This is a genomic window from Candidatus Profftia sp. (ex Adelges kitamiensis) (assembly GCF_020342455.1).
Taxonomy (GTDB): Bacteria; Pseudomonadota; Gammaproteobacteria; order Enterobacterales; family Enterobacteriaceae; genus Profftia.
In genome coordinates this window covers 1,038,084-1,095,754 of the sequence record NZ_CP080506.1, presented here as the reverse complement: position 1 = coordinate 1,095,754, position 57,671 = coordinate 1,038,084, and the positions used below count along the sequence as shown (strand labels likewise).

General features: G+C 23.5%; 27 protein-coding genes (1 of these 27 only partly in view). 10 read left to right on the top strand and 17 right to left on the bottom strand.

From position 1 onward, the window contains the following. The 8 genes from ompC to hldE all read right to left on the bottom strand — a co-directional run. Positions 1-798, bottom strand: the 5' portion of a protein-coding gene (gene ompC, locus K0T98_RS02845; RefSeq protein WP_225639344.1) for a porin OmpC. Its footprint begins 357 nt before the window's first position; 798 of the gene's 1,155 nt are visible here — the first part of the coding sequence; its start codon is at positions 796-798; the stop codon falls past the left edge of the window. A gap of 326 nt (positions 799-1,124) precedes the next feature. Next, the gene (gene asnS / locus K0T98_RS02840; protein ID WP_225639343.1) at positions 1,125-2,525 is read right to left on the bottom strand and encodes an asparagine--tRNA ligase; all 1,401 of its coding nucleotides are present in this window, start codon (positions 2,523-2,525) and stop codon (positions 1,125-1,127) included. Positions 2,526-3,295: 770 nt separating this feature from the next. After that, on the bottom strand, positions 3,296-4,024 hold the full coding sequence (gene lptB, locus K0T98_RS02835; protein WP_225639342.1) for an LPS export ABC transporter ATP-binding protein: 729 nt from the start codon (positions 4,022-4,024) through the stop codon (positions 3,296-3,298). Positions 4,025-4,094: 70 nt separating this feature from the next. Continuing rightward, positions 4,095-4,646, bottom strand: a complete 552-nt coding sequence (lptA, locus tag K0T98_RS02830) for a lipopolysaccharide ABC transporter substrate-binding protein LptA (protein ID WP_225639341.1) — start codon at positions 4,644-4,646, stop codon at positions 4,095-4,097. Continuing rightward, positions 4,615-5,193 carry an LPS export ABC transporter periplasmic protein LptC gene (lptC, locus tag K0T98_RS02825; RefSeq protein WP_225639340.1) on the bottom strand — a complete coding sequence of 193 codons (579 nt, stop codon included), beginning with the start codon at positions 5,191-5,193 and terminating at the stop codon, positions 4,615-4,617. The genes lptA and lptC overlap by 32 nt, the downstream gene beginning before the upstream one ends. 543 nt (positions 5,194-5,736) lie before the next feature. Then, entirely contained in the window at positions 5,737-6,723 is a 987-nt protein-coding gene (gene kdsD, locus K0T98_RS02820; RefSeq protein WP_225639339.1) for an arabinose-5-phosphate isomerase KdsD, read from the bottom strand. Positions 6,724-7,369: 646 nt separating this feature from the next. Continuing rightward, the gene (lpcA, locus tag K0T98_RS02815) at positions 7,370-7,948 is read right to left on the bottom strand and encodes a D-sedoheptulose 7-phosphate isomerase (protein ID WP_225639338.1); all 579 of its coding nucleotides are present in this window, start codon (positions 7,946-7,948) and stop codon (positions 7,370-7,372) included. 371 nt (positions 7,949-8,319) lie between these two features. After that, the gene (hldE, locus tag K0T98_RS02810; protein WP_225639337.1) at positions 8,320-9,780 is read right to left on the bottom strand and encodes a bifunctional D-glycero-beta-D-manno-heptose-7-phosphate kinase/D-glycero-beta-D-manno-heptose 1-phosphate adenylyltransferase HldE; all 1,461 of its coding nucleotides are present in this window, start codon (positions 9,778-9,780) and stop codon (positions 8,320-8,322) included. Positions 9,781-9,883: 103 nt separating this feature from the next. On the opposite strand from hldE, the gene K0T98_RS02805 reads away from it, so the two are divergent. Both K0T98_RS02805 and pncB read left to right on the top strand, forming a co-directional pair. Next, positions 9,884-10,816: a Kdo(2)-lipid IV(A) acyltransferase gene (locus K0T98_RS02805; RefSeq protein ID WP_225639336.1), complete on the top strand. Its 933-nt coding sequence runs from the start codon at positions 9,884-9,886 to the stop codon at positions 10,814-10,816. 903 nt (positions 10,817-11,719) lie between these two features. Continuing rightward, positions 11,720-12,943 carry a nicotinate phosphoribosyltransferase gene (pncB, locus tag K0T98_RS02800; RefSeq protein WP_225639335.1) on the top strand — a complete coding sequence of 408 codons (1,224 nt, stop codon included), beginning with the start codon at positions 11,720-11,722 and terminating at the stop codon, positions 12,941-12,943. A 989-nt stretch (positions 12,944-13,932) separates the two neighbouring features. Here the strand turns inward: pncB and surA are convergent. Next, positions 13,933-15,225, bottom strand: a complete 1,293-nt coding sequence (gene surA / locus K0T98_RS02795) for a peptidylprolyl isomerase SurA (RefSeq protein WP_225639334.1) — start codon at positions 15,223-15,225, stop codon at positions 13,933-13,935. Positions 15,226-15,328: 103 nt separating this feature from the next. Beyond that, positions 15,329-17,710: an LPS assembly protein LptD gene (lptD, locus tag K0T98_RS02790; protein WP_225639333.1), complete on the bottom strand. Its 2,382-nt coding sequence runs from the start codon at positions 17,708-17,710 to the stop codon at positions 15,329-15,331. A 1,271-nt stretch (positions 17,711-18,981) separates the two neighbouring features. On the opposite strand from lptD, the gene djlA reads away from it, so the two are divergent. Then, positions 18,982-19,806, top strand: coding sequence for a co-chaperone DjlA (gene djlA, locus K0T98_RS02785; RefSeq protein WP_225639332.1), 825 nt, complete (start codon positions 18,982-18,984; stop codon positions 19,804-19,806). Between the two features lie 1,652 nt (positions 19,807-21,458). Here the strand turns inward: djlA and prlC are convergent. The 3 genes from prlC to K0T98_RS02770 all read right to left on the bottom strand — a co-directional run bounded on the left by prlC (position 21,459) and on the right by K0T98_RS02770 (position 29,509). Beyond that, positions 21,459-23,501: an oligopeptidase A gene (gene prlC / locus K0T98_RS02780; protein ID WP_225639331.1), complete on the bottom strand. Its 2,043-nt coding sequence runs from the start codon at positions 23,499-23,501 to the stop codon at positions 21,459-21,461. 2,132 nt (positions 23,502-25,633) lie between these two features. Further along, a complete protein-coding gene (locus tag K0T98_RS02775) occupies positions 25,634-26,683 on the bottom strand; it encodes a glycosyltransferase (RefSeq protein ID WP_225639330.1) in 1,050 nt (349 codons plus the stop codon). A gap of 1,677 nt (positions 26,684-28,360) precedes the next feature. Beyond that, positions 28,361-29,509: a glycosyltransferase family 4 protein gene (locus K0T98_RS02770; RefSeq protein WP_225639329.1), complete on the bottom strand. Its 1,149-nt coding sequence runs from the start codon at positions 29,507-29,509 to the stop codon at positions 28,361-28,363. Between the two features lie 2,138 nt (positions 29,510-31,647). Here K0T98_RS02770 and waaA point away from each other — a divergent pair. Together waaA and coaD are read left to right on the top strand one after the other, a co-directional pair. Continuing rightward, complete coding sequence (gene waaA, locus K0T98_RS02765; protein ID WP_225639328.1) at positions 31,648-32,922, top strand: lipid IV(A) 3-deoxy-D-manno-octulosonic acid transferase; 1,275 nt, start codon at positions 31,648-31,650, stop codon at positions 32,920-32,922. 10 nt (positions 32,923-32,932) lie between these two features. Continuing rightward, positions 32,933-33,415 (top strand): pantetheine-phosphate adenylyltransferase, encoded by a 483-nt coding sequence (gene coaD, locus K0T98_RS02760; protein ID WP_225639327.1) that lies wholly within the window; start codon positions 32,933-32,935, stop codon positions 33,413-33,415. Positions 33,416-34,010: 595 nt separating this feature from the next. On the opposite strand, the gene nrdB is transcribed toward coaD, so the two are convergent. After that, complete coding sequence (nrdB, locus tag K0T98_RS02755) at positions 34,011-35,141, bottom strand: class Ia ribonucleoside-diphosphate reductase subunit beta (protein WP_225639326.1); 1,131 nt, start codon at positions 35,139-35,141, stop codon at positions 34,011-34,013. A gap of 190 nt (positions 35,142-35,331) precedes the next feature. Continuing rightward, on the bottom strand, positions 35,332-37,617 hold the full coding sequence (gene nrdA / locus K0T98_RS02750; protein ID WP_225639325.1) for a class 1a ribonucleoside-diphosphate reductase subunit alpha: 2,286 nt from the start codon (positions 37,615-37,617) through the stop codon (positions 35,332-35,334). A gap of 1,659 nt (positions 37,618-39,276) precedes the next feature. On the opposite strand from nrdA, the gene dnaQ reads away from it, so the two are divergent. The 5 genes from dnaQ (at position 39,277) to folA (ending at position 52,746) form a co-directional block, all read left to right on the top strand. Further along, positions 39,277-40,005, top strand: coding sequence for a DNA polymerase III subunit epsilon (gene dnaQ, locus K0T98_RS02745; protein WP_225639324.1), 729 nt, complete (start codon positions 39,277-39,279; stop codon positions 40,003-40,005). Positions 40,006-41,097: 1,092 nt separating this feature from the next. Beyond that, on the top strand, positions 41,098-41,721 hold the full coding sequence (gene gmk, locus K0T98_RS02740; protein ID WP_225639323.1) for a guanylate kinase: 624 nt from the start codon (positions 41,098-41,100) through the stop codon (positions 41,719-41,721). 56 nt (positions 41,722-41,777) lie between these two features. Next, on the top strand, positions 41,778-42,014 hold the full coding sequence (rpoZ, locus tag K0T98_RS02735) for a DNA-directed RNA polymerase subunit omega (protein ID WP_225639322.1): 237 nt from the start codon (positions 41,778-41,780) through the stop codon (positions 42,012-42,014). 6,095 nt (positions 42,015-48,109) lie between these two features. After that, positions 48,110-49,531, top strand: a complete 1,422-nt coding sequence (gene sbcB, locus K0T98_RS02730) for an exodeoxyribonuclease I (RefSeq protein ID WP_225639321.1) — start codon at positions 48,110-48,112, stop codon at positions 49,529-49,531. Positions 49,532-52,260: 2,729 nt separating this feature from the next. Beyond that, positions 52,261-52,746, top strand: coding sequence for a type 3 dihydrofolate reductase (folA, locus tag K0T98_RS02725; protein WP_225639320.1), 486 nt, complete (start codon positions 52,261-52,263; stop codon positions 52,744-52,746). Between the two features lie 1,940 nt (positions 52,747-54,686). Here folA and apaH read toward each other — a convergent pair. Continuing rightward, positions 54,687-55,511: a bis(5'-nucleosyl)-tetraphosphatase (symmetrical) ApaH gene (gene apaH / locus K0T98_RS02720; RefSeq protein ID WP_225639319.1), complete on the bottom strand. Its 825-nt coding sequence runs from the start codon at positions 55,509-55,511 to the stop codon at positions 54,687-54,689. Between the two features lie 586 nt (positions 55,512-56,097). Beyond that, positions 56,098-56,913, bottom strand: a complete 816-nt coding sequence (rsmA, locus tag K0T98_RS02715) for a 16S rRNA (adenine(1518)-N(6)/adenine(1519)-N(6))-dimethyltransferase RsmA (protein ID WP_445082780.1) — start codon at positions 56,911-56,913, stop codon at positions 56,098-56,100. Positions 56,914-57,671: the final 758 nt, after the last annotated feature.

The following is a 57,671-nucleotide window of genomic DNA, read 5'->3' as shown; positions in this document are numbered from 1 at the left end:
GTTAGCGTTGTATTTTACACCAGCAGTCCATGCATCAGCTCTTTTACCACCAGCTATGCTGCTGTTAATTGTCATACCACGAGTAGTTTGTTCTTTAGTTCTTTCAGAGGATGCATATGCTGCACCAGCACTAATACCTGTACCAAAGTTATAGGTAGTTGATAGACCCCATCCCTTACCATTTTGGTTTTGTAAAGTACGAGAGTTTTTAGAAGGGTTGCTATTTTCCCATTTATTGGTAATTTCATTAAAGACGTTATGGTCGTCGTTTTCCCCTTGATACTGTACTGCAAAGTTTAAACCATCAACTAGACCAAAGAAGTTTTTATTACGGTAAGTAGCTACGCTGTCAGTAGGACCAGTCATATAGTTATCAGTTACAGTATAAGTATTACCACCAAATTCTGGTAAAATATCTGTCCATGCTTCAACATCATGTAGTATGCCGTGGTTGCGACCATAATCTAAAGAGCCAACATCACCGAATTTTAGTCCAGCGAAGCTGACGCAGGTTGCTTTTTTGGATGCACCATCACCTTGATTGCTATTAACTTTTATTTTGTATTCCCACTGCCCATAACCTGTCAGCTTATCAGAGATCTGAGTTTCACCTTTAAAGCCAAAATTAGCATAAGACTGATCACTTTCTGAGTATTTCGCATCAGAAAAGTAGTGCAATCCATCTACTTTACCGTATAGATCTAGTTTTTTGCCATCTTTATTATAGATTTCAGCAGCGTTTGCTGCACTAGCTGCTAACAGTACTGGTACTACTACTGCAAGTATATCACGTTTCATTATTGTTATCCCCCTCAAGGAGTTATTTTTTAATACCTAAACTACCTAAATCACTTTTTTGCGGAGCAATTATATTATTTAACAAACTAAAAAGATAGTAATATTGTCTTCCTACATTTGCAACTATAGTGTTCTATTCACTAGACGGATAATCTACATAAAAAATGATACAAAAAGTATAATTCGCGTAACTTAACTAAATTATAGTGTGACAAGTTGTCAAGTATATGGTATTGTATAAGTACTGTGCGTGCAAATTAGTTAGTTGTATTAATAGTATCTTAATGCTGTTACAAATATTTAAAATATATTTTATCAATAAAATTTTAGATATTTGCACTGCGTGGGGTTCGTGGAAATGGAATTACATCACGAATATTATGTACTCCGGTAACATAAGAAATTAAACGTTCAAATCCAAGACCAAAACCAGAATGCGGAACGGTTCCGTAACGACGCAAATCATAATACCACCAATATTTTTCTTTATTTAAACCCATCTCTTTTAAACGTATATCCAGCATATCTAAACGTTCTTCACGTTGAGAACCACCAATAATTTCGCCAATTCCTGGGGCTAATATATCTATTGCTGCCACAGTTTTGCCATCTTTATTCATGCGCATATAAAATGCCTTAATATCTTTTGGGTAATTTTTTACTACTATGTATGCTTTAAAATATTCATCAGTTAAAAAACGTTCATGTTCTAAAGCAAGGTCTATACCCCAGTATACAGCATTTTTAAATACTTTACCGCAATTATATAAAATATTAATTGCTTCAGTATACTCTATTTCCACAAAATTTGAATCTAAAAAACATTGTAATCTATTGATAACATCTTTTTTAACTTGCTGAGAAAAGAACTCCATATCGTCAGTACGTGCATTAAGTACAGCTTGAAAAATATATTTTAGCATACTTTCAGCAATATTGGCAATATCATTTATATCAGTAAAGGCAGCTTCAGGTTCAACCATCCAAAATTCAGAAAGATGACGACTAGTATTAGAATTTTCAGCACGAAAGGTCGGTCCAAAAGTATAGACTTTAGATAATGCGCAAGCATATGCTTCACTATTTAGTTGACCTGATACAGTTAAAAATGTTTCACGACCAAAAAAATCTTCTCTAAAATTCACTTTTCCTTCGTGAGTACGTGGTAAATTTTCTAAGTCTAAGGTAGAAACCCGAAACATATCTCCTGCACCTTCGGTATCAAAAGCTGTGATTAGAGGCGTAGAAATCCATAAATAACCTTCTTTATTAAAAAATCTATGAATAGCCTGTGCTAGCGTATGGCGAATACGTGCTACGGCACCTATAAGATTAGTACGTGGACGTAGGTGTGTTATTCCGCGTAAATGTTCAATGCTATGATGTTTTGCTGCCATTGGATAATTTTCGGGACTTTGAATCCAACCTATAATGTTTACTTGTGTTAGTTGTAGTTCAAGATTCTGATTTTTACCTAAAGATTGAACTATTTTTCCGGTAACCTCAATCGAACATCCAGTTGTTAAATGTAAAATTTCATTTCTATAATTTAATAAAGAATTATGTACTACAGTTTGTAAAGAATGAAAACATGATCCATCATGTATTGTCAAGAAAGAGATACCAGCTTTAGAATCTCTTCTTGTACGAACCCATCCGCGTACGGTAACTTCTGTACCAATTTTTACTAAACCTTGTAGTATATCTATTACAGGAACTACATTCATAGATTTCTCTCTTTATATGAGTATTAAGTAAATAATGATCTACATCAATTCCTAATAGTATAAAATTTTTTTGTATGATTCTTTATCAATATCAATAAAATTTTATTAAATATAAATATTCTATCTTTATCAGGATAATTTTTATCTAAATATTATACGATATCAGTGTAATTTTAAAGAAAAATAGTATAAAGTAGAAAAATAAATAATTTCACTAATTTTTTATTAATATAAATACAATAAATTAATTAAACTAGTTTGTATGGATTTAATACTAATACATATTAAATATTTTTTATATAGTAATGGTGCTTTATTTATTAAAACAACCTATACAGTATAAGCAAGATTACCTATTCATTATTATCACTGTAATGAGTATTTTATTATTTTGTATATTCTATACTACGTCTATAAGTTTAGTTATACTTGTTTATTAAATGAGTAATAATAATAAAATTATTAATAATATTAATCTAACCAGGGATAGAATTCTATTAATAAGTTTACTATTAATATAATTTTAGCTATATATAGGATATATATCCTATATTATATCGTATTACAATCGTATTATTAAAAATATATATGCTAATTTTAGCTTTACTTTTATTTTTTCTAAAAATCTAGCTTTAAAGTAGTACTGTATTTGTCTTGTTATTAAAGTGTGTATAATAAATAGTGAGCATATATATAGAATATAATAGATGTTCAGGCAACATAATTTAAAATATCTTATAAGACAACGAAGACTCAGTTAGTAAATATAATTATAGATGAAATTCTTCACCTAGATAAACTTTTTTTACTTGCTCATCGCTCAAAATTTTAGATGGTGTTCCATGAGAAATAAGTTGTCCCTGGCTTACAATATAAGCACGCTCACAAACAGTCAGAGTTTCTCTCACGTTATGGTCTGTAATTAATACACCTAAACCGCTGTTGCGTAGGTGTTTAATAATTTTTTTAATATCAATCACTGAGATTGGATCAATACCAGCAAAAGGTTCATCTAATAGGATAAACTTAGGATTTGCTGCTAGGGCTCGTGCAATTTCTACACGCCGGCGTTCACCACCTGACAGTGACTGTCCTAAGTGGTTTCGTAGATGAGTAATATGAAACTCCTCCATAAGATCGTTAGCACGTTGAGAACGTTGCTCTTTAGTTACGAGATCTTTACGTATTTCTAATATAGCCATAAGGTTATTATATACACTTAGGCGACGAAATATAGAAGACTCTTGTGGTAAATATCCTATTCCCCGGTGCGCACGAGCATGTAGAGGTAGCAGACTAATATCTTCAGAGTCTATTTTAATATATCCAGCATCACGAGGTACGATACCGACTACCATATAAAAAGTTGTCGTCTTACCTGCACCATTTGGTCCAAGTAGACCAACAATCTCACCAGAGTTAACTAACAAGCTTACATTTTTAACAACGCGACGTCCTTTGTAGGTTTTAGCTAGATTTTTGGCGATTAAAGTTGACATAATTCATTAATTGCTCTTGATACTCTCATGAGTAATATCTTGTATGATAATAGTATTATTTTGTATGACACTATTTATTTTTATTAGTTGAAGATGCGTTGAACTTTGTATCTTGTAATTGAGTAGGAAGTAATGTTGTTGTCACGCAACTGCCTTTATTACTAAAAGCTTCTATACGTTGCTTCTTAACTAGATAAGTAATTTTATCTCCTTTGATACTACTATCAATTTGTTTCAAAAAGGCATGTCCAATCAGACTAACTAAATCTTTTTCTAGTTCGTAGCGTAACTTATATCCATAACAGTACAGAGTTTTACCATTATCTTGTATATGGTAAAATATAACAGGACTACCATAACCTTCAACTATTTCTTTTCCATGGATATTATTAGGACGTATAACTATAATTTTATCTGCATTTATTTTTATAGTCCCTTGTTTCACAACTACGTCCCCCGTGAAAGTTACGTAATTACCTTGTACATCTAGAAATTGCTGAGATGAATTTATATGAATTGGCTGGTCTGTATCTCCTTGTAGGGATAGTGCTGAAAAGCTTATTAGTATAGTTATACCTATAACTATAAGTCTAAATATTTTTTGTTTTTGCTTGCATATCATAATAAGTATGAACCTTGTCAATCAGTTTTAAAGTTTTCTCCTGCAAGTTTCCCCGTAGCTTTACGCTACGGGATATAAAGTTTATTCCATAAAGCGTTATTGTATCATTAGAACTTATTCCTTGGGTTAATAAATTTACTTGCGCTTTATGGGTAGTAATTTTTTTTAACTGTGTGATCGTTATTAAGCTATTAACTTCTACACCACCGTACAGATAAAGCATATGGTTATCAGTTATTTTTGCCTTATCAGCTCGTATTAACCAAGTTTGTTTTATATTTTTGTCGTATATAGTTAGTAAGGGTTGAGTAAACCAACTAATTTTATTCTTTGAATAATATTGAACATCTAATGCTACTAATTTATATCTTAATTTTCCTAAGGAATCGTACACTAGAGTGATAGTATGTTGGCTACGGTATGTTGGTTTTTTATTATCAATATAAATTGGAAAATTATTAGAATTATTATCTATTATATTCCAACTAATAAGTATTATTATAATAACTATTAATATCAGGTTTATATATATTGTAGCTTTACTCATTTGCTACCTCTTTAGTGTAAGATGATTTATCTTACAACTTATAATATATATTAACTTATTAATTATACCGAGTATATCCTGAATACTATTCATATAGTACAGTTTGTTATAATCCATCAAATTGTAATTATAATAAAGTCTAATATTAAATCACTATACCTGCAACTAGTTAAGCAAATATAGGTTATTACCTATATATTATTCTTAATAATATTATAACTTTTATGTAATATATATTTAAGATTAAGTAATTTATTAAATTATTTAATTTAATTATCTTTTAAATCAAAAATTTAATATTACAATCATATTAATAAACTTATTAATATTATTAACTTTGTATCTTTATAATATACTTCTTATAAAGTAATATTTTATATATAATAAAATATTTTAGGCAATATTCTTGTACTCTTTTAAGAGTACTAAATATTTCATAAAATAAAATGCAATAAAGGATTAATAAATAAAATAATGAAACGTGCATTAATAGTAATTTTTAATACTTTTATTTATTATATTTTAATCTAATATTTTAGTTTTTTAAACTACACCTGCACGTAGCATATCATGCATGTGAACTACACCGATTAGTTGTTTACCATTAGTTACTAATAACGATGTTATATGGCGATCTTGCATTAGGTTTAATGCATCTACAGCTAAAACATTTGATTGAATGCTAATACCACCGCATGTCATTACATCAGCAATTTTTGCATGATTTAAATCTATATTTGTATTAAATATACGTCTGAGATCACCATCAGTAAATATACCTTCTATCTTCATCCATTTATCACATATTACTGTTAATCCTAGTTTTTTTCTGGTAATTTCTAAAAGTGCGTCACGTAACGATGCATCTCTATTTACTTTAGGTATTTCATTGCCAGTATGCATAATGTCATTTACATGCAGTAATAGCTTACGACCTAACGTACCACCAGGATGTGAAAGTGCAAAATTTTCGGCGGTAAAACCACGAGCCTGTAATATTGCAATTGCAAGCGCATCTCCCATAGCTAGAATTGCTGTAGTACTAGCTGTGGGAACAAGTCCTAGAGGGCATGCTTCATGTGGTACTTTAATGCATAAATGAATATCCGTAGCTCTACCTATAGAACTTTCTAGGTTATTAGTCATACAAATTAGTTGTGTTTTTTGACGCTTGAGTATAGGTAGGAGTGTTTGAATCTCACGAGATTCCCCAGAATTTGAAATGGCTAATACTATATCACGTGCAGTAATCATACCTAAATCACCGTGACTTGCTTCCCCAGGATGTACAAAAAAAGATGAAGTTCCTGTGCTGGAGAAGGTTGCAGCTATTTTACGTCCAACATGGCCTGATTTGCCCATGCCCATTATGACAACCTTTCCCAAGCAATTTAATATAGCTTTACAAGCATTAGTAAAATCTTCGTTAATATATTGATCTAGCTGAGATAAACCATCTATTTCAATAAGAATTACTTGTTTTCCTACTCGTTGAAAGTCAAATTTTGGTTGTAAATCTAAATATGACATATATACCCCTTTATAGAGGGGTATAAAAGCACTTGTAGCATAACTATTACCCCCCTAACTTCTCGGATTTAATTTTCATTATTTATTAATTAAATAACTAGATAAATTATATCTAAGTAGCTTACTTATAGTACACTGTATATTACATTATGCTATTTATTCCTATTTTATTTTATTTTATTTAATTTATCATTAATATTATTTAATTTTTATTAAAGATATATAACTTTTAATAATATAAAACATATATAAAATTGCTATATTAATAATAATCTATAATCATTTATTAAGTCTTTTAAAGATTAACCATTTACTATAAAAATTTTAGTTAAAATAAGATAAATCAAATAATTTAATAAATTATTGTCTAAATAAGATTATATATTTCATGTGGTTATATTCACTATTTTATAAAATTTATAGAAAATTAATAAAATATAATTATATAATAAATACTATATTTTATAATTTTAAAATTAATTAATATATTAGGTCTGATATCAATTTACTAATATTGATTAGACTTAAAAATATTTGTTTTATTTATGTTAGTTATTATATAATTTTATTATATTGTCATATAAATAAAATATTAATAATTTGTTTTACTCTTATTTAGGATAATATTGGACAATATAAGATAAAATTATTTAAGCATCTCTTTCTCAATAATTTGAATCATTATATGTATAGCTTTAATATGAATTTCCTGAATACGATCTGCATAACCAAAATGTGGTACACGTATTTCAACGTCTGCTAGCCCTGCCATATACCCTCCATCCCTACCTGTCATAGTAATCACTTTCATATTTTTAGTTCGAGCAGCATTAATAGCTTTTATTATATTACGAGAATTGCCTGAGGTAGAAATTCCCAGTAAAACGTCTCCTGTAGATCCTACAGCTTCAGCATAGCGAGAAAATACGTATTCGTATCCTAAGTCATTGCTAATGCAAGAGATATAACTAGAATCTGAAATTGCAATTGCCGCATATCCAGGACGGTTTTCTCGATAAAGACCAGTTAGTTCTTCAGCAAAATGCATGGCGTCGCAATGTGATCCACCATTGCCACATGATAGTACTTTACCACCATTTTTTAAAGAATTAACAATTAGGAAGGCAGCGCGCTGAATATTATCAAGGTTATTTCTGTTTTTTATAAAACTTTGTAACTTAAGTGCTGCTTCATTTAGTTCCTGAAGAATGAGATTGCAGTACATTTAATACCTTATTTATTATATAGAAATAGTATTATAATTAAGTATATTTTAAAATAATCAAAATTTATTGTAAGTAATTTATTAGTTTAAGTACACTTAGTGTTATACTGTATTTATTCGAAACATATATATCGAGAATATTTTATAAATTTAAAAATATACAGATACAATTGTATTAATAGACTTAGCTTTTAAATGATTTTTAATCAACTATTTGTCTCAAAAATAGTTTTTATTACTCATCACTGATGTATTTAAATATTTTTAATAATTTAATTATTTTAGGTAGAGTAACACATTCTATAATGATAATTAAATCATTAACTACAATTAATATATTTCAGAAAAGTTAATATATGTTCTTATTTTATTTATTTAGTTTTATCTTTATTCTTAAGATGCTGAGTATTATTTTTATAAATAGTTTGAATAATATTAGTGGTTGAAAAATTACTTTCAAAGTTAAGTATACGCACTTCACCACCTGCAGCTATGACTTCTTTACCTCCCACAATATCTTTTTGGCTATAATCACCTCCTTTTACCAATAGATCAGGTAAAATTTCAGATATTATACGCTGTGGGGTATCTTCTTCAAATGAAATAACCCAGTCTACTGATTTCAATGCAGCTAACATGATCATACGTTGTTCTAGTACATTAACTGGACGTTCCTGCCCTTTAAGACGCTTAGTAGAAGCATCGCTATTTACTGCTACTATAAGTCGGTCTCCTAGTTTACGTGCGTTAGTAAGATAAGAGACGTGTCCTACATGTAGGATATCAAAGATGCCGTTAGTCATAACTATCTTCTCGCCATGTTGACGTGCATTAGAAACATAATATTTTAGTTTATCTTGGCTTATTATACCCAAATCTTTTTCCTTACGATTAAGAATAGAATTTTTCAGTTCTAATAAAGAAATGGTAGAGGTACCTAGTTTGCTAATTACAATACTAGCTCCAACATTAGCTAAGAAGCAAGATTCTTCTAAGGGAGTACCAGCAGATATACAGGTTGCTAGTATACTAATGATAGTATCACCTGCGCCGGTAACATCATAAATTTCCTTAGCTTGAGTTGGTATATGTAAAGGTGGTTTTTTATGTTGTAATAGAGTCATTCCTTGTTCAGATCGCGTGATTAAAAGCGCAGTGAGTTCTAATTTTCGCATAAGTTGTAAGCCACGAGAAACCAACTCTATATCGTTTCTGCAGTGACCAACAATAGTTTCAAACTCAAAAATATTTGGAGTTAAAATAGTAGCACCACGGTAGCGTTCAAAATTTATACCTTTAGGATCAATTAGTACGGGAACTTTAGCTATACGTGCCGAGTGAATAATATTTTGTATTGAATTTAATGTACCTTTAGCGTAATCAGATAAAATTAAAGCGTCTAATTTTGGTAAAATGCATTGAATTTTTTTAAAAATATGTTTAGGGTCAATGTTGCTAAAACTTTCTTCAAAGTCAATACGGATTAACTGTTGATTACGAGATAAAACACGTAATTTAATAATTGTTGGATGTGTAGGTAAGGATACAAAATTATATTTTATATTAGCCGTACCAAGTTTTTCTCTTAGTACTCGTGCTGCATTATCAATACCACTTAATCCAATTAAATGGGTGTTAGCACCAAGAGATGCGATGTTCATTGCTACGTTAGCAGCACCTCCAGGACGATCTTCAATAGTGTATACATTTACAATAGGTACTGGTGCTTCTGGTGATATATGTTTAGTAGGACCATACCAGTAACGATCCAACATAACATCACCTACAACCAATATAGTAGTATTACGAAAATCAGGTAGGGTAATTTTCATTGCTAGACTCCAAGATATACTTTATATACAGTAATATTATCATAAAGGATGATATTTTATAATAATTGAGTTTTACATTTCTTAAGTGAGGTTATTTTTTATAATGACTGATAAGCATATTTATCCAAAATTTGAATACAAATTACTCCACCTACGTTACTGGCTTACTTGGATAGGGATAGGGTTATTATATCTTTTAGTAATATTATTTCCTTATCCAGTTTTATTTAAAATAGGTAAGTGTTTAGGTAAAAATGCTATGAAATTTATGAAACGCCGAGCAAAAATTGTTTTGCGTAATCTGGAATTATGTTTCCCTGAAATGTCAGATTATGAGCGTGAAAAAATAGTTGTTAAAAATTTTGAATCTGTAGGTATGGGACTAATTGAGACTGGCATGGCTTGGTTTTGGCCTACTTGGCGTATTAACCATTGGTGTAAAGTAAAGGGTTTAGAACATATTACTAAAGCACATCAGGGAGGAAAGGGTGTACTTCTAATAGGATTGCATTTTTTGACTTTAGAATTAGGTGCTCGTATTTTTGGTATTTATAATCCTGGTGTAGGGGTTTATCGCCCTAATGATAATCAAGTTTTAAATTGGATACAGACTTGGGGGCGTTTACGTTCTAATAAATATATGCTAGATCGTAAAAACGTTAAGGCAATGATTCGTTCATTAAAAGATGGAGAAATTGTTTGGTATGCACCAGACCATGATTACGGGTTAGACAGCAGTGTATTTGTTCCTTTTTTTGCTGTAAAAGAAACTGCGACTACTATTGGTACTTATATTTTAGCTCGTATGAGCAACCCAGTTATTATTTTATTTAATACAATTCGTGCTGAAGACGGTAGCGGTTATACTATGATTATTCATCCGCGATTAGAAAATTTTCCAATGGAAAATAAAACCTCAGCTGCGTTGGCTATGAATAAAATAGTTGAACAAGAAATTTTACGTGCTTTAAGTCAGTATATGTGGATGCATCGTCGTTTTAAAACTAGCCCAAAGGGTATGCCTTTTCGTTATTAATAAATATAATATCTTTATTTAATGGAATTATTAGAAATTAAAGTACTGATATATAAAATTTTAAAATACCATGATTAACCTCTATAATATTTTTAAAATAAATTAAAAGAGGACTACTACTCTCTATACAGAGGATAACTACACTTACTGTAGTTGTTGTAAAGGATAGTTAATTATTGTGATATATCATTATGTATTGTTAATCAACTATTAATCATTATTTTTATTTTATTATAAATTTAGTTAATCATGAATATTTAAGATTAGCATAAATATGCTAACTCCATTTTATCCTAGATATTGATTATATCTAGTATATTATAAATTATATAAAATTTAACCTTATTAAAAATTAATTATTTAATGGTAATAACTAAGGTAATTTAAAATTTTAGCTTAATATACTGAAAAATTATAAAATGTTTTATTATAAATACTAAAGGATTGATTCTTATTTACAGATTCTTATCTTATAACTATTTTAATCACATATTCTTTTAATTAAGTATATATTTCTTAATGTCATTTATGTTAATAGTATTTATATTGTGTAATATATTATGATCTATATAATATGAATTATATAATATTTTTAGTTTTTTAAGTAATAAAAATATTTTTTATTATATAGTGATACTATATTATCTTTATGATGTGTTATGTAGATATTTATATAAATATTGAATCATTAAAAAATGAATTTAAATTATTAATTATATAATTTATGTAATAACATTATTATGTAAAAATATAATAAAGTTTACTGACTTTTTTAGAGCTATATATATAATTATTTATACGGTGTTATTAAATTTCATAGTAGGTATAATTATATATATTATTTTTAATATATTTCTTATCTTTAATCTTGTTATATTCTTAATAAGAATGTATTAACGCATTATGACTCAAAATATTTCTCAAATATTAACTTCATTATTAGATACTGATGCCTATAAATTTTATATGCAGCAAGCGGTTTTTCATAATTATTTTAATTTAATTGTTACGGCAGAATTTTTTTGCCGTAACAATGAATTATTAGGTATTTATTCTGAATGTATTATGCAGCAAATAGTTTTTATGAGCACTCTTTCGTTAAGTGATGAAGAATATAATTATCTTAATTCTTTATCATTTTTTAAAAAAGATTATCTGAACTGGTTGCGTAATTTTCGCTTTAATTTAAAGCATATCAATTGTTATAATCAAGACGGTAATTTAAATATTCGTATTACTGGTCCTTGGTGTGAAGTAATGATGTGGGAAGTACCTTTATTAGCTGTTATTAGTGAAGTAGTCCATCAGTATCGATCTCCATTAATTACACCGGCAATAGCAGTCTCCCATTTGTATCAAAAAATTTTAGCTTTTAATGAGCTCAGCGCTGACATTGATCTTACTAGTTTTAAACTTATAGATTTTGGTACGCGTCGACGTTTTTCATATAAGATACAACATGCAATTATTAAAGTATTAAAGACAGATTTTCTACAGTTTATTGGAACCAGTAATTACAAGCTTGCTCGGGAGTTAAATCTTACCCCTATAGGTACCCAGGCACATGAATGGTTTCAGGCTCACCAGCAAATTTGTCCAATATTAGCAAATAGTCAACGCCATGCTCTTCAAACATGGTTAGTTGAATATCCAGATCAGCTTGGTATTGCTTTGACTGATTGTATCACAATGGATGCATTTCTACAAGATTTTAGTGCGTATTTTGCCAATATATACAAAGGATTACGGCATGATTCAGGTGAACCCTTTGAATGGGGTGAGAAAGCTATTTATCACTATCAAAAATTAGGTATTAATCCTATGACTAAAGTTTTAGTATTTTCTGATAATTTAGATTTAAGCAAATCATTAGAGTTGTATCGTCATTTTCATAATCGTATTAACTTAGCTTTCGGAATAGGTACTAGTTTGACTTGTGATATTCCAGATGTAAAGCCATTGAATATTGTCATTAAATTAGTTACTTGTAACGGTCAACCAGTAGCTAAGTTATCGGATAGTCCAGGTAAGAGTATTTGTTATGATAAAAATTTTTTAAAAACTCTACGCAAAGCTTTTAATTTACCGCTTATAAATAAAGATAATTTACCTTTCCTTGCTTACTGAATTATAATAATATTATTAATAGTTTATTTATTTTGTGATATGATTAATAATCATAGTCAATATTATATTTTATATTTTGAGAAATAAGTCTTCACATATTAATAAATAATTATTTTGTAACTTGTTTTAATTTTTTCTAGAAAGATTAATTACTTTAATCAACTATAGTAAAAAACTAAATTTATATAAAAATTTAATTTTTACTAAACTTTAATAATAATTATTATCGAATAGGTTAAATCATTTAGTTTGGTAATATCGCTATATTATTTAATAAAAGTTTTTTATAACAGAGAAGTTAAAAATTACATCATATGTATACATTATATAATGTTTATAATAGATATATTATTTAATAAGTTATTATTAATATCCTTAATATATAGTGTATTTATTTCTTAAATATCTTTATTCTATCTCATAGAAATTATTAGATAAAATAAAGATAGAAATATTCATATAGGTATAAATATTATGACTTGGATAATTTATATGCTTTAATAAAAGAAATAAGTTATTTATTTATACATTAGTTGTACTATTTTCTAATAAAGCTATATGGCTATTCCATAAGCTTACAGCTCAGTTATAATAAATAATATAACTTTTGATATTTTGCTAGAACTTAAATTTACTATAAAATAGGTATTTTTTATTTTTGTTATTTTATGTATTAATAATTTCTATTGTATGTACAAATAATTTATTATTAGTTAATATAAATATGTAAAAAATTATTTTAATACAGAAACTTATTAAGTTGCTTCAAATATAATAAAGAAAGATTATAATCTTACCTGATCTAAGTAAGATTAATATAACTAATTCCATTTATCTTAGTTTATCTTATCTAGGATCTGTATTTTTACTAAAAATAGTAAGTATGCTCTTACTTAGGATACAATGAATGATTAATAAAATAATTCTCTATATCCCTTAATTTTAGAGTGATATAAGTTAGTTGTCACACTAACCATACAAAATTAATTTTATAAACTCTTCTCATGAAGAATTTTAATGTAAGCGCTAGCACGTTTTTCTTGCATCCAAGTTTGCATTTCTTCATTAAATTTACGATCGAATAGAATTCGATACGCTTTATTTTTTTCAGCATCTTTAGTATAATCAACCCTACGAGTATCTAATAGTTGTATTAAATGCCATCCAAATAACGAAGAGTGTATGGGTTCGCTAATTTCTCCTTTTTTGAGTTTTATTAAAGTATTATAGAAGGCTGAATCATAAATATTTGCAGATATCCAACCCAAATGTCCACCTTTTTGTGCTGAGATAGTATCCTGAGAGAGATCGCGTGCAGCTTTATCGAAGGTAATTATTTTGTTTTTAATATGTTGGGCAACTGATTGAAGTTTTATATATGCCTGTTTATTAGTTATTAGAGGTGATGGGCGCAATAAAATATGACGTATATTAAATTCAGTGACATATAATTTCTTATGACTACCTCGTATATTATCTACCTTTAAGATATGCAAACCAATATCAGAATGGATAGGTCCAATAATATCATCTTTTTTAGCAGTTTGTAATGAAGAAGAGAATATTGATGGCAGTTCTTGAATTCTAGACCAGTCTATTTGATAAAATTTTATAAACTTATGTTCTTTTAAATAGTTCATTTCTATTGTATTAAAATCTAAGCCTATTTTTAATTTATTGAGCAATATAGAAGCTTTTTTCTCAACATTATAAAAATTTTGTTGAGATAAAGGGTATAATATAATTATTTCACTCAGTTTAAACTCAGTATTTTCGCTATTTTGCATACTTATCTGTTTTGCTAAATCCTCTACTTCTTTGGGATATATAATTATCCTATGACTAATGATATTATTATGTACTTCAAAAATTAATAATTCTTTTTTAATCTGTTCACGATAACTTTTATATTTTATACCATAGTTAGATAAAATTTTATGTATCTGATTAACTGATATATTATTTTGTTTGGTGATTCGGGTTATAGCTTTATTAATATCATTATTATTGATATTAATACCTATTTTTTTTGCTATTTGCAATTGAATATGATCCATAATTAGATGTTCTAGAGCTTTTTTATATAATGTTGTATCTTCATATAATTTCTGACTAGATTTATATTCATATAGTTTCATAAATTGTACTAGATTATTAACTTCACTTTCTAATATTGGACTATTATTTACTATGGCTGATATTCTATCAACTACTTTATAATCTGCATATACATTACCGATATAGAGTGTTGTAATAAGTATTATTATCTTCCAGATTTTCATATTTTTACCACTTATTACAATTATTATTATGGGTTAATAGAAAATTATGTTTATTTATAGTAATTTTTTATAAAGTAATGATTATATTACAAATTTTTAAAATTTAGAAAGATTTTTTGCAAAACATCATTTCTTTATATGGTATATTAACTGCGCCTATATTATAGAGAGATTCTAATCCTCGTAGTGCGAAAGTAAATGATAATTTATTATCATACTGTATAATTGGCTTAAAAGAGCTTATATCCCAAGGGGTAATTTTATGCTCATAGTTTACACCAATAGACCAGCAGCAAGTTTTATATTGTAGACCTATTAAAGAATTAACTGTTTTATTAGATGTTGTATTATAGTAATACTCTCCGATGAGTGCTAAATTTTTAGTTACTGGAATATTACCTATTGCACCTACTTGACTAATCCCTTTATTATCAAGATTTTTATAATGATACTGTGGTATTACAGTGGTGACATATTTAGGGCTAGCATAACGGTAATTAAATTGTATTATAGTTTTAGTATTTTTACGGTATTCAATTACTACATTTCCTAATGATAAGTTATGTAAATAAGTATCATACTGTAAATCATTACGAATACCCCAGTTATCATTAATCCTCCAATAAGCATTACTAGCTAAAACTATATTACCATTTTTTTGATTTGTTTTTTTACATAAGTATTCAGTACTAGTACACCAGGAATTAAGATAGTATATCTGTCCTAATGATGCATTAAAATATTCAACTGATGCATCATCATAAATATGTGTTGTTAATCCTGTTGATATCTGGTTTGCTGCCGGTATACGATCTAGTCCACTATAGATACGGTCACGGAATAAGCTATTATAATCTACTTGTAATGGGGTGGAATCATAAATACTAATATTACTTTGATCACGATAAGGGATATAAAGATATTGAACGCGTGGTTCTAAGGTTTGTGTATATTTTCCAATACAATTAATATTGCGGTTAAAAATCATTTTACCATCTATTTTAAATTCAGGTATTATACGATTAACAAAAGTATGTAAATTTATAGATGATGGATTCATTATATAATAACTTTTTGGAATAATTTGTTTATATCTAGTAGCAAGTAATTTAATTTCGGTATTAATATTTATCCAGTCTGTATGCCAAGGAATATATAAAGTTGGTTCAAAATGATAACGATTAGCTTGTGGGTAATGATTATTTTGATTAGTAAATTTAACCATTTGACTATAAAGGTGTAACTGGAAAGGACCTATATTATTTTTATAGTAATTTAAATCTAATTGAGGTTCTGCAAAATATGAGTTAGAAAAATCGCTAATTCCAAAAACTTGAAATTTTATGATGGATAAACTAGTATTCCAATTATATTCGTTATAGCCCATGCATATTTTTTGTGTTGCATATCCTTTAGTACTTAATCCATGATTATATTCTATATCATTGAAGTAGTAAGGATTACTAACTTTTGTATAGTCAATATTAATATTCCATATCTGATGGAGTATACCGTTATGATTCCAGTAAAATAACCAATGTTTTTTATGATCTCCTAATATCGCATTGCTATTCTGATTTAAACTGTTATAAACATACTTCTTATTTTTATTTATCCAATTAAACTCTATTAACCCTCTCCCCAAAACATTTAGGTAACGAAGTTCGTTTTGTAATTGTAAACTATAATCCCCAATATAGTGTGGGGTAATAGTTACATCTATCCATGGGGCTATATTCCAGTACCAGGGAAAACTAAATTCAATACCATGATTTTTAGAGTATTTAAAATGAGGCATTAAAAAACCAGAACGTCTTTTTTTACCTGTAGGTAATTGAATGTATGGGCTATAGAATACTGGTAAAGAACCAATTTTAAAATAAGCATCCCATATTTTAGCTACCTCTTCTTGATTATCCTGAATAATTTTAGAACCAGCTAAGGTCCAGCTATTATCGCCTGGTAAACATGTGGTAAATGTCCCGTTTTCTAAAATAGTGTAGCGATTTTGGGATCGTGTTTTTATAATATCAGTAGTACCACGACCTTGATAACCTAAAAATTCATAATTAGCCTTCCATACATTAGTGTCGTTATTGTTTAAATTAGACCATGCATTAGATCCTTGAAGTTTTATATATTGATCTGAATAATTTACGTTACCAGTAGCAGTTACTGTACGTATTGGATTGGGTTGATTTTGAAAAAATTTTTGTTCTAGCTTTACTTGATCAGCATTTAACTGACGATTACCTTGCTCTATATGCACATTACCGCTAAATACTATACTATTAGGATATTGAGCATAACTTTTATTGGCCTGAATATTTATTGGTAAATTATTAATATTGTTTGGTACCGTTATTGGTTTACTATATAATGATACTTCTGGCGTGTCATGTGCAATAATATTATTTAGAGCGCTCTGGCTATATGGTATTAACCAAGCTATAATGGCAACTAATATTATAATACTTTTTTTCATATGCTATTTAGAAGTACCATAATCAATATTATCTAGTAGTGAATAATTAGAAATTATATTACCCATAAATTAATTTTTAAAATTAATAGAATATTATTCTATAATTTAATAATACAGCTAATAAGTATTTTTAATGTAATTTTATAAATATATTTTATTATAAGGTTAAAATTAACTTATAAAGTATTACTATAATAAAGTCTTAAAATATAAAACTAAATTAGTATTATAAGTTTAATATTAGGAATTAAGATAATCACTAGAAAATATTTCTGTAGGTTATTTATTTTTATACTTTTCACATAAAAGATATAAAGCTAATATTATTAAATATTAATATTTAATAATATTTTTAACTTTCGTGCAAAAAATATTATATCATATATTAGTATTTATATTACCTAAAATTTTTTAGTGGTAATAAATATTTTCAGTGATTGTTTAGTGAGTCTCTAGGAGAGGTAGTTATATATATTTCTTAAATATACAATATCAAGGATATATGCGATTTATTTATTTATTCATAATATATCATTAAATTTTTCTTATAAAAGTAATAAGATATATTATAAGTATATCCATAATTGTAAATATTAACCATATAGTTAATATGTTTTTGGATTTGTACGATATATAGTATAAGATATAAACTTATATTCGTATTAATATTTAATTATTACAATCTTATGATATTATTTTTATATCTACTAAATAAAGCTAAATTATTTTAATATTAAAATAATTTACTATTAATATTTCAGTACTATCTATATTAGATAGATAATCTATCTAATATAGATAGTTAATACAGATAACTATTAATTATAAGATATAATATCATTATATTTAAATATATATAAGAGTATATTGATATTTGTTGTAGAATAATATTTAGGCTATTATTGTAAGTTATGGAATTAAGATTACATCTTAATTGGCTAATAAAGAAGTAATAGCTTGGTATTCTAACTTTTAGATCGTTGTTTTAATTAAATTATGTTACAATATACCATGTATATATATATAATGAATTGTTATTATAAGTTATTTAATCTGACAGTAATTTTAATAAGAATTACTAATAATATTTATTATATAGTCATACCGTAACTTAAAAGTAACTAACTAGGCTTCATTTTTTTCTAAAATACTTCATATATCTTACTCTGATATTAATTTATATATTTTAGTTGCTATTATTTTAGCATAAAAACGAATCATAGATATGATATATAAAGTAATGTCCTACAGCATGATAAATTGAGGACAATATGCATTGTTGGGGTAAATTAATTGGAGTATTTATTAGTCTTATATCAGGCACTGGATTTTGGGGGGTGCTATTAGGGCTTATTATTGGAAATATGATTGATAAATCTCGTGATACGAGAAGTAGTAATTATTTCTCCACTCAGAGTTATAGTAAGAGTCAAAGACAAGCTGTATTTTTTAATACTACGTTTCAAATTATGGGGCATCTTACTAAGTCTAAAGGAAGAGTTACCGAAGCTGACATCCATGTTGCTAGTAAATTAATGGAGCACATGCATCTTCATGGTTCTGCACGAATATCCGCGCAACAGGCTTTTCGCGAAGGTAAACAAACAGATTTTATGTTACGGGAAAAACTAAGAGAATTGCGCAGTATATGTTTTGATAGTACAGAACTGATTCGCATGTTTTTAGAAATTCAATTACAGGCAGCTTTTGCTGACGGTCTATTACATCCTAATGAACGATCTATTCTGTATGTAATAGCGGAAGAACTTGGTTTTTCACATATTCAATTTAATCAGTTTATAAGCATGATGGAAGGGGGTCGTCAGTTTAATACCGGCCAACAAAAGGAAGGATATACTAGAAATTCGTACCAAAATATTCCTACATTGGAAGATGCTTTAAAAGTTTTAGGTTTAAAATATAGTGATAATACTACAACTATTAAAAGAGCATATCGTAAGTTAATGCGTGAACATCATCCAGATAAGCTAGTAGCAAAAGGTTTACCACCGGAAATGATGGAGATGGCGAAGAAAAAAGCTCAAGATATTCAAGCTGCTTATGATTTTATAAAGAAAGAAAAAGGATTTAAGTAAAACTATTTTGCAATATTATTTTTATTTTTTACTTAATTTAGGTTAGTAAAGGATACTATAAAGATGCTATATAAATGGTTAATATATATGTTATAATATAACAAATAATATTAAATACTATTATACTTAATATCCGTAGTATTTTAAATACTAATAAAATTATTTTATATAATTTAATATTATTATATTGGTAGTTTAATTTTTCTTTTACAATGAATGGCACTAAAAAGATATTTGCTCTATCGGGGGGTACTTATAAGCTAAAATATAGTAATTACTATATAAAAACATTTTACTGTAAGATAATACAATAATTAAATAAACATTTAGCATATATCCATTACAGTTAATAAAAGATAATAAAATCTAATTTTTTCTATTAAAATTTTAATATATCATTACTAATATCGTATCAAACATAATGATCATAGTACTTTGATTTTATAGCAGATAATAAATTTTGATTTGCGGTGATTTAATTAATAGTTTGATCAAGAACTATATATATTTATATATAGACTTAAGTACACTAGGATATGTGTACAAAATTATATTTTAGTTTTTAATCTAAAAAGACATTATATAGATTATTAATCTGTATATGTTATATAATTTTAAAGAATTAGATTTAATAAATCTATTTATCTTAATCATATTATCAAGAATAAATAATTTTTAATTTAAAATATTAATAGAATAAATTTTAAAAGATATAAGATTAATTTTATATTATGAAGTTTATATAAGATAATTATCTTATATATTAGTTTTTATAAATGATTGTATAGTATTTGTATTTATATTAATAATATAAACTAAATAGTTAATATTTATATACAATGACTTAAGTATTATATTTAAAATTACTAATTATTCTTATAATATTTTAGGAATAAATTATTATTATTCATTATGATATTATTTTTTATAATAAAATATTTATTTTAAATAAATATAAATTAAGCGAATAAAAACTTAGTAATAGTCTCTAAAACTATGCTAATATCATATATTTTGCTTGATATTCTTTATAATATATAATTTATTGATTACTAAAGTATTAAAATACTACTTTTACACTATTAAAAATATACAATAATTATTGTACAACATATTATTAAGTTTTATTTATAAATATTATGAAATTTTACCGTATTTGTATTTAAATAGATCATTTTAGATTATTGTAATTAACTATATTAAATATTTAATATAGTTATTATTACAATAATACTACATATATTAGTAAGGTAATAATTTAATATTATTCACTACTAATACATAGATGAGTAATAATTTTATTATTAAGACTTATTAAAATTAATTTTTATTTTTTTAAAAATTATTTAATAAATTAGTTATATAAGTGTAGTGTTGCATATGATCTTATATCAGTAAGTTTGTGTGTTATAGTTTTATTAATAACTATTAATAATAATTTAGTACTATTATACTAATGAATTTAATATATTAAATAATAAAATTATGTTTAGTTTGTATAAATTAAATATTATATTATTAGGCAGTTGTACTTATAGATATAACTAATTTAAGAAATATTGCGCATATATTAATTTTGTATTTTATTAAAAAATAAGTAACAAGTTACTTGTTATTTTTTAATTGTTATTAAAGTATATAAGTTTAACTTATTAGTTATTAATACGATATTGACACAATAGAGCATCTATTGTAGGTATACGACCAAGAAATTTTTTTAAAAGATTTCTGGGATCATCAGACCCTCCTTTTGATAGAATAGTATCTAAAAATATACGACCAGTATTTATATTAAAAATTCCTTCTTTTTTAAAGCGTAAAAAAGCATCAGCAGATAGTTGTTCTGACCACAAATAACCATAGTAACATGCTGCATAATCACCAGAGAATATATGACTAAAAGTGTGCGTAACTCTTTCCCATTTTGGTGATGGGATAAGAGTAAATACTTCCTTAACTTCTTTAATAATATCAAAGACACAAGAGCTATTTGTAGGATTAAATGCAGCATGTAGAAGAAAATCAAGCATTCCAAATTCTACCTGGCGTAGAATAGATAGAGCTATTTGATAGTATTTAGCAGATAAAATTTTATTAATAATTTTGTGTGGCAGTGGTTTATTTGTCTGGTAATGACTTGAAATTATTTTTAATACCTCTGGTTCCCAACACCAGTTTTCCATAAATTGACTTGGAAATTCAACTACATCCCATGGTATCCCATTAATACCAGATATATTAGCTATCTCAATAGTTGTCATTGTATGGTGCAATACATGTCCAAATTCATGAAATAGTATAATTACTTCGTTGTGAGTAAGAAGTGCAGGTTTTTCACCTATTGGTTTATTAAAGTTACACGTTAAATAAGCAACTGGTTTTTGCAGACTACCATCTGCTCGACGCACACGCCCAACGCAGTTATCCATCCATGCACCGCTACATTTATTTTCACGCGTATATAAATCAAGATAAAAGCTACCACGTAATTCTTTTGTTTCGTCATAAAGCTCAAAAAAACGAACATTATTATTCCATACATCTACATCATAACGTTCTTTAGTAAAGATACCATATACTCGTTTAATTAACTTAAATAATCCGTTTAATACGCTTTTTTCAGGAAAATAAGATCGTATTTCTTCATCATTGATTGAGTATAGATATTTTTTTTGTTTTTCACTATAATAAATAATATCCCATGGTTCTAATTTCGTTATATTATAATATTTTTTTGTAAATTTAAGTAGTTCAGATAATTCTTGGATTCCCTGATGGCGTGATTTTTTACCTAGATACTTAAGGAACGATAGTACTTGTTGTGTATTTTTAGCCATTTTTGTGACTAATGATTTATTGGCATAAGACTTAAAGCGTAAAAGGTGTGCTAATTCATGGCGCAATTGCAAAATTTCTATTATAATATTACTATTATCCCATTGACCAGCAGTGGGACCCTCGTTGGATGCACGTGTGTTAAAAGCCCTATATATATCATAACGTATTTCGCGATTATCAGCATAAGTCATTATTGTCATATAACTATGAGTATGTAATGTTAAAAGCCAACCTTTTTTTTCTTGAGAATCTGCTATTTTTTTAGCTTCATCCTTATATCTTGTAGGTAAACCTAATAGTTCTTTTTGATTAATAATGAGCTTACTCCATCCATTAGTAGCATCCAAAACATTATTACTAAATTCCATATTAAGTTTAGATAATCGGGATATAATTTCACCATAACGATTTTGTTTGTTTTTAGATAGATTAATGCCAGATAACCTAAAGTCCCGCAATAAAATTTCTATAGATTTTTTTTGTGGTTTAGTTAGTCTTATAAAGAATTTACTTGCTTTAAATGTAATATATGCTTGATATAATTCCTTATGTTGACCCAACCAAGTATTGTATTCAGATATTAAATATAGACATTTTTTATAAGCTATACGCATTTCTAAGCTATTTTGTACAGAATGCAGATGGCTAATAGGAGAAAAAATACGATTTAAAAATTCATTTGTTTCAGATATTGGTTGACATAGATTATTCCAATTAAATGGTGTACATTGTTTAAGTACATACTCAACTTCTGTGCGACATATAGTTAATGCATGCTTTATTGTTGGAACAATATCTTCAGGTTTTATTTTAGAAAATGGTGGTAGTTTGAATGGTTTTAATAATATATTACTCATAAGGAAATATCCTAATATAGTAGTTTTTATTATAAAAAAATACAAGTAGTCTTAGGGTATAATTTATAGTATTAAGTTACACTATTTCTTTTATTATCTTAACTCTTAGGTTATATAACGATAGTAATTATATTGATTTATAATGGTAATATATAATTTTTAGGATCAAAAATATCAAAATGATTACTAAAAATGATTAAAGTTAATATATTTTACTTACTTATGATTGCATAATTCTAATGACAATAATACAAGAGTTATTGATTAATAACACTCATTTAAATGATATGTAGCAATAATGTTAAAAACAATTATATACATATAAAAACATTAACTCAGTTATTATAATATTTAGCCATATCTAACTTAAACAAATAAATAGATTAGTTATTTATAAAATACTATATAGCATAGTAGACTTTAATTATTTAACAAAAGTATTATAAGGTATAGTTATAATAATTATTATATAATCATTATTAATCTTTTGCGGGGTAAGAAGATATAATTAAATAATTATTTTATATTTATCATTATTTTTCTATGTAGTTTATTTTTACTATAAAATAGTATATTAAAATTCTTTTTTATATTATATATAAATATATTTATAATATATTATTTTTATAATAAATAATATATTTTATATAGAAAGAATAATATTCTTTGTTTATATTAATGCATTATAAGAAAACAGTTTATTAGTTCAATCTGTTTGTATCTTTTTCTTACTATACTATTATATATAGTGCTTTAATTATACAGAGTAACGACAGTTGTATGTCATTTTTTTTACATTTCAATATAAATTTACTATATATTGTATTCATATTAGGAATATTATATATCTAATTTAGTATTTGTGATATAAATAAAGACACTCTTTAAATGACAGGATTAAGATCCTACATCTTATAATAATATTAATATATATTAATTAATTTTTAATAATTTATATTATAACTAAAATATTTTTTAAAATCTTAGAATATTGATAATAGGTTTTTATTAAAGTTAATATACTCTATATTAGAATATAAAAATTTTATTTCTAATTTATTTTTAATACTTACTATTATTAATACGTTATTATTTACACTAATAAGTGTATAAGTAGAAAGAATAATATTATTTATTTATATACTTATTTTATCTTTAGAAGAATAATAAATTAAATTTATTATTTGATTCTTTTTCTATTTTTATATGAAAATTTATAAAAATAGTTTAATTAAGTAATTAATAGTTGATTTTTTAACAACATCGTATCTTTCTCTGTAAAAGAATATTTACAATATTATATTTTTAGTGACATAATAAATTATGTATTAATCATCACTGTTTTAATAAAAAATACTTTATATATAAAATATAAGCTAATAATATTTTATATAAAAATAATTAATCCATATAAACTATCTATAATTTAAAACAATATTTTTTATCTTTATTATTAATAATAAAGATAAAAAATATTGTTTAACTATCAAAGTTATCTTAAATATTTTATTCAAATAAATATAAACTATCTTCTTATATAAGGCAATTTATCATTATTCTGGTTTTAAAAATTCTAAAATATTATAATTTTTATAAGTATTTTAGTCCTATTAACTTGATATCCTTCTATTATAATAAATAGTAATCCCTACATGTATTAATTTTTAAATAGTCTTGTTTATATTAATTTTATGTTTAATAATATTAATATAATAAGTAATATTAAAAATTTTTGATAAATTCATTTCTTATATTTTATAATCTTACTTATTAGTAAGTTATTTATTAGTTTTTAGTTATGCAATATATATTGGATGTTAATACTATAAATTTTTTCTTTCATATCAGAGTAAACAAATATTGTTAATATAGTAGTATATACATTACTTAATGTAAATTAAATTCATTAATACTTAGTAAGTTATAAATTTATTGTATAAAAATATATACATATTTATTATGTTATTTTGTAGTCTAATCATCAATTATTAATCAATTTAGATCTATATTTTAAGTGCCTCAAGTTAAGTATTTTATAATTTTATATATCATTGATTACTAAATTATACAATAATAGTTTTAATATTATTTTTAAATTGTTATATATAAATATTGTTAGATAATTTTATATATTAAACTTTTTTATCAAAATTAATATTAAAGTTTTTTTTCGTTATTTTTTTTAATAAAAAATAATTTAAATAATATTTAATGCCATTAAAAAAATAACCTTGATTAAAATTATGTTTAGCACAATATCTATTGTAGTATGCATTACTAGGGGTGAGTAAATCTTCTTTTCTCCATGGAGAGTTATTTTTTGCATTAATAAAAGGTGCTGATATTTTATATTGTGCCCATGAATGCCATGGTTTTGTCGGTCCAATATAATGAATAAAAATTGTATTACTTGTAATTGGATTGCTAAAATTATCCTTTAACTTATCGTTAATGCTTAGTTGAGTATTATATTTACTATTTATATATTTTACTTTATTTAATAGAATAAGATTTAGTACATCTTGATCCATACATGTAAGTTTCTTAATAAAAGAATGATCCTCCAACATAGATACTGCTTTTTTTGTAACAGATTCTTTATACCATGCATTAGTATCTATTAGTAAAAATCCAGAATTAAAATATCCATCAGATAAAGATTGACATGATAGACTATTTGCTATAAATTTCCACCATTTTATATCTCTTTCTAATACTGCAGATACTATTTTGTCTTCAAAATCTATTGTAGATAATTCGCTAATATCACCCTGGCAAATGATATCAGCATCTAGATAAAGTACACGTGAAGCTTTATCGATAAAATAATCCCCAATAATAAAACGTAAATACATTGCATAAGACCAATTTTGAGTAGTTAAAAATGTCTTAATTTTTTCGCACTTCACGAAATGAATAGATATGTTTATATTAAATTGATTTGATAAATCAGCAATTTTTGCTTTTTCATCTTGTGTGAGGGAATCAATAAAAATATGGTAAAAAATATTATTACTTTTATTATGTATTGCTATAGATGCTATAGAAACACCGCATCCAAATAAAAAATTTTTATCTATTCCGTAGGCGATATGAAGGGGATTATATTTAATGTTATTTTTTGCATAAAAATTTATATCAGAGATAATAATATCTTTTGTATTAAAGTATTTATAGCTCATATTTTTTCTCAATTAAGTAAAATAAGAAGTATGATAATTTAGTCTATTTGATTCAACTAAATATTATTCGTTATTAACGTTAATAATTTAGGTTATAATTATTTTATCATTTAATAACTTTATACATTTTTTAATAAAAGTAAATTATAATAGATTGTTGTATCTATATGTAACACGTATATTATTTTATTAATAATTAAATAAAATATAGTATATTATAAAAATATTTTTATTATATTCATAATATACTATATTTTAAGATTAAAAATCTTATGTTACTTATTTATTTTCATGATAAACAAATAATTTAATTTTAATAAAAAGACTAAAATTGATCTCGATAAAATGATACGTTATTAAATAACTAATATTTATTAATTGCTATCAATGTAATAGTATTTCATTACTGTATAAATTAATATAAAATTAGGACAAGGATATTACTATAACAAAAATCCTCAATAAAGATAATATACAATAAATTTTAAATCAATAAATACCATGCCAACTTTTTTAATTTCTCTTAAATTACTAAGATCACTTTAAAATAATATCTATAGAAGTACAATATTAAAATAATTACTTAATTTTAATATGATAATTAATAAATTTTGATAAATATATATACATTATGTATACAAAATGAGCCCTAAAAGAATATAAATATTCTTTATTTAATATATTTACACTCTATATTTTTTATTTAGCATAATGATAAATAGTAAAAATTTTATATTTTAATACTATATTATTACATAATCAGATTGTAAAATCATATGACTATAACAAAGAAATTATTATCAATCTTTGACTGTACAAACAAATAAATATAATCAGTTATTAATATAAATACTAAAATTAGATAATATAATTAATTTTTATTATATAAAATAACTAACACCACATTCTAAGTAAAGATAAAGTAAAAACTTTATGAGCATATTAATAATAAGTAGAAAATAAGGCATAACTAACTCTTATCTCATGCAGCAAGAGTTCTCTATAAAATTAATATTTTTATCGCTTAATACGATATTATTCTACAATAGAATAATTTATTACTATTTTGATAACTTGTTATCATTATAAAAAAACTTAAATCATAAAAATTTTTAATAACCGTACTAACATAGTATATATTATTAATATGATAAATCCTTTAATAAAGTTAATAATATTAATACTAATATAAAAAATTTAAATACAAAATTATTAATATTGATAACAAAACTAAATCCTCTAATTTTTCTAAATTATTCTAGAATATATATATATTAATGTAATTATTTATTTTTAATATAAAAAATTACTAAATATTTATTTATTAACTTAATATATTTTATGTAATATTTTAAATCAATAATATATTTAATTTTAGTAATGATCTATTTAATTTAAAACATTCTTAATCTATAATATTAAAGAAAACTTGTTATTTATCAAGATTATTATAGTAAAAGCATAGAATTTTACTAAATTTAAAATTTAAAATCTCAAATTAATTATATTATTAATATAATATTGGTGATTTACTACTGACTAAATATAGTATTACAATATATAGTATCTTAATTTTTATAAAAAATATTTTATGGTGCAAAACCATTTATAATAATTTTTTATATTATTTTTAATAATTTATTTTAATCTTTTACTACCACATCAATAGATTAGGAGTCATACATGAGGTATTAGAGTGGCTGTATCATAAACATCACCTTCAATAATTTTTAGTATTTTTTCGGGTAAATTACATAAATTATTTTTTTTAGAAAAATCTCTTGCATTAGATACCCAAGTATCACGTAGATCCTGATCCATTAAGGAGTTATATAACACATGATTAAAAGTTTTTTGATTATACGGATCTTTAATAATAACGCCGCAGCATGCTTGATTAATATAGTGTGCGTAACCACATACACTTGTAGCAATTACTGGTAATCCTGCAACAATAGCTTCTAAAATAACAATACCAGCAGCTTCTTGATAGGCTGGATGAAGCAAAATATCAGCTGCAGTCATTAATTCAGATATATCTTCACGACCTGCAAATAAATGAATATTAGATCCAACCCCTAATATATTTGCTAGTACTTGATAGCGCTTAGGATTGTCTTGTCCAACAATAAATAATACGGATTTATAACGAATTTCATCCGGTAATGCAGCAAAGGCTATAATTGTACGATCAACCCCTTTGCGTGCAAAATCAGATCCTACTTGTAGTATTAAGTTTTGTTTTATACCAATGCTATTTTTTTTTCGATAAATATTACGTGCATTTAGAATTTGCTGACTATGATGCCTATCAGGTAGTATACTTGGTGGTACTAAATAGAATCGATTTGATTCTGTTTGATAATGCTTTTTAAAATCATATATTTGTTTATCAGTTAGCATAAATAACTGTGTTTTTGCGCCAACCTTAAAGATAGACTTTTCAAAATTCAAGTAATGTTTATATCTTCGAGTTAAGCGATATAAAAAATTTTTTTGACATTTTACTTTTTCCGCATAACAAACATCACCTGCATAATAAAAATCTAATCCAGGTATTTTATTAAAGCCAAAAACACGATCTACTGGATATTGTTGAAGGTGTGATTGAACCCAAGTATAATATTCATAATTTCGTGAGTGATTAGTATATGATTTAATAGGTACTTCTACCTTTTCAAGAATTAATGGACATGGTCCCTTCCAAGATTGAGTATAAACTCTCACGTTATGTCCATTAGTTGCAAACATTTTAGCGATACGCATAAAATCTCGTTGCAATCCACCAAAAGGAAAATATTTATAAATGCAAAAAGCAATTATCATAACTTACTTATATTCCTTAATTAATTTATTTAAGTTTTTTATTTAAAATACCATTTATATTTCTAATTTATTATTATATCATATATAGTAAAAATTTTAGTATTGATAGTAATTGAATATTGATTTGATAATGATCTTAAGAAAATTGTCTGATAGTATATATAGGTAATATAATACGTCTTATTATATGTTATATGAATAACAAATTATTTAATGTAATAGTTTTTATTAGGATTACTATTATCTAGTATATATTTAGTCTTTAAAAACCTAAGTTAATTATATAAATCATAGGATTAAAATTAGAAATAGTTTTTATAAATTCAAGAATATTATAGTGTATAATTTAATTTACTTTATATTTAGTGATTTAAACGTAAAAATATCATTAGGGATTTAGTTGTTTTATAAATATTAATATTTTTTTACTTAAATTTTTTTATATTAGCATTAAGATTATTAACTTTTATTAAAGTATTTATCATATTAATGATATATGTTGTGTTAATACTCTTATTAAAAATTTTTATGATGTAAGTTATTTTGATAATGTAACAAATTATCAAAATAGTAATAAATTATTCTATTGTAGAATCATATCTTATTAAGTAAGAAAAATATTCATTTTATACGGTACTATTGCTATATAAGATAAGATTTTATTAGAACTGATTTTCTACTTAATTATTAATAAGTTTATGAAATTTTTATTTAGTCTTTACTTAAAATGTAGGGTTAGTCATTAGATAATCAAAATATATTATATTATCTAATATTAGTATTTATATTTATAACTTGGATTATATGTATTTGTCTATACAGTAAAAGATTAATTATAATTTCCTAGCTATATTTGTATAACTTTTACGATCTAATTATTTAATTATATAAGTATTTAAAATATAAAATTTTTACTATTGATTATCATGCTATATAAAAAATATAGATTATCAATATATTCAATAAGAATATTTATATTATTTTGGAACTTATTTCTATATATAATGTAAATAGAATTATCGAATAACACAATTATAATAAATATTAGTTATTTACTGCAATATCATTTTATCTAGATCAATATTGATTTTTTATTAAAATTAGATTATTAATCTATCATTAAAGTATATCAGTAGTATAAAAATTTTTAATTTTAATACTTAATTTTTTTAAAATACAGTAGATAAAGTCAAATGTATTTAATTATATATTTGCATGTTATACATAAGTGCTACTTAATATTTTATTAAGTATTTTATTTAATTAAATATTCTAATTTTATGACTATAATTTTTATATATATTACCCTTTATACTTTTTTAGTAAAATATTAATATATTATTTTATTACTTATTAAGAATAATTACATCCCTATAAACAATACCCTAATAATAATTCGTAATACAACCCTTTATATTTTATGATTACCATTTAGGTACCCACTTATAAAAGTATGTTCATAGTCTTAAATATGAATAAACTAAGACCCAATAGTATATTTATTATTTTAGAAGTGTATCAGTAAAATTTATTTATTGATTAATAAATATTTAAAATAGTAGTATATAGTAAACTACTTGGATCATATTATATGAAATATTAATATTTAATTTTTATTTAATTAATTCAGGTATTAATATGTTAATTTATATATAATAAACCTATAAATTGATATAAATAACTTGATAAGTCTAAATATAATTATTTACTAAAAATATAATAAATAGTACACATATATAGCTATAGTATATATTTTCACTGTATTTCATTTGTGATAGAATATTTTATGACTTTAATATTTTATGGTGGTATTTGAAATACCAATAACTTATCTTTAGATATTTTATAATATTATCATTCTCTTTTTGCATTTATTTAAATAAGTAAATATTACTTCATATCTTAGATGTAAAATATATATTTTTTATATATTATATCTTTAATACAATAATCTAATCTAAAAGGACTTTTTGTATGAAAAGAATCACACTGAAAGTATTATTAAATATAAATAAAAGAATATTTAATAATTTTATTGATAGTAATTTAAGACTAATATCTTTATCTAAATTAAATTCTGATCATCATTCCTCTCTTATTTATTATTAATTGATATATCATATAAACAAAATATCTTTATGCTGCAGCTTGTTTACACTATAGTATTTTATCTTATCCAGCCATTTATTTTAATTAGATTATGGATACGCGGTAATAAGGTACCTGCTTACAGAAAACGCTGGGCAGAAAGATATGGATTTTGCTCAAATAAAATTATTTCAGGTGGAATTGTATTACATTCTGTTTCGGTGGGAGAAACATTTACCGCCATACCTCTAATAAAAGCATTACGAGATATTTATCCAATACTGTCAATTACTATTACAACTATGACTCCGACAGGTTCTGATCTTGTTCGATCTATATTGAATAAAGAGGTATATAATTTTTATTTACCATATGATTTACCTGGTTCTATTAACCGTTTTTTAGATCGAGTAAAACCGACGTTAGTAATTATTATGGAAACAGAAATTTGGCCTAATTTTATTACATTACTTCACAAGCGTAAAATTCCTATAGTAATTGTCAATGCTCGTTTATCAGTAAGTTCTGCTAAGGGTTATGCTAAATGTGGTAGTTTTATAAGAGATATCTTAAGTTATATTACTTTAATTATGGCTCAGAATAAAGAAGATGGTGATCGATTTATTGCTTTAGGTTTAAAAAAATCACAGTTAGCTATTACGGGTAATTTAAAATGTGATATTTCTTTACCCAAACAGTTAGCTGAAAAAATTGTTATGCTACGTCGCAAATGGGCACTACAATGTCCAGTTTGGATTGCAGCTAGCACACACAAAGGTGAAGAAGAAGTTTTAATTAAAGCTCATAAGAAGTTAATTGATAATTTTCCTAATTTGTTATTCATTTTAGTTCCTCGTCATCCTGAACGTTGTGTTGATGTAATTAAATTAATAAAACAAGAGGGTCTCTCCTACATTACACGTTCATCAGGTAATATACCATCTAATAAAATACAGGTAGTCATTGGAGACACTATTGGTGAATTAATGTTATTTTATGGTATTTCTGATATTGCCTTTGTAGGAGGCAGTCTAGTGAATTTAGGAGGTCATAATCCATTGGAGCCTGCTGCTCATCATATACCTATATTGATGGGTCCATGTACTATCAATTTTAAAGATATATGTGCAAAATTAAAGAAAGCACATGGTTTAATTACAGTAAGAGATATTAATTCTTTAGTAAAGGAAATTACTATGCTTCTCCTTTATGAGGAAAATAGAAATAATTATGGTCGCTATGCCTTCGAAGTACTCCATCAGAATAAGGGTGCATTAAAAAAAATTTTACATTTACTTGAGTGTAATATTAGAAAGATACAATGAGACTAAGAATATGGGAAAAAGAGCAATATACCCCGGTACTTTTGATCCTATAACTAATGGTCATCTAGATTTAGTAACTCGTTCAGCTAGTATATTTGAAGAAGTAATTTTGGCTATTGCAGCTAGTCCTAGTAAAAACAATATGTTTAGTCTGGAAGAAAGAGTGTCTTTAGCAGTAGATGTAACTAATAATTTACCTAATGTTAAAGTTTTAGGTTTTAGTAATTTGATCGCGCATTTTGCTCAACAAAAAAATGCTCATATTTTAATAAGAGGATTAAGAGCAGCTTATGATTTTGAATATGAAATGCAGTTAGCTAATATGAATCAATCTTTAATGCCTAAACTTGAAAGTATTTTTATGATGCCATCTAAAGAATGTTCATTTATTTCATCATCTTTAGTTAAAGAAGTTGCTATCCATGGTGGTGATATATCACAGTTTGTGCCTGATAAGATTGCGCATGCGTTAAGTATGCTAAAATTAAATTAGTTACATTAAATAATATAAATAGCATATAATTCTATGATTAACAGAAACTATAATTTTTATATTATGGTTTAGATACTTGATTTATTGATCTAATTTTTAGTATATATTTTACATATACTTGGTTATATAAAGTTATTTTAAATAGATAAAATTCATTATATAATTATATTTGTATGACTTTTACAAAGTTAGAAATAATATAGATTTATTGATTATTACTTTTAATATACCTTGAAAGGTATTATATATATTCTAATATTTATATTGCATTTAAGTATAATATTAAAATTATTATTATAAATAGTGTTTATTTAGTGTTTTTATTAAAAAATTACATAAAACATTCAATAAAATTAAATTATCTAGATAATATCTTTATTGATCTAAATTTTTAATTAACAGTTATTTAAGAATATTAAATAAAATCATTAAATAAATAAGGATGATGTATTGATTATTAAAATTAATTGATAAAAACAAATTTTGTAAATTTTATAAAATTATAACAATATTTAAGTTCTTTTTAGTTCTCTAAAACTGGCAGCACATTCTACTGCCAGTTTTTACTATAAATAATGTATTAGTATTATTTTATTTATAGTTTAAAATCTTTAAGATCTTCAATATTTACTTCAGAGTCAATTTGCCCAACTAGATAAGAACTAACTTCGGCTTCTTGTGGAGCTACTTGTACGTTATCAGATACCAACCAGGAATTAATCCATGGAATAGGATTAGAACGTGTTTTAAATGGTAAATTTAAACCAACTGCTTGCATACGGATATTCGTTATATATTCAATATACTCACATAAAATCTCTTCATTTAAGCCAATCATGGAACCGCAATTAAATAAGTAACCCGCCCATTCTTTTTCTTGATCAGCGGCTAATACAAACAAATTATAGCATTGCTCCTCACATTCTATTGCAACTGTAGCCATTTCAGGATCATCTAGTCCTAAGCGCATTAAAGTTAAAATATGTTGGGTACCGGTGAGATGTAGAGCTTCATCACGTGCGATCATTTTAATAATTTTTGCATTACCTTCCATAAGTTCTCGTTCTGCGAATGCAAAAGAACAAGCAAAGCTAACGTAAAACCTAATAGCCTCTAATGCGTTCACGCTCATTAAACATAAATAAAGCTGTTTTTTTAAGGTATGTAGATTTACTATGATAATTTTGTTATTAATGTAATGCCTTCCTTCTCCCAATAGATGCCAATAACTACTCATTTCAATCAAGTCATCATAGTAATTAGAAATATCTTTTGCACGCTTAAGGATCTCTGTATTGGTAATGATATCTTCAAATATAGCGGCTGGATTATTCACGATATTGCGAATAATATGTGTATAAGAACGTGAGTGAATTGTTTCATAAAATGACCATGTTTCAATCCAAGTCTCCAATTCAGGGATAGAGTTAAGTGGTAGTAACGCTACATTTGGGCTGCGACCTTGAATAGAATCTAGTAACGTTTGATATTTTAGGTTGCTGATAAAAATATGTTTTTCGTGCTCTGATAGTGTCTGATAATCAATACGATCTTGAGACACATCAATTTCTTCAGGACGCCAAAAAAATGATAGCTGTTTTTCAATAAGTTTCTCAAATATTTTATGTTTTTGTTGATCATATCTGGATATGTTAACTGGCTGACCAAAGAACATAGGTTCTATTAATTGATTATTATGTTTTTGTGAGAATATAGTATAAATCATAAACGCAATCCCCGTTTTTATATATTATGAGTTATAGATGTATTAGCTGTGCTTATAGTATCCGCAGTTTAAATAATTATATTTTTTAAAATATAACAATATTGCAGGCATGCACTGGGTTATTATTTGCGTATGTATTTAAATATATCCTGATAATCCTATGCTGATTATAGAATTATATTTGGTGTTATTAAATTTTGCAGGTGCCACTTTCGCATGCGTCATCTTCTGTATGTAGTGGTAAATCGTTTTGGTAGTCTTCTGCTCCATCACGTGTATTTTGATAATATAGTGTCTTAATTCCAAGTTTATATGCCATCAATAGATCTTTTAAAAGTTGTTTCATAGGAATCTTTCTATCTGGGAAACGGGCAGGGTCATAATTAGTATTTGCAGAAATTGATTGATCGATAAATTTTTGCATTAAACTAATTAATTGTAAATAACCATTGTTATTTGGCATATCCCATAGTAATTCGTAGTTATTTTTTAAACGGTTATATTCAGGTACGACTTGACGTAGAATACCGTCTTTTGAAGCTTTAATACTAATATAACCCCGTGGTGGCTCAATACCGTTAGTAGCATTAGAAATTTGTGATGAGGTTTCGGATGGCATAAGAGCAGATACTGTTGAGTTACGAAGCCCATGAAGTTTTATTTGGTTACGCAGATCTTCCCAATTGTAATGTAAAGGTTCATTGCAAATATCATCTAAATCTTTCTTATAAGTATCAATTGGTAAAATACCCTGCGCATAGGTAGTTTCATGGAATAATGCACAAGATCCATGTTCTTTAGCAAATTCATTTGATGCTTTTAGCAAGTAATACTGAATAGCCTCAAATGTTTTATGTGTTAGATTATTAGCACTACCATCAGAGTAACGCACTCCATTTTTTGCTAGATAGTAAGCATAGTTAATAACACCTATACCCAATGCTCGACGACCTATTGCACCATATTTAGCTGTAATAGTTGGGTAGTCTTGATAATCTAAAAGTGCATCAAGGGCACAAACTGTTAGGGTAGCTAATTCTTCAAAATCTTCTAAAGAATTGATTACACCTAAATTAAAAGCAGATAATGTGCATAACGCTATTTCGCCATTAATATTGTCAACTTCTTGTAATGGTTTAGTTGGTAATATAATTTCTAGACAAAGATTGGATTGGCGTACTGGTGCAATAGATGGATTAAATGGACTATGGGTATTACAATGGTCAACATTTTGTATGTATATACGACCAGTTGAAGCGCGTTCTTGCATCATTAAAGAAAATAGTTCTATTGCTTTAATTTTCTTTTTGCGTATGTTTTTATCTATTTCGTACTGTGTATATAGATATTCAAATTGATCTTGATTAGCAAAGAAAGAATTATATAAACCAGGTACATCAGATGGGCTAAATAAAGTGATATAGCTATCCTGAAGCAAACGCTTATACATTAAAAGGTTTAGCTGAACTCCATAATCTATATGACGTACACGGTTATCTTCAACACCTCTATTGTTCTTTAATACTAGAAGACTTTCGATTTCTAGGTGCCATAATGGATAGAATAATGTCGCTGCACCACCACGCACGCCTCCTTGAGAGCAGGATTTTACTGCAGTTTGAAAATGCTTGTAGAACGGAATACATCCAGTATGAAAAGCTTCACCCCCTCTAATCGAACTACCTAATGCACGAATACGACCAGCATTAATACCAATACCAGCGCGTTGAGATACATATTTTACTATGGCACTAGAAGTTGCATTAATAGAATCTAAGCTATCACCACACTCAATTAGTACACAGGAACTAAACTGACGGGTGGGAGTGCGTACACCAGACATAATCGGGGTAGGTAGTGAAATTTTGAACGTTGATATTGCTTCATAGAATCTTTCTATATAATTTAAACGCGTTTTTTGTGGATAGTGAGAAAACAAGCATGCAGAAATTAAAATATATAAAAACTGTGCACTTTCGTATATTTCACCAGACACGCGGTTTTGCACTAGATATTTACCTTCTAACTGTTTTACAGCTGCATAAGAAAAACTCATATCGCGCCAATGATTTATAAGACCATCCATGTGAATAAATTCTTCTTTAGAGTAATCTACTAACAGTTGTTTATCATACTTACCCATTGTGACCATTTTCACTACATGATCGTATAATTTTGGCGGTATAAATTGACCAAATGCTTTTTTGCGTAGGTGACAAATCGCTAGACGAGCTGCTAAATATTGATAATCTGGAGATTCATGTGAAATTAAGTCTGCAGCAGCCTTGATAATAGTTTCATGTATATCTGCAGTACGTATTCCATCATATAATTGAATACGAGATCGTAATTCAACTTGAGAAACTGAAATATTACTTAAGCCTTCTGCTGCCCAATTAATTACTCTATGAATTTTTTCAATATTAATCAGTTCTTTATTTCCATTACGCTTGATTACAAGAATATTATTATTCATAAAGCTATACCTATCAGTATGTAATCTTATGATTTGTACTGCAGCAATATTTACTAAAAGCTTATACCGAATATTACTGTAGTACTAACTATTACCTTTATTGGTTGAATATATTATATGTTAAAAACAAAAGAGATAGCATCTTAACTAAGAAATATTATAGCAAATATTATTCTTAGTGTGACTATGCAATTAAAGAACAGACTACAAAATTGTAAAATCTCTTAGGATAATATTAGATTAATAGATTAATAATTATAGGTACAAATCTTTAGTTCTTTGATAAATGAACTTAAATTAGCAATAAATAAATTAGACTGCTATTTTATTTTTCGGTATTTAAGGGTTTATTGAATAAATAAAATAAAGAAAATACTATTTTTTTAAAATTAGTACATAATACATAGTAATTATACTATTCTACATAAATAATAATATTTATTTATCGAGTATTATGCATTTATTAAAAATATTATTCTTTTTAAAATTTGGTTAATGTTATAAAATATTATTTTATAAATGCGTTGTTGATTCTTTAATCTTTTATTGTAAAGAATTTTTTCTTTTTTATAACAAGAAAGTACGTTATATATTTTATAAAGGTATTAAAGAGGAATAAAAAGCAATCTTAAATTGTTAGCTATATTCATAAGAATTTTTCTTTTATATTTTGTCTAATTTACTATTATTATACCTCATCTTTAATATCATACTAACCTAACTGTAATGTCTAATGTAATAAATATTTTAAATTAAATACTATTACATCTTGTAAATATATAAATGTTAATATTTTATATATTATTTGGATTCATTATTTGGATGTAAAGATAATTAATAAAATAATTTTTAACATTATTAATCATTTTAGTTATTATATCTTATACTATACAAGTATTTATTAATTATATTTTATAGTAATAATCATAATATATTCAATGAAATTTTTTAAATATAGAGTACTTAAATTCCTTTATGATTGTAGTTATACTAGTTACTAGTATAACTACATGAGACAAAATAAATTAGATTAGTTAATCTAAGTTTTTATATAAAATTATAATTATTTTTAAGTAGAGAGTTATTGTTAATTTTTTATAACATTTAGATAACTATGCATAGTATAAAACAATTGCTATCTTTTAAAGAGTAGACAGATAATATTTAAAAAGATAAATTATCTATATTATAGTAAACAATTTTTATACTAAATATTCTTAGATGTTTTTTACTAAATTTTAATTATTTATTTAATTTATTCTAAGTTTTTATTTGTTTCTACTTAATTAATTTTTTAAATTGTTTTTTATATAATATATAATCAAATTAAAGTAATTTTATTTATACAATTGGTAAAAAAATAAGTATGTATTTATGTTACATATAACATATTTTTATATTACTTTAGTTATATTATTTAGATTATAAATCTTAATTTTTTAGTTTTTTGTCGGTATAAATAATTAATAAATAAAATTATATAATATAAATATATTTACTTATCTATGCGATCATATTTATGATTAGTTATATTTTTTGTTAATATGTTTATATAAATCTAAGTTAAATAATTTTTACATAAAAATATTTACTTATTTATTTATCTATATACTCTATTAGGAATGTATTAAAACTTTAAGTTTAATATAAAGTGGTATAATGAACGTTAGAAAAATCAGACAAGTTGTTCTTGATACAGAAACAACAGGTATGAATAAAATAGGGGTTCTTTACGAAGGGCATAGAATCATTGAAATTGGTGCAGTAGAAATTATTAATCGTCGTTTAACTGGGCGTAACTTTCATGTTTATATTAAACCAGATCGTCTTATAGATCCAGAAGCTTATAGTATTCACGGAATTAGTAATGATTATTTACTAAATAAACCTACTTTTGCTCAGATTTCAGATAAATTTTTAAAATTTATTAGTGGTTCTGAATTAATAATTCATAATGCACCATTTGATATAGGATTTATAGATTATGAATTTAGCAAGTTAAATCTTAATATTCCAAAAACAGAAATTTTCTGTAAGATTACTGATAGTCTAGAAATAGCACGTAGCTTATTCCCTGGTAAGCGTAACAGTTTGGATGCTTTATGTAGTCGGTATGCAATAGATAATACTAAGCGTATATTACACGGAGCATTACTTGACTCTCAAATTTTAGCCGAAGTTTACTTAATAATGACTGGGGGGCAAACTGCATTTACTTTTTCAATAGAGAGTAGAGATAATGAGACGTCCTATGCTAGGAAAGTAAAAAGAATATTCAGGAGAACGTATAAGTTAAAAGTTATTAGAGCTAACACCAAAGAATTAGCTGAGCATGAACATTGTCTTGATTTAGTACATAACAACTATTGCTTATGGAGAGATAAATAATATATCTTTCATATATTAAGGTTATTTTTATAGTATAATTACTATAAAATACCTGTTATTAAACAATAACATATAAAAAAATATATTAATACCTGTATTATATATTAGATATAAAAATTTATAATTATTAGTATTAGTAATCAATAATATATTTTTTATTAGTTATATAGCTCAGATCATACTTTATGTAAATTTACAAATTATCCTATTATTGTTTTAATTAGTTCATATTAAATAGATAATTATTTTATCTTTAATTGTTATAATCAATAATAATATTATATAGTATTTTATACTAAATAGTAAGTAATAATTTCTTAATACAAATTAAATACATATATATAATCACTGTTATAGTAATTATTATTAATATGTATTAATATAAAAAATATTTAAATGAATATCTTATATATAAGTATAAATTTATAATTATCCTTATAAAATCGATGATTTATTACTATTATTAGATAATTTATCTATTTTCAATATTTTACTATTAAAATAGATAAAATTAATATAAAATTTATAGTACATAACCTATAAATTTATTATGAATATAAATTCATATTCTGTTTTACAGATAGAAAATGGTTGTAATTACTCAATAAAATAATAAAATTTTAATATATTATTACGTGATTAAATAATTTATTTTATTAAATAAAGAGTATTATTAAGTTTTATTTAAAATGTATTATAATAATTTAATAATTATATTTTTGGTATATTATAGAAATATAATAATGATTTTTTATAATTACTTTTAACTACATTTTTTATATGTTAAAATTAAATCATTAATCTAATATATTATATGATGTTAAATATTAAAGAAATTTCTATTATAGATTTTATCTCGAATTATGCATACTATTCTAGTAATAGAATGTATAACCTAATGTTATATATTAATTTATTTTATATTATAAGTACTTTATTTTCTTTAACTGATACTGCTAATAGCAAATGATTTTTATTACATTTTATTTCTATAAAAAGATAAAATCATATACTATAAATATAGTAAAGACATCTAAGATGTACAGTATCTTAATTTTTTTAAAATATAACTAATATTAATTTAGATTTATTATGGTTCTAGGAATGCTTTATATTATTTCCGCCCCTAGTGGAACAGGAAAATCTAGCCTGATTAAGGCATTATTAAAAACTAAACTACTGTGTAATGCACGATTTTCTATTTCTTATACTACTCGTACTAAAAGATCAGATGAAAAACATGCTAAAGATTATTACTTTATTTCTCATGATAAATTTCTCCAGATGATTAAGAAAAATGCTTTTATAGAATATGTAAAAGTGTTCGACAACTATTACGGAACATCACGTGAAGTTGTTCAAGATATTTTAGTAGCAGGAATAGATCTTTTTCTTGACATTGATTGGCAGGGAGCAGAACAGATTCGTCAACAAAATTTACAGGTATGCAGTATTTTTATTTTACCACCGTCAAAAAATATATTAGATTCTCGTCTGCGTATGCGTGGTCAAGATAGTGATGATATCATTGCAAAACGAATGGTGAAAGCTGTTTCCGAAATAAAACATTATGTTAAGTATGATTATCTTATTGTGAATGATAATTTTAATATAGCCCTATTAGAACTTAAAACAATTATTTGTGCAAAACGTTTACGTTTAGATAGTCAGGTTATACGACATAATGCTTTAATAAAAGAATTATTGTCCAGCTAAAAATCATGCAGTATAATAATCGGTTTAAATTAACTACCTAATGGAGAAATGTATTAATGGCACGTATAACTGTTCAAGACGCTGTAGAAAAAATTGGTAATCGTTTTGACTTAGTGTTGGTAGCTGCTCGTAGGGCACGTCAAATGCAGTTTAGTAGTAAAGGTACTACATTAGTACCAGAAGAAAACGATAAATGTACCGTTATTGCTCTTCGTGAGATTGAAGCAGGTTTAATTAATAGTAATATTTTAAATGTAAACAAGTCTCAAGAAGAAAATAATGAAATAAACTAATAAAATTTTAAGCTAGTACTGTAATAATTAAAAATACTATTTTTAATCTAAAAGATAGTATGTGCATATCTTTAAGTATAAGTGTACTAATTAAATTATATTTTCTATAAGAAAAATAACTTTTTAATTTATTATATATCATTAATATACTATATACATTAATGATATTATTAGATATAGATTATATCTTTATATAATTATTTGTATTATTAGTTTATATTCTATATTAGTAGTGCTTAATTATAAAACCTTAGATTAAATATAAGGGTGTTCTGTATGTTTGTATTTTAAGTAAATATATTAAGATAAAGAAATAAACCCCTATAAAAGATTATAGAGATATTAAAGAGATGGTATTAAAGAAGATTGTAGGATAAATAACTTAAAAGTCTATAACACAAAAACTAGGCAGTCAATTTTCAAAAAATTAAAAAAGATATAAATTAAAAATATCTGTTTAATTTTAATTAAACTTACTATAAAGAACTTTGTTACATTGTTAGTAATAAAATTTAATTATAAAATTTATTATTCTCTATAAGAAATCCTCTTGCAGTAGTTTATGATTTATTAAAAATAACTATAATTATTAAAATTAAAAATATAATATTGTTATTGTTATTGTTATTGTTATTGTTATTGTTATTGTTATAATAGTTTGAAAAAAACTAATAATTAATATAAATTATAAATACATAATGTAAAAAGTTTTACTATGATTTAGCTTATAATTAAGCTTAATTATTTAATTATTAGTTGTTGCATAAATAACCAGGAGAAAGATTTAAATTCTATTTACTAAATAATTTATTTAAAAAAACTACGGTTTTTACTGTATTAAATAATTTTATAAATCATTAAAGATATATTAATCCAGATATTATATAGTAATATATGGTTTACTGTTCCTATAAAAAATTATATATAGTATAACGATGAATAATATAGTAATGTCTTTAATTACAAGATAAGTAGAAATAATAGTAATGTTTAAAGAGTGTTTTTAAATTAAATACAATATTACATAAAATTTTTTATAGAAATAAATAAATTTATTGACATCTGAGGTTAAGTATATATAAAGATTTTATCTTTCTCATCTAAAAAATTTTTATAACAGCAAAATTTTTATAGTATTATCTTTATAAATATTTTATTAAATATAGAATAGTTCCAATTTTATTTTTATCTTTATAGTTGAGGATAGCTAATATAAAATTTTATAAAATATTAAATATATTTATTATTTTAAATATTTTTATTTATTACTTAATTATACGATAAGTTATAAAATTAATTTATTTAAAATATCTCTTAAAGATATCAAGTAAAAAAGATATATAGATTATATAAAAATCTAGTTTAATATATACATTTAAAATAAAGTAGAATTATAATATTCTATTATTATAAGTTATAATAAATATAAATAATTAATTTTTATGAATATAGATATTTATTATTTTAGACTTAAGTTTACTAATTAAAGGATGTTTATAATAATTAATGCTATTAAATTTTTACTAAATAGTGTTATTTTATTTATTAATCACTATATTATTCGTTAACTGAATTCAGTATAAAGAATTATTTATTTATAATAAATTATATTTAATATACTTAACTTGTAGAGTAACTTTAATAAGTTTTATATTAAGAGAATAATTAAATAATACTTTACATAAAATGTTATTACGTATATTATATACTATATGATTAATAATCTATTAAGAAAATTTAAGTTAATAATATTAATATAATACAAATTACTATATTAAATATACAAATTATTTAGAACACTAAAACATTTTATTTAATATTTTTTAATACTAAAAATTACTTTTTATATAACTAATCATATATTTTATAAAAATAAGTAAAAATGTTTTTAATTAAAATTAACTCAAAATAAAATTAATTCTATGATATATGCATTTTATATATTCTAATTTTTAGATTGTATTTTTATACTTCTACTTTAGATTATATAAATTATTTAATTACAAATTTAAAATATTAATTTATTTTTTCATATATAAAGAAATTAAGTATAACTATTACTACTATATGTATGTGTATTTATTCTGTTATTTAAATAACATCTAAATATCGTTTTTAGTCTCTATATTAGTACTAATATATAATTATTTTTTATAATAAAAAGATTTTTCCTTACAAAAAAATATATTTTATATTTTATGTTTATAAATTTAAACGATATCACTGATATGAGATTTATTAAATAATTTGTGAGAGTATATCACTTAAATAATAAAAAACATTCCTATGAGGTAATACTATTTTATAGAAAATTGATCTCCTAAGAGAAAATTCTCCTAGTTTTTGTATTTATTAAAAGATATTATAATAATTTATAAAATATATAAAATTAAGGGTAATCATTAAATACTCCTTGTTGTGATATATAGTAATAATTAATCTAGTAATTATTACTATATATCTTAATTTGTATAATTTCCTATTAATATTTTAAAAAAGATTTATAATTATTAATTTTTAATAATAATTAAAATTGCTTATATTATTGTTATAAGTACTTTTGTAATATTTTAATATACTCATTAATTGTATATCTATATAAAGAGTAATAATATTTGATTATTACTAACTTCTATTAATTTTAAATTATATATCGTAATATATAATTTTAGTTTTTTAATTTAATATACTTAACAAATTTTAATATGCTTTATAATTTAATTTAAAATTACTTTTATCAATTGTTTAAAAAATTTTATAGCAAAATAATTATAAATTAGCTGGTCATGTTTTTTATTATAATCAAGAAATGACATAAATCATATATTAAATTAATTAAATACTCTTAATATATAGAGTTTAATCTTCATGAATTTTATTTTTATCAATATTTTAATTTTTAAAAATTATAGCTTAATTTATTATGTTTTATAAAATTTTTATTTATTGGAAATAATACATTATTTAATATGTATTAGATGAGACGCTGTATTAATAGCCAAAAGTAATTCAGATCTAATAAAATGATTTAATAAAAATTACTAATAAAATATGATTTTTTAATAGTATTAAAATATTTATGAGGATATATCAATAAGTTTATCTAAATTATCATTAATAATAATTTAATTAATACATGTGATATTTATCATTAGTTAATATTTTATTCTATACTAATAATAATTAGATAATACTATAAACATAGTAATAAAATTATTATTAATATAACATAAATATTAAGATTATATATAAAAATTAATATATTTATAATATAATTGCATAATTACATTGTAATATTTATTAGGATATAAATTTAGACTAGTTTAGATATTAAAATATTATTATTATATTTTATTAGAAATAGTTATTAATACGTAAATAGACCATGTCAAATAATTTATTATTAATTATTTCATTTTTATCTTTATATTACAGATATCAATATTAATAATTATTTAATGTATTTATATGTATTAAAATAAATATTTATTATATAAAAATGATTTCAATAATATTTTCTTCAATACAAAATAAAAACATTTATTTATATCTTATAAAGAATTTTAATTAATTTTTCTAAAATTATACTAAAAATATTGTTAATGGGGGAATAAAATTGATATACATAGATGTACTATTATATTTTTATAGATATTATAATACAAAATAGTATTTTAGCATATTCTAGTATAGATATAAATTTTTACTAGTTAGAAAATTTTTCTACTATCTTATAAAAATGTTTATCTTAAATATTTTACTAACTTAAAATAGAATTTTGTTGATCAATAAAATACATTATTCTTATAATAATAATTTTATTCATAAAATATATGAATAAAATAATAATAGCAATTATTAATTTATAAAAAGTAATTATTTTATTAACTTTTTAATATTTTGATATCCTATGAGGTAATTAAGTGATATTTTTATTACCTAAAAATATAATAGAATTATGTTCTTTGTATATATATTTATATGATGTAGTATAAAAGTAAAATAAAAAAATAAAATTATAGACGTGTTATAAGTTTTATTTCTAAGATAAAGAAAAGTATTTATTATTTATATTTTATTTGTAATAATTAGTGTTTTTATTATTTAAAATTCCTTAATTTTTTCTCTTGTATTAATAGGAATTATACATATTACTATATCTATATGAAATATTTTCTTTATTAGTTAGGGGATATTTTATTTTTTGGTTATCTACTATATAATTAAGAATATTTTTAGATAAAATATTTAGAACTAATTATTAATATGAAATGATTCTATCAATTTTTATTTATTAATTAATCTCTGTGTGTATAAAATTATAAAAGACAAATTATGTTTTTAGTAATTTTTTGTTAGTAAATAAATTATTACTACTGGTATTTTTATACTAAACAATTTTAATATTTTCTCTTTTATGTTAAAATAATTAGATCCTAAAATACTAAAAACATTATTACGCTTTCAGCCTAGTAGATGGAGATTATGTATTGTATTGCAAAATAAAGAAATAGATATCACTAAAGATTTATACAATATATAGTTATTAATAACAATATCTATTGTTAGTATAACATACTAACTTATTTTTTATAAAACTAGAGATAACTACATAAAATTCAGTTAGTATTATATACTAAATAACCTCGTTATATTCTGAATTATATAGCTTTATTAATACTAAAATAACTAAATATTATCATCGTATAGAACGTTATAATTATTCTTTTAAGGAATTACTTTATATAAAGTATTATTAAATATATTGAAATTAAAGTGACTTAGAGAGATAGAGGAGCATATATTATTAAAATAATATTTTTAATAGTTTACTAAAAATAGATTTACTCAGTTGTTTAAAATATTAAAGTTTTTAAGATAGTTTTGTTTATTAGTATATAAATTAAATAAATTATTACAATAGATAATGCATATTGCATTTAGAGTTGAAAATTAAAACATACTTAATTTAGCTATACTATTAATATAGATATATTAATAATTATTTACAATATAAGTAATTACCTTTAACAGTTTTTTAATATTTAAAGTTCAATGTAGTTCTAGATTTACAGTAGATATAAAATTAGGGTAAAGATAATCTTAATGAGTTATAATTAATTATTTAATTATAATACGTCTTTTAAGAAAACAAATTATTGTTGAGTATAGTTATTGATACTCGTATACTTTTATGTTTTATGTTTTATGTTTATGTTTATGTTTAATTTAATAATCTCAGAGTATTATCGCTGAATATTATTATACTACGATTTTATTTTTGTTATGATAATAATTGCCTTGCTATAGTATCATTATACAAAATTATTATACATATATACTGTAAGAAATTATTACTTATTCATTTAAAATATTTAATATCTTAGTTTTGCTCTCTAAAATTACATCAATTCATCCTAGTTTGTTTTGTTTTTTTATTTAGTAGATCTTATTTAGTGTGTGGTATCTCTTATTATTTAACTTAATAAATTATTTTTTAATAAAAAATAATTTTAGTAAACACTCTAATATCAATAAATAATTACTATAGATACAGCAAGAGCTAAATAATTATTAATAACTCTTCAGATATTACTAGTGTATATTAATAAAAATAATAAGTTAGAAATAAATTTATATTTAAGCAGTATAAAATTAAGAATGTTATGAACAACAAATTAATATTATATCATTTAAAGATAAATAATTTATTAAATAATATTTATACTAATTTTAGTGTATTAATACATTATAAGTAAGTTTAAATATTTTATTTATTAATTAATTAATAAAATATTTAATAGTCATAAAATATTAAAATTAAATAATACTTTAAAGCATTACTAATGGCTAAATCATACCTTATAAGTGTATAAATAATTTTTCGTTTTTATTTTTACAAAATTTTTATTGCTTGATATATATTTTTTTTGAAAAAATATATATACTAATTATGGTATCTAGTACTTCTTGAGATAGAAAATAAATTTATTGATTAAACAATATTTAGATCTAGATAACACACAATAAAAATCATGTATTATAAAATTAGAGTATTTTAAATAATAATTTAAATATTATTTAGTTTAAAAAATATGAAACTAAAGCATACTTTTATCATTCATGATTACGAAACATTTGGTCAAGATCCTGCATTAGATTTTCCAGCACAATTTGCTGGTATTCGTACTGATATGAACTTTAATATTATCGAAGATCCTATAATAATCTATTGTCGCCCGTCTAATGACTATCTACCACAACCAGCTGCTGTTATGGTTACTGGGATCACCCCTCAGTTTACTTTATCTTGTGGAATTAATGAATCTGACTTTGCAAAACAAATACATCAGATGTTTAGCGTACCTGGTACTTGTGTTATGGGTTATAATAATATTAGTTTTGATGACGAAGTTACCCGAAATATCTTTTATCGTAATTTTTACGATCCTTATTCTTATAGCTGGGAAAATGGTAATTCCCGTTGGGATTTAATTGACGTGATGCGCACATGCTATTCTCTACGTCCTGAAGGAATTAATTGGCCAAAAAATGAACATGGTTTACCAAGCTTTAAACTTGAATATTTATCTAAATTTAATGGTATTAAACATAACAATGCTCATGATGCAATGTCTGATGTATACGCTACCATTGCATTGGCAAAGTTAGTTAAGGAGGCTCAACCGAAACTGTTTAATTATTTATTCCAATTAAGAAATAAATATAAAATTTCTGAGTTACTCAGAATATCAACTAAGAAACCTTTGGTACATATTTCTGGAATATTTGGCGCATATAGAGGTAATATAAGCTTAGTAACCCAACTAGCGCGGCATCCTATCAATAAAAACGCCGTGATTATGTGCGATCTTACTGGTGATATATCTTTATTACTAGACCTTGATATATATCATTTACGTAAACTTTTTTACACAAAGCATCATGACTTACAATCGGATCAATTACCAATACCACTAAAATTAGTATATATTAATAAATGTCCAGTTTTAGCCCCAGTACAGACATTGCGTCCTGAAGACGCTTTACGTTTTGATTTAGATATTCAACGTTGTATATATAATCTAAAAATATTACATACTCATCCAGAATTACAAGAAAAAGTAGTTGCTATTTTTGCTGACTCTAAACCTTTTAATCTCTCAGATAATGTATATGCTCAACTTTATGATGGTTTCTTTAATGACAATGATAAGTGTGCAATGAAAATTATTCGAGAAAGTTTACCACATAATCTTTTATGGTCTTCTTTAAAATTTCAAGATAAACGTATGCTGCCTTTATTATTCCGCTATCGTGCACGCAATTTTCCAGAGACTCTTACCGATGATGAAAAGAGATGTTGGCAGTTACATCGTCGTACAGTATTAAACTATGAGCGGTTGCAAAGTTATTACTTACAACTACAAGAGTTGTATGATCTTTATAAAGAAGATACGAAAAAGATAATTAATATTAAATTATTATTTGATTATATGCAAAATTTAATTAATTAATTGTATATAATTACAATATTAAATTATAAAAAATTTACTGCAATTATTTAGTAATATTTATAAAAATTTTTTCTTTTCTCTAAAATAGAGTTATACTTGCTTAATTTAATAATTTTTTTAGTTTTACTATAGTTTTAATATTAATAGATTAATCATATTTTATTAAAATATATTTAAATTAATTATCTACACTCTTAGTGTAATATAAATACATCAAGGTTACCGACTTACTATTAATATATTATGTATTACATACAATAAAGTATTTTTGATTCTTGAATAGCAAGATTAAATATACCTCATAATTACACAAGAATTAATAACTTATATTACTATAGTAGTAGTAATACTATTTAATTAGTTAGCAAGATATTTGCTATTTATATATAATTTTATTTGTATCAATACAATCCATTATCTTCACACACAGTTTTAATGGTACAAGTGACTTAATATTTATTAATAAATTAAATATTTAAAAATCAGATGATTTTATAATATAAAAGATGATAAAAATCCTATGATCACAAGAGCATTAGATATATTTATTATAAATAATCTATAATCTATAATCTATATTATTTTTACCAAATACATAAATAAATAGCTAATTTATTTCATACTATTAGATTTTATATATCTACTACATATCCATTAAAATAATTCATAAGGTATATAATTTGCTATAATGTTTAAATTAATTTATTTTAAAATTTTAAATATTTAAGAGCTATCTATTTCCATAAAAATACTATAACCTTATAGGTTATAAGAACTAAAAAATTGAAACATATATTGTTATTAATATATGAAAATTATATACATTCAGATATAAATTAAATGCTAAACTAAGGATGCAATAATAAAGAAGATAATTTATTATTTATTAAACTTTTATTTGGTTAGTTTGTTTAATTTCTACTAGTTAATTTCAAAGGATTATTTCTATAAGATAAATACAGTCAATACTTAAATATAAAACCTCTTGTTTTTTAGCTAATTTAAGTGTTATTTCTGCTATCAAATTTAATAAATATGAATATAAGATAATATAAAATTTATTAATAATCTATAGATTATATCAATAAAATTATTAATTTTTATATAGTTAGAGTATCATAAATAAATTATTATAACTATAATTAATATCAATAAAAAATAATTGTAAATATTTACTTTTATATACTAAGTAGTATATTAAATCAAATCTAATTAATATTACCCAGTTTATTTTTTTAAAACCTTTTAAGTTATTATTAATGTTTTGAATAATTCAATATACATATATTCTTATAAAATTATATTTTAATAGTACTAAATTTAAACTAATTAATTTTAAGTAAAATATTATTAGGTATTATTAATTAATAATATTACAAGATGAATTATATCTTTAATTATATTACTATATAATCTATAAGAAAAATCGTTTTTATGGGTAATTTAAGTATTACTAGATAATCTAGCTGTATTTATATACAAATATCTTTGTTTAGGATAACAAAAGTTTATATTTCTAAAATATATGGTCATGATCTTAATATATAAGTATATTTGGCTCTAAAATTACTTATATAATGATGGTATAAATAATTATTTATATTAAGTTAATAGGTATTATATTATACTTAAATATTAATTTGAAACTTCTATTGTATCTATACTAGTGTAGATTTATTATTTTAATTATTTTTATAGCAAAGAATATTTACTTAATATTTATTATTGTGCAAAATTAGTTAGCTAATTAATAAATTATTATATAAATAACTATTCAAAAAATTATAGACTTATCGGTCTAATTATTTTATGTTTATTAAATTTTTAAAATATTTATTAAATTAATAATAATTAAATCTTATTCTTATAAAGATCTAATTATATAGATATATTATCTTATTAATACTATGATAAATTTTATATTTTAGTAAACTTGTTCAGTAATTATACAGTAACGTTGATATAGTAAAATTAGGACGAAATAATTAAATATAATATTTTAATAAAAAACTATAGTAGTAACTTATTTTTATTTTGGTAAATAGGTTAATATTTAGTCTAAACTTAATCCATATTATTTCAATAATATACTCAGATAGAATCTATATAAAAAAAATTATTGAGATATAATAATTAAAGCATATTTATGTAATTTATAATGAATATGCTTATAAAATATAGAGTAGTACTCTCTTATCGAAATAATTTAATATAATAGGTTATTTATAGGGTACATAATAATTTTAAATATTACTAATAATTCTTTCTTAATTTTTTACACACATAAATACATAAGTTTATGCTAAATAAAATTAACTTTATAATACTTATAATTTATACTAATAATGCTAGATATTTTAATATTGATAACCCATAATATGGTATATTCTATTTAATATTATTCAGTATAAAATATATAATACCACTTCTTTTATATAAAAATATATTTATATAGTAGTAATTGAAATAAAAAATTTTTATATTAAAATAATATATTAGATGATATTTTAATATAAAAAATTTATTTTTTAAATAATATTTATTTTCTATATTGATTTAATTTAACTATCTATAATATCATTATTTAGTAAGATAATAATAAGTATTATAAAATACAAAATATAAATATTGTATTTAAAGTTAGTTTAAATATTTTAAAACCCTTTTTTATTTAGAATTTCAATATATATTTTATGCTTTTTACTTTCTACTCAATAAAGTACATAATAATGAATATTAGCTTAATTGCTGCGCTTACTGCAAATCATGTAATTGGTATAAATAATGAAATACCATGGTATTTACCCACTGATCTTGCCTGGTTTAAATATAATACACTAGATAAAACAGTAATTATGGGTCGTAGAACATTTGAATCTATTGGCCATCCTCTACCCCGGCGACATAATATTGTATTAAGCAAACAACCACATAAAGATAATAGAGTTACTTGGGTTACATCACTTGAGTCAGCTATTATTGCTGCTTATGATAGAGTAAACCAAGAGGTGGTAGTTATTGGTGGTAGTAGTATTTACACGCAATTTATGCCACTTGCTAAGCGTATGTATTTAACTCATCTTGATATCAAGATAGATGGAGATACTTACTTTCCAGATTATTCAAAGTATACATGGAAAAGTAAATTTATTGAATTTCATACTAATAATAGTATAAATGACTATTATTATTTTGAGATTCTCGACAAATGCTAAAATTAGTTTTATATGTCATATAAATCAACATGAGGTTATTTATTCTATATATTATTAATATAATTAATATTATATTATTAATATAATTAATATTATTTTAATCCTTAAAAACTTTTATTACTTAATATAATATAATTATATATTTGGTAATCTTTATTAAATACTTTGTCTTTTTAAGATATCTTTTAGTTTTAAAATTAATTTTTATAAAATTATTAGTTTTTATAAGATTAAGTAATTTAATTTATAATAATGTATAATAATAACCATGGATTATGATTTATATATCACTAGTCATTTTTGTTAAAATTACAGTCCTGATAGTTTATCATATAATAATTATTTATATTTATACACTATACTGTAATTAAAGATTTATTACTATAATAATTTATAAAATTATCTTAATATTTATATAGTACATAAAATATGTCTAAATATAACTCTAAAATTATTAATTTATAGTCGTATTAATTAGACTATTAATCAAAGTAATTGTAATTACTAATTATTGTTAATATGACTTTATTAGTTAATTTATGTAAAAAATATTATTTAAAATTTTTAATTTAATAAAATTAATAATACATTTTAGAATATTTTTTAATATTGAGTTTTTAATATTAAAAATATTTAAAATTATTTAATCTGTTTTTATTTTTTGTATCAATAGATTGAATATATTTTCTTTTCTTAAAAACAAAGGTATTACAATATTTTAGGTATTTTTAAATTTTAATATTTGTACTATAAATGTTTAAATTTCTAGTTCTAGTTATCAGTATAAATTACTTGATTCATACGAGTTTAAAAATTTTTATATATTTGAGTAGTCAAGCTAAGTACATCTTTCTCAGTAAAAAAATATAATATTCATTTGTTATATATTATATTATAGATGATTTTAATATTCTATTTTGTATATATCTAATTCTATATAGTGATATTTTTACTAAAATAATTATTAATTATCTCTTAATTATAGATATAATTACTTAATAAATAAGTTTATTTTATATAAAGCGTATTTATTTTAGATTATAAATCTAAAATTAACTTAAAGTATAAGGTATTTATTTAATAATTTCTATTAAAATTAACTATGGTACCAATAAAATAATATTTATAATTTCTTACTTATTTGTAATATAATAAAAATTATATTCAAGGATCAATTGATATGTTCTTATAATAAAGATTATAGTTATAATAAATTTTAAAAATTTTGTTACTGCATCTAATTTTTAGCTTAAATACTTAATATAGATAAATAATTGAGGAGTTGCATTATTACTTTAATATTATTATGATAAATATATTTTATATAAATTAATTTTTTAATTTATCTAGTTGCGATAAACTACATCAATAATAAAATATTATAATATTATATAATTTCTGAATTCTAAGAAATATGTATAAAATTAAGAAATAGTAAGTATTACTTACTTGTTTAAAATTTCTATATACATTAATTAATATAATTTAACTAAATATCAAGTTACTATTCTATAAATATTTTTATATTTATTATTCAATAAATTAATAAAATTATTGGGGTACTAGTTTTTATATACTAAGATTAATTTTTATTATATTTTTACAACTCATGGGTATACAGATTAATCCTAATTAATTAAGGATTTATTAAATTTAAATACATTATGTAACTCTGTATAAGATTCTTGAGACAAGGTATATATATTCACTATTATATCATATATAAAATAATTAAATAGTAATTTTACTACACACTAAAAATATAGTAGGGATAAGAAATATTATAATATAAATTATACTTTTACAATAATTCTAATCAATAGTAATATGAATAATTATGTATATTACTATCTGACGGTTTGATGATTAAAATAATAATTTTATATTTTAATTAACCTACTATAATATATAAAGAAGTAAAATAATTATTTATTTTAATTTTACTTGCATGATATACAAGGTTGGGTAAAGTATTTTTTATCTTCCCAGCGCAACATGGTTAAATGATTACCCCAGCAACATCCAGTATCTAGCGCGTATATCAATGGTGGAGTCCCTTGACCCCTTAAAGATGCCCAGTGACCAAAGATTATAGAATACCCTTCATCGAGAATTTTACTCGGTAAATTAAACCATGGTTTAAGTGGTGGAGGAGTTTGGTTAGGATGATCTTTATAAATCATATCTAGTTCACCACCTGGAAAGCAATAACGCATACGAGTAAATGCATTAGTAGCAAAACGTAATCGTTGTAGACCAGTAAGAAGACCTTTCATCCAACTATTGGGTGTGTCACCATACATAGCATGTAATAATAACGGGTAGCTATTACTACTAAGAGAGTCTTCAATTTCTCTGGCACAAAGTTGTGCAGTCTTTATATCCCATTGAGGGGTAATACCAGCGTGTGACATTATTAGTTTAAGATCGTGATCAACTTGTAGAATTGGTTGGCAACGCAACCAGTGTATGATATGATCAGAATCATCGGCATTTAATAGTGGATTACTTGTATACTTGATTTTATCACGATGAATCCCTGCATAGACAGCTAAAAGATGCAAATCATGATTTCCTAATACTATGCGAGCACTACTACCTAGAGATTTTATATAACGTAGTACTTCCATAGACTGTGGCCCCCGAGATACTAAATCTCCAGTTAACCATAATGTATCTTTAATAGGATTAAAGTTAACTTTTTTGGATAGAATTCGTAATTCTTGATAACAACCATGTATATCACCAATTAGTAAGGTGGACATTCAATGCACTCCATTTTAGTTCTTGCTAAAATCAAGTTGTAATTATTTTATGGATATATTGATACTGTAACTGAGAGTAAGTGTTTTTATACCCAAGAATAAAATAATAGTAGGTATTTAATATTAAAATAGTAAATTATCTAAAAATATTATATTATTTATGGGTATTTTAGGTAGTTATGTAGTTAGTAAAATATTAAAATTTATAATATATAAAATTAGTAATTTATTAATTAGATTTCTAGATATTAAAGATCTAAAATATAAATTTCTTAAATAAATTATTTTTATATATTTAAATAATCATTATTAATTTAAGAGATAATCTAATCTATTGATTATATCAATTTTTAATTATAATTACTGTTTTGAATAATTGTTTGTATCATTTCTTTAAGCGTATATAATATATATATTAACTTATTAGTAATACTCAATAAAAATAAAGAAACATAAGCATAGTTAAATATATAAAATATTTTAATGATCTTATCTACTTACATTTTATCTGATTTTATCAAAATAAAGGTAAAAAGAAAATTTATATTTTATATATAATTATACTTTATTAGCAATTACTTCATATTTAGGTCTTTAGTGATTTAGTATAAAACAAATTAGTAAGTTTACAATAATTTTCTATAGATATATTTTCTGCTCGTTGTTTAGGATCTATTCCAATTTCTACTAATTGTTGTGGTTTAAAAAGATGTCCTAAGCTATTACGTACCGTTTTACGGCGTTGATTAAAAGCTACATAAGTAATATAACTTAACATATTAATATTTTTTACTGGGTGTAAAATATTTGTACGTGGAACTAACCTAACTAGAGTTGAGTTTACTTTAGGTACTGGACAGAATGCTTGTGGTGGTACTTCTAATAATCTAACTACTTTACAATAATATTGTGTGATAATAGTTAAACGACCATACTCCTTTCCGTTTGGAACAGCAGAGAGACGATTGACTACCTCTTTTTGTAACATAAAATGCAAGTCTCTAATCACATTAATATAGGTGAACAAGTGGAGTATTAAATGAGTTGAGATATTATAGGGTAAATTACCAAATATACGCAGTATCTGACCTAGTTCGTGAGATAATTTACTAAAATTAATAGTCATAACATCTTGCTGGTAAATATTTAATTTATGACTAATAAAAGGATGTTCTGATAATTGTCTTACTAAATCACGGTCAATTTCTATAACAGTTAATCTATCTATATACTTAATAATAGACTTAGTAAGTGATCCTAAACCTGGTCCTATCTCAACCATCGCTTGATTATGCAATGGTTGAATAAAAGATACTATGCGATCAATAACATACTGATCGATAAGAAAATTTTGTCCAAAACGTTTGCGAACTATACGGTATTGTTGCATTGTATTATTTATAAAATATAATGGAATAGTTATATAATTAAAATTTAATTTTTTCTCTGTAATTATACTTTTATTAAAGTAATTAATTGTTAGATTTATTTCTATGTAATTATTTTTATAGTAACTTACATATTAGATGTGAGCTACATTAAATAATCATATTAATATTTTATTAAAAATAAATATTAATATATTCAATAAGAGCTATATTAATATAATTATAGATATTATTAGTAGTCTACTGTACTGAAAATAATATTTATTTTAAGAAATTAAAACATTAAATATTTTAAGTACATTATACAAATTTTAAGATTTTTTATTATCTGTTATAATTTTTCTACTATATAAATAGTATTCATACTAAATTATCTGTCGTTACAATACGAAATTATAAAAAAATTTTATTATATACTTTTTTAGAAGTTATATAATAAAATACAAAAACTAATATTAAACTATGTTTTGTACATATAACAATTATCTGTGTAGATAATATGGTCAATTTTACATACAGTACTTGTTACGCAGATATAAGCTAAAAAAATAATTAATTCTCTAAATTTAAATTTTTATATACGGTGTATTTTAATTTTAAATATAAAATAGAATTTTTCTATATCCTATGATAAATATTTAATAAAACATAATACCTTTAATAAATAGTAATGTTATTAGTTAAATAGATATTTAATAATAATATTAATTCAATCTAATTAGCTAAAAGTGCTAGATAATCTCTATCTAATGTATTATTCAAATAATCTTAG

What these genes read in the sequence shown, in the direction of transcription:
- asnS (WP_225639343.1), bottom strand. Translation starts at nt 2,525, where the DNA reads ATGAATGTAGTTCCTGTAATAGATATACTACAAGGTTTAGTAAAAATT.
- lptB (WP_225639342.1), bottom strand. Translation starts at nt 4,024, where the DNA reads ATGTCAACTTTAATCGCCAAAAATCTAGCTAAAACCTACAAAGGACGT.
- lptA (WP_225639341.1), bottom strand. Translation starts at nt 4,646, where the DNA reads ATGATATGCAAGCAAAAACAAAAAATATTTAGACTTATAGTTATAGGT.
- lptC (WP_225639340.1), bottom strand. Translation starts at nt 5,193, where the DNA reads ATGAGTAAAGCTACAATATATATAAACCTGATATTAATAGTTATTATA.
- kdsD (WP_225639339.1), bottom strand. Translation starts at nt 6,723, where the DNA reads ATGTCATATTTAGATTTACAACCAAAATTTGACTTTCAACGAGTAGGA.
- lpcA (WP_225639338.1), bottom strand. Translation starts at nt 7,948, where the DNA reads ATGTACTGCAATCTCATTCTTCAGGAACTAAATGAAGCAGCACTTAAG.
- hldE (WP_225639337.1), bottom strand. Translation starts at nt 9,780, where the DNA reads ATGAAAATTACCCTACCTGATTTTCGTAATACTACTATATTGGTTGTA.
- K0T98_RS02805 (WP_225639336.1), top strand. Translation starts at nt 9,884, where the DNA reads ATGACTGATAAGCATATTTATCCAAAATTTGAATACAAATTACTCCAC.
- pncB (WP_225639335.1), top strand. Translation starts at nt 11,720, where the DNA reads ATGACTCAAAATATTTCTCAAATATTAACTTCATTATTAGATACTGAT.
- surA (WP_225639334.1), bottom strand. Translation starts at nt 15,225, where the DNA reads ATGAAAATCTGGAAGATAATAATACTTATTACAACACTCTATATCGGT.
- lptD (WP_225639333.1), bottom strand. Translation starts at nt 17,710, where the DNA reads ATGAAAAAAAGTATTATAATATTAGTTGCCATTATAGCTTGGTTAATA.
- djlA (WP_225639332.1), top strand. Translation starts at nt 18,982, where the DNA reads ATGCATTGTTGGGGTAAATTAATTGGAGTATTTATTAGTCTTATATCA.
- prlC (WP_225639331.1), bottom strand. Translation starts at nt 23,501, where the DNA reads ATGAGTAATATATTATTAAAACCATTCAAACTACCACCATTTTCTAAA.
- K0T98_RS02775 (WP_225639330.1), bottom strand. Translation starts at nt 26,683, where the DNA reads ATGAGCTATAAATACTTTAATACAAAAGATATTATTATCTCTGATATA.
- K0T98_RS02770 (WP_225639329.1), bottom strand. Translation starts at nt 29,509, where the DNA reads ATGATAATTGCTTTTTGCATTTATAAATATTTTCCTTTTGGTGGATTG.
- waaA (WP_225639328.1), top strand. Translation starts at nt 31,648, where the DNA reads ATGCTGCAGCTTGTTTACACTATAGTATTTTATCTTATCCAGCCATTT.
- coaD (WP_225639327.1), top strand. Translation starts at nt 32,933, where the DNA reads ATGGGAAAAAGAGCAATATACCCCGGTACTTTTGATCCTATAACTAAT.
- nrdB (WP_225639326.1), bottom strand. Translation starts at nt 35,141, where the DNA reads ATGATTTATACTATATTCTCACAAAAACATAATAATCAATTAATAGAA.
- nrdA (WP_225639325.1), bottom strand. Translation starts at nt 37,617, where the DNA reads ATGAATAATAATATTCTTGTAATCAAGCGTAATGGAAATAAAGAACTG.
- dnaQ (WP_225639324.1), top strand. Translation starts at nt 39,277, where the DNA reads ATGAACGTTAGAAAAATCAGACAAGTTGTTCTTGATACAGAAACAACA.
- gmk (WP_225639323.1), top strand. Translation starts at nt 41,098, where the DNA reads ATGGTTCTAGGAATGCTTTATATTATTTCCGCCCCTAGTGGAACAGGA.
- rpoZ (WP_225639322.1), top strand. Translation starts at nt 41,778, where the DNA reads ATGGCACGTATAACTGTTCAAGACGCTGTAGAAAAAATTGGTAATCGT.
- sbcB (WP_225639321.1), top strand. Translation starts at nt 48,110, where the DNA reads ATGAAACTAAAGCATACTTTTATCATTCATGATTACGAAACATTTGGT.
- folA (WP_225639320.1), top strand. Translation starts at nt 52,261, where the DNA reads ATGAATATTAGCTTAATTGCTGCGCTTACTGCAAATCATGTAATTGGT.
- apaH (WP_225639319.1), bottom strand. Translation starts at nt 55,511, where the DNA reads ATGTCCACCTTACTAATTGGTGATATACATGGTTGTTATCAAGAATTA.